Genomic DNA, 57,671 nt, shown 5'->3' with positions numbered 1-57,671 from the left:
AGGTCGGCGATAAGGATGTCGGCACTGAACCCGTCGAGGTTGTGACGAAGGACGAGGCGAAGAACGGCAAGTCGATCGATCTGGTGATCACGCCCGGGGTTGCGAGCGACAAGATCAAGACGGAAGTGCTGGCGGGCAACTATGCGGGCACGGTGCCGTTGATGTTTGAGACTGAAGTCGAGTAAGGAGTGGTCAGGTGAAGAAGCTGATTTTGGCAATTGCTGCGAGTGCATGTGCGATGTCGGCGTATGCGGCAAATCCGGAGCCGATCGATCTCAAGGTTCAACTCGCCGGTGAAGTTCCGACGCAGGATGTCTTTGAAGTAAAGCACAGGGGCAACTGGGATGGCGCCAACGTAAAGTGGACCGTGCCAGACGGCTGGGACTGGAGTGGCGGGAGTCTCCAGATGGTGGAAGTCCAATGGGATGTGAAAAGCACCTATGGACCCATCTATGTTGAACTTCGGTCTCCGCTGCAGGGCAAAGACGTGTCGGCAGAAAACCGTGGGGTGCTCGTGCACGAAAGTGGTGACGATTTTGTCGAGCTTGACGCCGATACAACTAAAGCGAATGGGGGGTGGATCGGTTGGGGGGCGATGAACGGCAAGCGAGTGCAGGCCGTGTGGGCCGGGTCGGCCGCCAAAGGCGACTGGGTTGGTGCCCGACTGCGCCTTCACACTCCGAACCGCGTCCCGCGTAGCGGTACCTACACTGGCACGATGACTGCGATCTTCGAGACCGGGGTCGAGTCTTAAGGTGGTGCTTTCGCGCGTGCGTGGTGGTTCTCCCCCGCCAGCGCACGACAACGGATTCGTCCCTATAAATAGCGATGAATCCGTCCTCCCGCGGGCGCCGGTTCAATGGCCATCGCGCGCCAGCATGGCGCAGGCCTGTCCAAACAAACCGGCGCCGCTTTTCATTATTTAATAATCTGCCGGTTTACCAAGCCGCTTCAGCCGTGTCTTGGCCTCCTAAATCAGAATTCTCTGATTCGTTTCGGCCATTCAATTTCTCATAATTTCATCAGTCGACACCGATCGTATCCCGTCGGCGTTGCGCTTCCCGGCCGTCCACACAGATAAATCACCACGTCCATCGGGCGGTAGTGCTCGCGTGGCTTGTGGCGCATTTCGCCAATGCGGCGTGTCCGGTTTCGATTGTTCCGCGCATCTGGCGGGTTAACCATTTAACGGAATTTGACGAATGTCGGAGCAGCTATGCCAAAAATGAGCAAGATCAGCGTTGCTATTTTTCTTGCCATTGGCGCGCTGTGCCAACAGGGCGCGTTCGCGCGTGCGGAGATTGCCGGCTCGGGAGCGGACCTGTTCGAGCAGGCGGAGCAGCTTCCGGCGGATTTTCTCGAGCAACTGTTCGATTCGCCGCTGGTTGTGCGAATCGATTTCGATGGCCATTCGGCAGGCGAGGGCACGATCACGTTGAGTCGCGATGGAAAGGTCCAGTTGGTCGCGCTCTCGGATGAGCGGCGCAACGACATCGAACAGGGCGATCGCGAGCTGATCGAAAAATTTCTCCGTGAGCCGCGTGCGCTCGGCGCCTGCGAGACCAACTGCGACGGTGTGCTCGCGCTTCACTACAACCTCCAGGACTCCGTTTTATCCATCGTGACGCACCGTGCGGAACAGGATGGTGAGCAGAAGAAATATCATCCGTTGCCGGCCAGTGGAAGCACCGGCCTGATTACGTACAACTACCTGAATCTCACGGGTGGCCAGGGCCGTGAAATCGGCGGACGGTATTCGTTTGACGCCATCGGTAGCGTGGGTAACTGGTCCATCACGACCGGATTGCAGGCGACGCAGAACCACGGCATGCGGCGAGCCAGCGAGATTGAATACTCGGTGCCCCGCCTGTACGCGCAGCGCGAGTTCGAGGGCAAATTCGCGCGCGCGGGCTTCTTTACGCCGGACCTGGCAACGGGTATCCGGCCTCCGCGCATGCCAGGCGGAGGCGCGGCGACGACGCTTGGGGTGATGTTCGGCACCTCCGAGGCGCGCGAGGTCGAAGGCGCGCGCCCGAGCCTCTATCCCGTCTATGTGACCGCCAATCGCCAGGGCATGGTGGAAATCTACCGAAATGGCGCGTTGATCCACAGCCAATCGGTGCAACCGGGGCTGCAGGTCGTCGATACGCGCCCGCTGCCCAGCGGCATCTATGAAGTGGAGGTCCGGCTCGTCGAGGATGGTCAGGTTGTGTCCACGCAGAACGAGCTCGTCTACAAGCCCGCGGCGTGGAGTGATCCCACACAACGGTGGAAGTACGCATTTTTTGCTGGACAGGAACGCAACCTGATCGGCGAGGATCGTTCGCACGCGTTCACCGCGGGTGGCGCGATCAACTACCTCGCCCATCCGCGGGTCGTGCTCGGTGCGTCGGCGCAGCATGTGGCCGACGCCAACGTGTTCGGCGCGTCGCTCGACTGGCAGTTTACGGACCGTGCGCGAACCTACTGGAATGTGTACCACTCCTCGAAGCACGGAGTCGGTGGCGATGTGCAGATCCTGATGCCATACCGGGACGGGAGCGTATCGCTGAGCCACAGCCAGCGCTGGCAACGCAGCGACCGGCGGCATCGGAATGCGCGCGCGAGCGTGCGCAGCGGCAAGGTGCATGACTCGGCGATTACGTGGAGCCATCGCTTCACGCCGCAAACGAGCATCATGTCGCGCGCTTCATACGCCAGCGGCGCGACGACCGGCCTCGGTGTCGACCTGTCAGTTTCGCATCGACATAGCTTGTTCGGCAATGATCTCACCTGGCGTGTGTCCGGCTTCGATCGCCCCACCGGGACGTTGGCGAGAACCCGTAACCGAGGCGTCGATGTTGGCTTGAGTATTGCGCTCGGCAAGGAAAAACGCAGTTACAACGTGAACCTCGGAACGCGAAGCGGCTCGGATGGCCGGCGAGATCATTATGCGTCGCTGGGCGTACGGCAGGAGCTCGACGGTGGCTTCTTCAAGTCGGTGGGGGCGAACGGAACCGTCGACCGGTATGGCTTGAGCGTGGGCGCCACCACGCAGTTCGAACATTCGGTGGCTCGCGGCGATGCGTTCCTCCAGCGCTCGTCCAAGGAAGGCGGCTTTGCCGGCGGGATGAACCTGTCCAGTACCGTTGGCACGAACGGCAAGTCCGCTGCCGTATCCGGCAAAGGCAACGCCTTCAACGGCGAGTCCGCGGTGATCGTGGACCTGGCATCCGATTTCGAGGACGTCAAGGTGCGTGCCCAGGACACCTCGGGGGGCAGCATTGAACTGCACCCGGGTCGCAATCTGGTGCCCGTGTCGGCTTATCGCGCGGGTCGACTCCAGTATTTCTTCGATCGATCGCAGGCGCCGGCCGCGACGCTGCAGCCGAGCACGACGCATTACCACCTGAACAAGGGCGGCGTCGGGTACGAGAAGGTACAGGTCATGAAGACGATGACGGTGATCGGTCGACTGGTCGACCATGCAGGCAATCCGGTGCGAGCAGCTCACCTGTCCAGCCCCGCGGGCCGGTCGGTCACCGAGGCCGACGGATTTTTCGCGCTCGAAGTGAGCCACGCCAATCCGATCGTAAAGGTCGAGAAAGGGGGCAAGCCGCTCCGCACGCTTCACCTGAAGCCGCAGGACCATCAAATGGAAGGTGACTCTCTGATCGTCGGGGAGTTGGAATGTGAACAGGAGCAGACCAATGCCGATTCAGGGGAAAGCCGTGATGAACAGGGCTAATCAGAAGGGTAGCGCCAATCGGGGTGCGCGCGCATCCACCGCCCGAGCGCTCATCGTGCTCATGCGATGGCTGGCCGGTTCGGTTCTGGTGCTAGCCGGCGTAACGGTCGCGCGTGCCGCCGATATGTCGATCGAGGCTGAATACCTGCCCGGTGCGCAGACCCAAGGCGAAAACGGCTTTCGCAACATCACGAGGCCAGCGAGCTTTTGTACGGCCGATCCTGGTGGCTGTGCAGGTGTGACGACTGTCGACCTGCCGGTGGGCGATGTGAGCTACGGTGCACTCGATAGCGGTGCGAATGGGCAGGATGGCGTATATCTTCGGGCGCCAGCTCATCCGATTCGCGTCGAACTCAGGGACGAACGCACGAACCGGGTCACTGCGGTCACCTTCCGGGTCGCGGGCATTGTCGGGCAATACACGCTCCGGCCGGATGTGTACCAACTGACCGGTACGCCGACAGGAAGCGCTGAAACGGCACATGCGGCCCTTTGGAATGGAGGCGGCTGGCTACAGCCGCCGGCAGGATGTACGGCGCTCTCCGTCCAGCCTATGGCCACGGCAAATGCCTATCGGTTCGGTTGGCGTTTGCCCCGCGACGGTGGGGGTTGTTTCAAAACCCCTCGACAGTCGCTTCCCGCCGGAGCAGTCGTCCTCGATGGAAGTTCACTTGCCGTGGCCTACGAGCTGGTCACGCCGGATCCCGTATCGCTGCCCAATGGCACTTACCAAGGGGTGCACACCTTCACGGTTGGGCCAGGAAAGGATTTCGACTTCGGCGCGCATGCTCAGGTGGCGCGCTCGAGCGTTGATGTCGCGTTCGTGCTGAAGGTGCGCCACAAATTCATGATCACGGACTCGGGCGCCGGTAACGATGTCAAGCTCGCTCCAGCTCAGGGCTGGTTGAACTGGATAGCCGAAGGCAAGCCCTCTACCAGGATCGAGCGTGATGTCATGTACGGACTGTCTACGGGCGAGCCGCTGCGGGTAAGCCTGCGGTGCGAGGACGGTGAAGACGCAGCAGGCCGCTGCGTAATGCGCAACGCCCATGGCTCGGTCGTGCCCGTCGATCTTTCGTTGACGGTGATCGGCGCGACTACTGACCGTAAAGCGCCATTTAGTCGGATTCCACTGACCACGCGGGCACCCGCCGCGCTCGATGTCGACCGGTATCTGGACAATGCCGTGGCAACGGCCCATGTCGCCATTGACGGCCCGGGGGTCTCAGAGATGGGCCAGCATCCGGGGACGACCTATACAGGAAGGGTCTCCGTTGTATTTGATGCGATTACCGACTGACGCGGCGAGCAGGGCTGCAGCCGCCGCTTTCAGATTATTCCGATATTCGCCGTAACCCGGCATGCGGAAAATGGGATCTCTGACATGCAGCAGGTCCACGCAATCGCTGCATATTTTTGAACTGGCACACACGCAATGAGCGAAAGATGGGCCCCGGAAGCATCGGGCGAGATCGCATTCAGTGCCGATAAAAGGAGTATCGAATGAAAGTCAATCTCGCGAAGTGTATGTTTGCTGGCCTACTGGCCATGTGCTCGCTTTCGGTCAGTGCGGGCACGCCGTCGATCAACATTGGCCCCATGTTCGAGTACATGGGCGGAAAGCAGTCATCGATCCTCAAGCGGATCCGGAATAAGGGGGATGCGACTGCCTTCGTACGGGTCGAGGTGAGCGAGGTGGTGTTCAACGATGACGGCAAGCAGGAAGAGGTGCCGCTCGACCCCGCGCTGTTGACCCAACGAGACGGCCAAGGGCTGATCGCGAGTCCCTCTCGCCTGATCGTGCCGGCCGAGGGTGCCCAATCGGTGCGTCTGCTCTATCGCGGCAAGCGCGACGCGGAGCGCTACTATCGCGTGCGCTTTGTACCTGTCGTGCCGAAGGCGAAAGACGACTTTGTGCTGAGCAACGATGAAATCGAGCAATACAAGGAATCGCTGTCCGCGGGCATCAACGTCCTGACCGGATACGGGGCCATGGTGATCGTGCGTCCGGGCGATGAGCGCTATCAAACGGAGTTCAAAGTGGAGGGTGGCAAGAGCATCGTCGAGAACAAGGGAAGTTCGATGGTGACGCTCGAGGCCTATCGCGTGTGCAAGGAGAAGAACGGTGCATGCGGTGAACCGACGGCGTACTACATCCGCCCGGGGAAAACGAAGGAGCTGCCGTGCGAAGCCGGCTCGCGTTGCGAGTTCGAACTGCGCGAAGGTGAAAAGCGAACGAGGATGCATGTCGAGGCCGGACAAGTCGCGTCAGGGGCGTGACGATGACCTTCTTCAGCTGAAGTATCCCACCGCAACGCAAGTGGCAAGGCAGCAGTGAGGCTGGCCCACCAACTTGCGAGCGGTGTACTCCGAGAGATAGGTCGGTTGGTCGACAACCGTCGCGCGCTCCACGAGGAGCGACCCCGATGACCTCTATGAGTGCTCCTTCTTGATCGGGAGTGCAAAAATAAGAGTTGTCTGATTGGGTCAAACTGGCTCGGCACCGAAAATGTGGTTGGCAGCGCCAGTCCGATGCGCTGCCCTATTAACCGCTCCTGGAACATGTATGCATCAATCTATCATCCGCGCGTGTCTGCTGGGTGCGATCGCAATCGCCGGTGCCGCGCACGCAGCGCCGCTGAAGCCGCAGGAATTGGAGATCAAGCTGAGCGCTGAGGTACCGGTGGCGAGCAGTATCGAGATCAAGGCGGTTGGTTGGGACCTTACCAAGCAGCAACCGATCAAGTGGGGCGACGACCGGAAAAAGTTCGAGTCGTTGAAGCTGAAGGTGACCGCGAAATGCGGGGTGGGCAAGGTGCGGGTCAAGTTTGCAGACGCCGCGGGGCCGCGCCTCGTCCACGAAGCCGACGCGCAAGCCTACTTCAAGGTGGGTGCCAAGGTCGGCGGCAAGGACGTCGGCACTGATCCTGTCGAGGTTGTGACGAAGGACGAGGCGAAGAGCGGCACGTCGATCGAGCTGGTGATCACGCCCGGGGAGGCGAGCGACAAAATCAAGGCCGCCCCGGTGGCGGGTAAGTATATGGGCACAGTGCCCCTCGTGTTTGAAACTGAAGTGGAGTAAGGAGTAATCAGATGAAAAACCTTGCTTTGGCAATCGCTGCGAGTGCATGTGCGATCTCGGCGTATGCGGGAAATCCGGAGCCGATCGATTTCGATGTTCAGATCTCCGGTGAAGTGCCCTCGCAGAAATACTTTGAGGTGAAACCAGACGTATCGCTGGATCAGGCACTTTCAATTCCGGTTCCGGACGACTGGGACGGGAGCGAGCAGCCAATAAATCACCTTGTTAGCTTTGGTGTCAAAAGCTCTTATGGTCCCGTTCGCGTGACTTATCGCCATAACCAAGAGCTGAGTGGAAATACCTATCAAGTGCATTTGGTTCACAAGGACGATCCAGGCAGCTATATCCGCATTCGACCGTACGCCAAAATTGGATCGAGGCCGAGTACCAATGACTACTTGCCGGGACAAAGCGCCACTTTCACGATCGCAAGCACGGATGCCGCCGTCGGTACAACGTTCAACTACGCAGCCAAACTTTTTAATGGTGGAAGCGGCAGTATGTTGGACGGTACACAAAAGCCAGGGGTGTACACGGGTGATTTCACTTTTGTTTTTGATGCGGCTTCGGAAACTTGAATAAGATAGGGTAAATGCTTCGTTGAAGTAGGTGGTGGAGGGTCGACCCGCACCCGATCGATCACTTCGCGGCCATACTTGGCCACGAAGTGGTGCAGCTCGAAGGCGATTTCCGCCTGCAACCACTGTTCCCGGATTTCGAGTTCATAGGCCGCGGCAATGTCGATCGCTGCCGCTTCGATACGCTTGGCTGCATCTTTGGGGCACTGATTGAATGGCCCGGCCATCTCACGCGAGCGAACCCAGGCCGATTCAAAGTATTTTCCGGCTGAGCGGATCGACCACCACCGTTGCACAGCGGTGACCTTTATGAAATCACGACATTCGAGAGTGCCGCGCTACCCGGTGTACGGGTTCATGGCCGCCTACGGCAACGCAGTGGTGTCGCGCACGTAGGAAAACGCGCAGAACTACCTGTGCTACGAGCTGCTGTACGGCAGACCATTTGTCGACCGATAACTCGCCGTTCCTCGGCAAGGCCGGGTATTTCTATCCGGACTTCGACGCCCGGCCGGGCGCGTGCTGCTACAGGCATTTACGGAGCACGACGCGAAAATCGCGGCGCGTGCCGCGAGCGCTCGAAGCACCTGCTCAATTCGGTCAGCATCCACAATCCTGGCAACGTCGCTGTGTATTCCTACGCGATCGCATCGCTCTGTCGCGATGCATGACACATCGTATATTCTTTGGAGGCTTTGGTGCCTGTGTCAGGGCTTGGGTCTCGACGAATTATCCACCGGATGCGATGATGTCAGCCTGATTAATTTGCGGACGATCTAGATTTAGAATGCAGTCAACGAGTGCTTCGTGGGGCTGAAATAGGAGAAAGGTGTCCTGGGCGGCATTCTGCGTAAGCTCTTGGATATTGTGCATTGCAAAATGCCATGCTCGAGGCGAGACGTCGAGAAAGGTGACCTGGCGAATGCCGTGACATCGCGGTGCGCCGCCGCTCCGCAAGCCACCATGGGTAACATGAATCCCCGCGCATGCAGACGCGACGTTCGAAGAGAAATCCCGGCTGGGTCGGTATCCGAATAGAAAGTTGATTAAGATTGACAGAGGGCCGAAAGGCGAGCCCCCGGATTGCAACTGGGCATCGGAAGGATAGACAGCTGTTTTTTGGGAAAATGTTGATGAATGCATCCACTGAAAGCGGCAACGCGCGTCGTCGCATCAATGTCGTCGTGGCCGATGACCATCCGGTAGTTTCTACCGGCGTCGCCGCGATCCTGTCGGCCGAGATGGATATCAATGTGGCCGGTGTTGCATCGACAATTTCGGAGCTGCTGCATTTGTTGCAACAGCAGCCTTGCGATGTCTTGATCTGCGACTATTCGTTCAGCGGCGATCAGCAGCCGGATGGAGTGGCACTGTTCAAGCGACTAAGGCGCAGCCATCCACATGTTGCGATCGTCGTGCTGACCGCACATCAAGATATCGCGCTGCTCGTCTCTCGCGTCATGAATACGGGCGTTGCAGGCTTCCTGAGAAAATCAAGCCAGGATTTCGCGCGCCTGGCTGCAATCGTGCGCCGTGTGCATGCCGGGCAAACGTTCGTTGATCCGGCCGTGGCTGTCGACCTGCTCGAGGCCGGACATGCAGCGCAGACTTCGATCGAATCGCTCAGCGAGCGCGAGCTCGAAATATTTCGAATGCTTGGGCGCGGGATGTCGGTGACGGAAATCGCGATGCATACGAATCGCAGCATCAAGACCATCAGCCACCAGAAGATGAGGGCCATGCACAAACTGGGGGCAAGATCCGAAGCGGACCTCTACCGCATCTACACGGAGCATTTCGGCTCATGAGCCAGTCTCGCGGCAACGCAGAGGAAGCTTCGGATGGGGCCGACGACGGAATCGTAACGGCAACCCCAGCTTACGTCCCGCTCAGGTTGACGTTCTCAAAGCGCCTGCTGATTGTTTCGACCATAACGCTGACGTGCCTGATCCTGGTATGCGCCGGGGGCGTGACCGAACTCCTGATATCACACCAGCACGAGGAATTTGCGCAGCAATTTTCCGCGCAGAGAGAGGCATTGAAGGAGGAGGTCGACAGGCGCGAGGCCCGCATTCGCCAGTTGGTCGTGACGTACCAGATTGCAAAGGAGTACCTGGAGTCAGGCGACTCGCGGGCACGGAAAGTTCTGTTGCCCAGAAAGAACCAGTTGGCTCAGACAGTGCCCGGATCTGCGGCGACCCGCGCATTCTCGGTCGTGTCGACACTCACTTCACCCGCGGACGCGGCTCGCCAGACAAATTTGATCGATCTGGCAAGATATGCGTCGACATTTTCGCTTTCCCCTCAGGACAACTCGCCAGCGCTATCGGAAGGGTTTATCTATACGCCCGATAAGCGATTTTTGGCCACGCTTCCGCCACTCGCACCGGACCAGATTGCCGAGCTGAACACTGACAAGGCCGCGGAAGACTTCATCGGGAAACGCATGGAGCCTGTCGAAGAGGAGATGCAGCGCGATGCCCGGAATGGAGTGCGGGGCAAGGTTGTGTGGGTGACCGGGTCCAAGGATCCGCTCAACGACATGACGACCACGTATTTTGCGACATCCGTCTACGAGGGTGAGCAACGCAAGGCAACGATCGCATTGTCGATTCCGTGTAATCGATTCAATCAGTATTTTCTGCACAACGAAGGCGATCCGCATTTTTTCGTGGTCTCGTGCGCGGTGCAGCGACTATTGGGTATCGACGAAACGAATCCGCAAGAGGCGCATTGGGCGGAAATCATATCGAGAAATCCGTGGGTATATCAGGCGGCGAACGGACGGCCCCAACGCATCTGGCGGGAGGGCAGCTTCTTCGTTATTCAACGTGTGCCGGGCCCGCAGTGGGTCGCGGTATATGCATATACCTGGAGCGACCTTCTGGGCGCAATCACCCAGCAACTGCTGCTTGTTGTACTCGCGACGCTGAGTGGGTGCGGTCTGGTCATCGGAGGCGCGTTCTGGATGAATCGCGAGGTGATTCGGCCGTCCAGCGAGCGGCTGCATAGCCTTTTAGAGGGCGAGGCGTTCAGTCGGTCCATCATCCAGGTCGCGCCGGTGAGCTTGACCGTCGTGGCCAGGAGGAGCGGAGCCATCCTGCTGCAGAACGCGGAAGCGCAGAGCCTCCAGATGGCCTTTGCCAGCCAAGGGGAAAAGGACGCCAGCCCCGACAACGTACTTGCACGTGCCGGCGCACTGGTCAGGTTTCATGCGGGAAGTGCCGAGCGCTCCGGCGTGGTAAGCCGGTTTGAGATGGAGCCTGATCTCGAGGTTGCCTATGCGCAGGCAAAGTATCGCGGAGACGATGTTTTCGTGATTGGGATGGTCGATTTGGCGAAGCGAAAGGAAATCGAACGGCGGCTGCGAGAGTCTCGAGCGCGTGCTCAGGCCGAAAGTCACGAGAAGGGAATGTTTTTGGCGACGATGAGCCATGAAATCAGGACACCGTTGCACGGGGCATTAGGGAATCTTGAATTGCTTTCGCGGATGGGATTGACCGAGGAGCAGCGCTCGCGCTTATTGATCGCGCAGGACTCGTTTGGCTCACTCCTTTCGCTGATCAACGGCGTGCTTGATCTGTCCAGAATCGAGGCAGGTGAGTTCCTGCTACAGGAACAGCCACAACACATTGATCAACTCGTCGAGCAGGCAAGCCGGACGTTTGCGGTGGACGCGCAGAAGAACGGCGTGCGGCTTCTCTGCCTGATCGATCCGGCGCTACGGGGTACGTGGATTTGCGACGGGTACCGGTTCACGCAAATAGTCACCAATCTCATTGGCAATGCAGTCAAGTTCACATCTCACGGGGCGATCACGGTTTCACTCGGCTCGACGGAGGACGGCCAGGTTCGGCTCCGCGTCGCTGACTCCGGCAGGGGTATTCCCGAAGACGAGATTGAAAAGATTTTTATGCCGTACGTCCAGGGCTCGGCCGGGCCGAAAAGTTCGCGAGCAGGTACCGGGCTCGGCTTGTCTCTTTGCCAGAAAATCGCCGAACGAATGGGTGGCAATATCACCGTCGAAAGCGAGGTTGGCGTCGGATCGATCTTCACCGTCGTGTTGCCGCTTCGTCACGATTCAGCGGCGCGAATCAACGGCAATGCCGGCCAAGGCATCGATTTCGTGGTGAATTGCGATATTCCCAGTTGGCGTGGGCAACTGGTGGCCCAGCTCAGCGCGTGGTATCCGGCGGCCCGCGTCACGAGTGGTCAGGATGACGGGCGGGAGGAAGCGCCTGCATCCACCGTTTTCATCGACGCGCGCGACTGGCTCGAACATGACGGTTCGCCCAAAACGAGTGGTGCCTACCGTCGCATAACGATCGGCCTGGATGGGCCGCTTGTCCCGATCTCCACAGGCCATGCCGTCACAATTAGCGCTTACAGCGGTCAGTTGCTTCTCGATGCGATCGAACTGGTCCTTTCCGGAGCGGATGATGATGGCCGTCAGAGCACTGACGGTTCCGGCGAGATCACGGGTGGTGCGTGGAGTGATGCCAGCGTCCTGGTGGTTGAGGACGACCGAGTCAGTGCGCAGTTGATGTACGATCAATTGCGGATGCTCGGGATCGGACATGTAGAAGTCGTCGGTAGCGCGGAGGATGGCATTCGACGTTGCCAGTCCCGGATCTACGATCTCGTCGTCACCGATTCCAATTTGCCCGGCAAGGGCGGAGCGGAGCTGTTGTCCGACTTGCGAGCAGCGGGGATATCGTGGCCGGTCGTTTCGTGTACTGCCGATGCGACACTCGCGGGAGTGGCAAACACCCCGTTCGACGCGCTCATCACAAAACCGTCGACTTTGAGCGACCTTTCTCTCGTGCTGCAAAACGTGCTCGGGCCTGGCGACGTTCAGCAATTGCCACGGGCTACACCTGGTGTCAGCCGACTTCTATCGTTGTTCATCGAATCGTGGATTTCCGACAGAGAAGCACTCCGATTGATGGTGCAGGCGGGTCACGTATCCGAGGTGCTGGAAAGATTGCACCGGATTCAGGGCGCCCTGATGATTCTTGATAGGGGCGAGCTGGTGAGTCACTTGGAAGGTTGGGCCGCGAAGATAGCGGAATCCAAATGTGTCGAGGAAGCAGATCGCAAGTCGTTTGTCGATGCGGTGGAGTCTTGGCTGGCGCTGCATGCTACAGCCCAAAAGTATTCCTGAAAGGTGACGCCAGCGGTCGAGATACACGCTCAACGGCCTTCAAGGGTCCCACGCCGGTGGAGCTGGCCCTGTAATACCGGACACGGCATCACACTAAGGTTGCCGAATCCATCGAACGCCGGGACTCGCTAGGCGAGCGGTATTTCAGCGCGCTATGGGGATGCTTCTCGTGGCAATGCTCGAACGCGATGGCCAAGTTGCGTGTAGCAGTCGCTGCGTCCGGCTTCGGCATGACGGCGACGTAGTTGCGTTTCGTCGTCTTCACGAAGCTCTCGGCCATCCCATTACTTGGTGGGCTGGACACCAGTGCGGTCAATGCCTTTAGGCCGATGGCCACTGCGAACCGGCGCGTGTCGTCGGCCATGTAGCTCGCCGTTGTCGCTCAGCCATTCGATTTCGGATGGCTTATGCAGTTCGTCGCCAATCCGATTTTCCACTGTAGCGAGCATCACGTCTCTCACGATGTCGCCGCTATGGCTTTCCGTCGTGCCTGCCCAACTCATCGCCTCACGATCACATCAATCCAGTGCGAATGATACGCACAGCGGCTCGCCGTTGTCGCCGTGGAATTCGAGGCCGTCCGAGCACCATAGGTGATTGCTGCGCGCGACGGCCACCTTGCCGTCTGAAAAATTAAATATGCCTGATCCACGATTTCAAAAGTGGATCTTGAAGGCGCGCGTTATTTTCACCTGCCGATAATCGTTTCCAATATAAATTCGATTTTGTAATTAAATCGATTCGTCTTTAGATGGTCCCCCAGTGCTCGAATAGGAAATGGCCTATGTTTTCGTCGAAAAATAGGACATCGGGCGACTTTTTTGCGTCGCTTCCTATATTTCATGGCACCGGGTGAAGCCGATAATTCGATGGACTTTGGAGTCGGATCGTCATTGCGTCCATGAGCGTAAAGCAATGGGTGCGCGCATGAAGCCCGGCGGGTCTCATGGCCATTACCCGAATCGATGTGGCGCGAGATTTCGGTCGGCTGTTCGTTCGATAGCAATGGTCCATCCACTGATGGATGGACGCTATTTTGTGTTGAGATAGAGAGTGTTATATGAATAAGTCGTACAAGGTGGTTTGGAATGCATCCAGCGGTACATGGACGGCCGCCTCTGAGGTAGCGAAATCGTATGCCGGTGGGGCATCGTCGAGGGCTATTTTACGCAAGACTCCTGTAATGTTCGCAGCCGCTGCTATGGGAGTTGTGATGGCCGGGGCCACGGGTCATGCTTACGCAGCCGCAAATGAGGGCGGTCCGTATTTTGGATGGGAAAGTGGCGATAACAAAAAGTGCGCCAATGGATCAGACGAGAAATTTCGAAATTGCGCAGCGTGGGATGCCGGGTTGACCAATGTCTCCGGAACCACTTTTTCCGTTATGACCAGTGAAAATGGTTTGAGCGGAGGAGGTGTGTGGGCTGGGAACAAGTCGGCAGGTTTATTTTTTGGAGGTGGGGCGGAGCAAGGGAAAAGCCGGTTTGTGCTTGATGCCGATGGAACGAGCATTTACGGCCAAAAAGTGACATTGTCATCGGCGAGTGACGTTAATGTTTCAAATTCGAAGATCACATCTCTCGCGGCCGGAGTTGCGGATGACGACGCAGTGACCGTGAAGCAGCTAAAAGATTCGATTGCTGGCATTCCGATTCGCTCAAATTCGATATATGAAGATCTCAATTTTCCTCCCGAGGCGATTAATCGTCAGGACGTCGCCGTAGGTTGGGCCTCGCATGCCGAAGGCGGGGGTATTACACGCAAAGAGGACGAGTGGCAGGTCGCCTCGGCAACGGCACTTGGAGCGCGTGCGCAAGCTAAGGGCGTAGGAGCGGTTGCGCTCGGGGCGAACTCGTGGGCGAAGGGTGATTCCACGTCGGCAATCGGATCGTACACCTATGCGGATGCCCATAACTCCGTTGCGTTGGGTACAGACTCCAAAGCACTTCGCGAGAACTCAGTGTCGATCGGCAGCAAAAATATTCAACGTCAAATTACAAACATGGCGGCTGGTACGGCCGACACCGACGCAACGAATGTGGCTCAGCTGAAAGGCATTGCCACGGCGCTGGGCGGCGGGGCGGGTATCGGGGCTGATGGCAGTGTGACGGCACCGGCATACACGCTGGACCGCGGCAAGACCATTGTTCAAAACGTTGGCGACGCACTGTCGAACCTCGACGGCCGCGTGACGACGAACGCGACGAACGTCGAGAAACTTCAAGGCAACTTTGCTGATACTGGCCTGCTGGACGCGAAAACTGGCAAAGTGACTGCGGCGGTGACGTCGGACCAGATGAATGCCGCGGTTGCGAAAGCTAGTAGTGACCGGCTCGATGCCGGTTGGGTCACGATGGGGAAGGATGCGTACGCAACCAGTAAAAATGTCGCGGTGGGCGTGGGTGCGAAGGCGGATACTGCGGGCGCGGGAACGGGCGTGATTGCTATTGGCGATAACGCAGCAGCCGGTCGGTCGGGGTATTCGGGTGCTATTGCGATTGGCCAGGATGCACGCGCGGTCGATGGCTCGCAAGGCGGCTATATGCGTGCAATAGCAATCGGAGCAGGCGCGCAGGCGCAAGGGGTTTCTGTTGCCATTGGACCCGATGCTCAGTCCAGCCCAGGTAATGGGGTCGCGTTAGGGCACCAAGCCAGTGTAGGTGCGAATGCTACGTGGGCGGTGGCGCTTGGCACCGGCTCGGCAGCCGATCGAGCCAATACGGTCTCGGTAGGGAACGCCAAATCCCAGCGTCAGATCGTGAACGTTGCAGCGGGTACGCAGGACACCGACGTCGTGAACGTGACGCAGTTGAAGGGCGTAGCGACGGCGCTGGGCGGTGGTGCAGGAATTGGCGCCGATGGCAGCGTGACGGCACCGAAATACCAGGTCGGCGACAAGACCTACGGTAACGTTGGCGACGCGATCACGGCTGCGGCGGAAACCGGCGGCGGTACGGATCCGAACGCGGTTGCATACGACGATGCGACGAAGAGCGCGATCACGCTGGCTGGCGAGAAAGGCACGACGCTGAAGAACGTTGCAGCGGGCGCCGTGAATGCTGCGAGCACGGAAGCGGTGAACGGCTCGCAGCTGTACGGCACGTCGCAGAGCGTGGCAAGCGCGCTGGGTGGCGGTTCGACAGTGGACGCAGCAGGCAAGCACACGGCACCGGCGTACACGTTGGACGGCGGCAAGACCACCGCACACAACGTTGGCGACGCGGTGTCGAATTTGGACGGTCGTGTGACGACGAACGCGACGAACGTCGAGAAACTGCAAGACAATCTTGCCGAATCCGGTCTGTGGGACAAGGACAAGAATCACGTAATCGCGGCGGTGACGTACGACCGCAAGGCAGACGGCACGGCAGATCGCGGCTCGGTGACGCTGGGCGGTGCGGGCGCAGCAGCGCCGGTGGCGTTGAAGAACGTTGCAGTCGGTACGGCTGACACTGACGCAGCGAACGTGAGCCAGTTGAAAGGCGTTACTACGGCGCTGGGTGGCGGTGCAGGCATCGACGCCAATGGCAGCGTGACGGCGCCGAAGTACCACGTCGGTGACAAGACCTACGGTAACGTGGGTGACGCGATCACGGCTGCGGCGGAAACCGGCGGCGGTAGCGGTACGGATCCGAACGCGGTCTCATATGACGACAAGACCAAAGGGGCTATCACGCTGGCTGGCGAGAAAGGCACGACGCTGAAGAACGTCGCGGCCGGCGCGGTGAACGCGACGAGCATGGAAGCGGTGAATGGTTCGCAGCTGTACGGCGCGTCGCAGAGCGTGGCAAGCGCGCTGGGCGGCGGTTCGACGGTCGACGCAGCAGGCAAGTTGACGGCACCGGCGTATACGCTGGACGGCGGCAAGACCACCGCGCACAACGTTGGCGACGCATTCTCGAACCTGGACGGCCGCGTGACGACGAACGCGACGAACGTCGAGAAACTGCAAGGCGATATTGCCGGTTCCGGTCTGGTGGACAAGGACACGGGCAAGGCAATTGCGGCGCTGACGTACGACCGCAAGGAAGACGGCACGGCGGATCGCGGCTCGGTGACGCTCGGCGGTGCGGGCGCGGCAGCGCCGGTGGCCTTGAAGAACGTTGCAGTCGGTACGACTGACACCGATGCAGTGAACGTGAATCAATTGAAAGGCATTACCACGGTACTGGGCGGTGGTGCGGGCATCGGCGCCGATGGCAACGTGACGGCACCGAAGTACCACGTCGGTGACAAGACCTACGGTAACGTCGGTGACGCGATTACGGCTGCGGCGGAAACCGGCGGCGGTGGCGGCGCGAATCCGAACGCGGTCTCATACGACGACAAGACCAAAGGCGCGATTACGCTGGCTGGCGAGAAAGGCACGACGTTGAAGAACGTTGCAGCGGGCGTTGACGATGCAGACGCAGTGAACGTCGGCCAATTGTCGGATGCAACGAAGTCGATTCGCGATTCGCTCTCGGACGGCAGCCTGTCGATGCGCTACATCAAGGTCAAGGCAACGGGGCAAGCCGCAAATGCCATGGGAACCAATACCGTCGCGATCGGCTCGGGAGCAAACGCGACCGGAAATGGCTCGCTGGCCTTGGGTACGGGTTCACGTGCGAATGGACTCAACTCGGTTGCGATCGGCTTCAATTCGGTTGCTACGGAGGCGAACCAGGTATCGGTTGGCGACGTCGGTCGCGAACGTCGCATTTCGAATGTGGCCGATGGTACGGAAGATACCGACGCAGTCAACGTGAATCAACTGACCGAAGCGGTCGAAAAGATGACCGACCGGACCGACAAGCTCTCGTCGGAACTCAGGTCGCGGCATGGCTCGCTGACGGCTAACGTCCTTGCAGCCAAGACAGACTTGGCATCGGTCGACCCATCGAAATTCCTGCAAGTTGCCGGTGCGGGAGCGGACGGTAGTCAGGAAAATACCGCGAACATCGTCGGCGGCGATCCGGCGAGCGACACTGCCGCCGCGATCGGTGTAGGTTCCATTGCCTCAGGCGCGAATGCGGTCGCCCTCGGCGTGCGTAGCTACGCGTACTCGGATGGCGCAGTGGCCATCGGTAACATGGCCCAAACGGGTGCCGGCCAAGCCAATTCGGTGGCCATCGGGTCGAATGTGACGACCAACGGGGAAAGCGCCCTTGCCGTGGGTTCGCAGGCGCGGGCAAACGGTGACAACGCGATCGCGCTCGGCAATAACGGCGTGGCGGCAATCGGCACGAATTCCATTGCGCTCGGTAACAAGGCCAGCTCCGCAGCAGGTGCGACCAATGGCATTGCGCTGGGCGCGTCCGCGAGTGTTGCACGCAACGTGGCCGACTCGATGGCGCTGGGCGCAAATGCCAGCGTCGAAAAAGGCGCGAATAGTGCGGTCGCACTGGGTACCGGTTCCAAGGCGACGCGCGCCAATACCGTTTCGGTGGGTAATGCCGGAAGCGAGCGCCAGATCGTGAACGTCGCGGCGGGTACGCAAGGCACCGACGCGGTGAACGTGACGCAGCTCAGTGGCGTAACGACGGTGCTGGGTGGCGGTGCCGGCATCGGCGCCGATGGCAGCGTGACGGCACCGAAGTATCACGTCGGCGACAAAACCTACGGTAACGTCGGTGACGCGATCACGGCTGCGGCGGAAAGCGGTGGCGGTGGCGGTACGAATCCGAATGCAGTTTCGTACGACGACAAGGCCAAAGGCGCGATCACGCTGGCTGGCGAGCAAGGCACGACGCTGAAGAACGTTGCAGCTGGCGCTGTGAATGCGGATAGCACGGACGCGGTGAACGGTTCGCAGCTGTATGGCGCCGCGCAAAGCGTGGCGAGTGTGCTGGGCGGCGGTTCGACGGTGGATGCAGCAGGCAAGCTGACGGCGCCGACGTACACGCTGAACGGCGGCAAGACCACCGCACACAACGTTGGCGACGCGATGTCGAATTTGGACGGCCGCGTGACGACGAACGCGACGAACGTTGAGAAACTGCAAGGCGATATTGCCGAGTCCGGTTTGATCGACAAGGACACGGGCAAGGCGATCGCGGCGCTGACGTACGACCGCAAGGCAGACGGCACGACGGATCGCGGTTCGTTGACGCTTGGCGGTGCCGGCGCAGTAGCGCCGGTGGCGTTGAAGAACGTTGCAGGCGGGATTTCGGATACCGACGCAGTGAACGTAGGCCAGATGAAGGGCATCACCACGGCATTGGGTGGTGATGCGGGTATCGGCGCCGACGGCAGCGTGAAGGCACCGACGTATCACATCGGTGACAAGACCTACGCTAATGTGGGTGACGCGCTTGCAGCCGCGGCAGCAAGCGGTGGCGGTGGTACGGATTCGAATGCGGTTGTGTACGACGATGCAGCCAAGAGCGCAGTCACGCTGTCTGGCGAGAAAGGCACGACGCTGAAGAAAGTTGCAGCGGGCGCGGTGAATGCGGATAGCACGGAAGCGGTGAACGGTTCGCAGCTGTATGGCGCCGCGCAAAGTGTGGCGAGCGCGCTGGGTGGTGAGTCGAAGGTAGACGAAACCGGTAAGGTGACGGCGCCGACGTATAAGCTGGACGGCGACAAGACCAGTGCGAAAAACGTTGGCGAAGCCGTGTCGAATCTCGACGGCCGTGTGACGACGAACACGACAAACGTAGAGAAACTGCAAGGCGATTTTGCTGATTCGGGTCTGGTGGACAAGAACACGGGCAAGGTGCTTGCGGCGGTGACGTACGACCGTAACGACGGCACGGCGCATGGCAACTCGGTGACGCTGGGCGGCGCGGACGTGGCAGCGCCGGTTGCGTTGAAGAACGTTGCAGATGGCGCGGTGGCCAAGACGAGCACGGATGCGGTGAACGGCTCGCAGCTGTACGGCGCGTCGCAGAGTGTGGCGAGTGCGCTGGGCGGTGATTCGACTGTGGACGCGGGCGGTACGGTGACGGCGCCGACGTACACGCTGGACGGCGGCAAGACCAAGGCGAAAAACGTTGGCGACGCGGTGTCGAACCTGGACGTCCGTGTGACGACGAACGCGACGAACCTCGAGAAATTGCAAGGCGATATTGCCGAATCCGGTCTGGTGGACAAGGACACGGGCAAGGCGATTGCGGCGCTGACTTACGACCGCAAGACAGACGGCACGGCGGATCGCGGTTCGGTGACCCTTGGCGGCGCGGACGCAAAGGCCCCGGTGGCGTTGAAGAACGTTGCGATGGGCATCGGCGACACCGATGCGGCGAACGTGGGCCAGGTGAAAGGCGTTACCACGGCGCTGGGCGGTGGTGCGGGCATCGGCGCGGATGGCAGCGTGACGGCACCGAAGTATCGCATCGGCGAAAAGACCTACGGTAACGTCGGTGACGCGCTCGCAGCCGCGGCAGCGAGCGGGGGCGGCGGTACGGATTCAAATGCGGTCTTGTACGACGATGCAGCCAAGACCGCGGTCACGCTGTCCGGCGAGAAAGGCGCGACGTTGAAGAACGTTGCAGCCGGTGCGGTGAATGCGACGAGCATGGAAGCGATGAACGGTTCGCAGCTGTACGGTACGTCGCAGAGTGTGGCGAGCGCGCTGGGCGGTGGTTCGACGGTGGACGCGGCCGGCAAGGTGACGGCGCCGACGATCCGCGTCGGCAGCAAGACCTACGGTAACGTCAGTGACGCGATTGCGGCCGCGGCAGCCAGCGGCGGCGGTGGTGGTAAAGGCTCGAGCTTCGTCACGATCGATGGTATGGGTTCGGACGGTAGTCGGTTCAACACCGCGAGCATCGCGACGGGCGATCCGGAAAGCACGACAGCCGCCGCGATCGGTGTAGACGCGCATGCGGCCGGGGCGAACGCGATTGCGCTCGGCCTGAACACCGGGGCGCTGTCGAACGAATCGGTTGCGATCGGCAATATGGCGCAAACAGGCTCGGATCAATCGTACTCGGTGGCCATCGGTTCATGGGTGACGACCAATGGCGCGGGAGCGCTGGCGATCGGCTCGAACGCGAAGGCAAACGGCGAGAACGCGGTCGCGGTCGGCAATAACGGCATCAAGGCGATCGGTGAAAGCTCGATCGCGATCGGCAATGCAGCAGAAGCCGCAGTAGGGGCGACCAATGGCATTGCGCTGGGTACGGGTGCGAGCGTTGCGCCGAACGTGACCAATGCGATGGCGCTGGGTGCCAATACGAGCGTGGACGACAAGGCGAATGGTGCCGTGGCGCTGGGCGCAGGCGCGAAGGCGACGCGAGCCAATACCATTTCGGTGGGTAACACGGGAAGCGAGCGCCAGATCGTGAACGTTGCGGCGGGTACGCAAGGCACCGACGCGGTGAACGTGGCGCAACTGAGCGGCGTAACGACCGCACTCGGCGGTGGCGCGGGCATCGGTGCCGATGGCAGCGTGACTGCGCCGAAGTACCACGTCGGCGACAAGACCTACGGTAACGTGGGTGATGCGATTACGGCCGCGGTTGAGATTGGTAGCAGCAAGGATCCGAACGCGGTTGCATATGACGATGCGGCGAAGAGCACGGTCACGCTGGCTGGCGAGCAAGGCACGACGCTGAAGAACGTTGCGGCCGGCGCGGTGAATGCGACGAGCATGGAAGCGGTGAACGGCTCGCAGCTGTACGGCACGTCGCAGAGCGTGGCAAGCGCACTGGGGGGCGGTTCGACGGTGGACGCGGCAGGCAAGTTGACGGCACCGGCGTATACGCTGGACGGCGGCAAGACGACCGCGCACAACGTTGGCGACGCGGTGTCGAACCTGGACGACCGTGTGACGACGAACGCGACGAACGTCGAGAAGCTGCAAGACGATATTGCCGAATCCGGTCTGATCGACAAGGACACGGGCAAGGTGATCGCAGCGGTGACGTACGACCGTAAGGAGGACGGCACGGCAGATCGTGGCTCGGTGACGCTGGGCGGTGCGGGTGCAAAAGATCCGGTGGCGTTGAAGAACGTCGCGGCCGGTGCGGTAAACGCCACGAGCATGGAAGCGGTGAACGGTTCGCAGTTGTACGGCACGTCGCAGAGCGTGGCAAGCGCGCTGGGTGGCGGTTCGACGGTAGACGCGGCGGGCAAGGTGACGGCACCCAACTACCACGTCGGCGATAAGACCTACGGTAACGTGGGTGATGCGATCGTTGCCGCAGCCGAAATGGGTAGCAGTACGGACCCGAACGCGGTTGCATATGACGATGCGGCGAAGAGCACGGTCACGCTGGCTGGCGAGCAAGGCACGGCGCTGAAGAACGTTGCAGCGGGCGCCGTGAATGCAACGAGCATGGAAGCGGTGAACGGCTCGCAGCTGTACGGCACGTCGCAGAGCGTGGCGAGCGCGCTGGGCGGCGGTTCGACGGTGGACGCCGCAGGCAAGCTGACGGCCCCGGCGTACACGCTGGACGGCGGCAAGACGACCGCGCATAACGTTGGCGACGCGGTGTCGAACCTTGACGGCCGTGTGACGACGAACGCGACGAACGTCGAGAAGCTGCAAGACGATATTGCCGAATCCGGTCTGGTGGACAAGGACACGGGCAAGGTGATCGCGGCGGTGACGTATGACCGTAAGGAGGACGGCACGGCAGATCGTGGCTCGGTGACGCTTGGCGGTGCGGGTGCAAAAGATCCGGTGGCGTTGAAGAACGTCGCAGCAGGCGTGGATGATACTGACGCGGTGAACCTGGGTCAGCTGAACACCGGGTTGTCCGATGTGAAGCGCGAGCTGGCTGAAGGCAACATCGATCTGAAGTACATCAAGGTCCGGGCCAGCGGCGCACCGGCGACCGCCACCGGCGCTCAGTCTGTTGCGATCGGTTCAAAGGCCCTGGCAGGCGGTTCGAATACATTGGCGCTGGGTACCGGTGCGCGTGCGCTGGCGAGCGGATCGGTTGCGCTGGGTGCCAATTCCGTCGCGAACGAAGCGATGACGGTGTCCGTTGGTGATGACGGGACCGAACGCAAGATCGTCCACGTGAAAGCGGGGGACGTCACCGCCAGGAGTACGGATGCGATCAATGGATCGCAGTTGTTCGAGGCGCTGGGCAAACTGAAATCCCGTGTCGCAGCTGAGCAGTCGCACCTGTTGTCTCGGGTCAACGCGCTTGCGGATTCGGACGAGCCGAATTCCCTGGTCGTGGTCGACGGTATGGGGGGGACGAACTCGGCGAGTATCAGCGGGGGCGATCCGGATACCACGACGGCCGCCGCGATCGGCGTGGAGGCTCATGCGGCAGGGGCGAACGCGATCGCGCTCGGCCTGAATACCGGGGCGCTGTCGGACGAATCGGTTGCGATCGGCAATATGGCGCAAACGGGCGCGGACCAGGCGTACTCGGTGGCCATCGGTTCGAAGGTGACGACCAATGGCGCGGGAGCGCTGGCGATCGGCTCGAACGCGAAGGCAAACGGCGAGAACGCGGTCGCGGTCGGCAATAACGGCATCAAGGCGATCGGTGAAAGCTCGATCGCGATCGGCAATGCAGCGGAAGCCGCAGTAGGCGCGATCAACGGCATTGCGCTGGGTACGGGTGCGAGCGTTGCACCGAACGTGACCAATGCGATGGCGCTGGGTGCCAATACGAGCGTGGAAGGCGCGGCGAACGGTGCCGTGGCGCTGGGCGCAGGCGCCAAGGCGACGCGAGCCAATACCGTTTCGGTGGGTAGCGCTGGAAGCGAGCGCCAGATCGTGAATGTTGCGGCGGGTACGCAAGGCACCGACGCGGTGAACGTCGCGCAGCTGAGCGGCGTAACGACCGCGCTGGGCGGCGGTGCCGGCATCGGCGCCGATGGCAGCGTGACGGCGCCGAAGTATCACGTCGGCGACAAGACCTACGGTAACGTCGGCGACGCGATCGCGGCAGCAGCGGCAAGCGGCGGCGGTAGCGGTACGGATCCGAACGCGGTGGCGTACGACGATGCGGCGAAGAGCACGGTCACGCTGGCTGGCGAGAAAGGCTCGACGCTGAAGAACGTTGCTGCCGGCGCCGTGAATGCGACGAGCATGGAAGCGGTGAACGGCTCGCAACTGTATGGTGCGTCGCAGAGCATGGCCACTGCGCTCGGCGGCGGCTCGCAGGCAGGCGCCGACGGCACGATCTCCGCGCCGAGCTACTCGCTCGCGGGCGGCACGACGACGGTGAACAGTGTCGGTGCGGCGATCGACAACCTCGACGGGCGGGTGACGGCCAACACGGGCGACATCTCGACCCTGAAGGATACGATCGAGAACAGCGGTCTGATCGATCCGGAAACCGGGCACGCGATCGCATCGGTGCGCTACGATCGCAATGAAGACGGCTCGGCGAATCATGCGTCGGTCACGCTCGGGGATGCCGGTGCACCTGTTGGCCTGCACAATGTGGCAACCGGCGCGGTAAGCGCGACGAGCACCGATGCGGTGAACGGCTCGCAACTGCACGGCACAGCCACAAGCGTCGCGAATGCGATCGGAGGCGACACGACCGTCGATGAAAACGGGCAGGTTGCCGTCACTTCGATCGAAGTGGGCGGTCACAAGTATGCGACCGTCTCGCAGGCGGTGCAGGCAGCTGCGGCGTATGGCGCCACCGATTCGCTGGCGGTGCGCTACGACGTCGACTCGCACGGCAACCCGAACTACGGTTCGGTGACGCTGGGCGGCCCTGCGGCGGCGCCGGTGATGCTGACCAACGTTGCAGACGGCAAGAGCCAGTACGACGCAGTGAACTACGGCCAGTTGTCGTCGCTGAAAGACGACTTCGAAAACCGCTTGGGCACGATGGACGATCGCGTCAGCAAGATTGAAACCACCGGCGGTTCGGGCGGTGACTCGCGCCGTACGGTCGGCAACGACCTGATCAGCGGTTCGGGCGAAGCAGGCCAGGCGGTGACGGCGGCCCAATCCGGCAACGGCAGCGACAACGTCGCGATGGGGTCGGGCTCGACGATCAACGACGACGCTGGCAACGCCACGGCAGTCGGCGCGAACGCGACGGTGCGCGCCGCGGGCGGCACGGCGATTGGCGCAGGTGCTGATGCGCACGCGGCCAATAGCACCGTGATCGGCCAGGACGCGTCGGCTCGCGGCGAGAACAGCACGGCGATCGGTCAGGGTGCGAAGGCCCGCGGCGACAACAGCGTTGCGATTGGTGCAGGCTCCGTCGCGAACGAGGACAACACGGTCTCGTTCGGTGACGGCTCCGACCAGGGCAAGCGCCGGATCGTCAATATCGCGGATGGCGTGAATGCGTCGGATGCGGCGACCAAGGGGCAGCTCGACCGGGCGGTTGGCGGGCTGCAAGGTCAGATCAACGGCGTATCGCGCAATGCCTATTCGGGTATCGCGGCGGCAACGGCGTTGACGATGATCCCGGGTGTCGACCCTGGCAAGACGCTGTCGTTCGGTATCGGCAGTGCGAGCTACAAGGGCTATCAGGCGGTCGCGTTCGGCGGGGAGGCCCGCATCAACAAGAACCTGAAGATGAAGGCCGGTGTGGGCTTGTCGAGCGGTGGTAACACTGTCGGCCTGGGGGCATCGTATCAGTGGTAACTGCCTGACTGGCGGAGCGGGGCAACCCGCTCCCGTATTTCCGGACCCGCCTCGCGCGGGTCTTTTTTTATATACGCTCAGCTGCCGCGCTTCGGGGCCGTCATCCCGGTGAACCGCGTCCGCATGAACGGAAAGGTGGTCATCGATTTTGCAACTGGAATAATCTAATTAAGATGATTGGGTGGCGAGGTGTTGCGGATTGTCACGGGAGACTTGATCGATTTTCGAGCGTTAAAGAAAATTCATGTTTCCAAATATAATTAAAACCATGATGGTTCTGTTGCTGGTTTTTCTTGCGATTGTCGGTACGGCTTTTGTCGCTCTTGGCGTGAACGGGGTAAGGCGTTCGCGAAAATATAGGCGGCAATCGGAAAGTGGTTCGGGGGTCGAGCGTCAAAGTCTTGCGAAGGGAGTTGAGCCGCTCGCGCCGGGGCGTGCGCAGTTCGGGGGCGAGTTGCTTGTGGAGCGTGGACGAGCGGCCGGAACGGCAGTGCCTGACGTCGGAAGTCATCCTGACTGCACGGATAAGCTCACCGCGAGGCGCGGTCCAATGATAAAAAGCGAGCCGAAACCTTTGCTCGCGGGGGCAGCTCCTCATGGACATCGGACACTTACCGCTGCGCAGGAGTCAGAGTTTTATGATCGATTGTGCACTGCATTGCCGGAGGCGGACATTTTCAAGCAAGTTGCTTTGAAAGAGCTCGTTGATGTTGAGCATAATGATAAATCGGATATCAAATCATATAATAAAAAGGTTTTCGATTTCGCGGTTCGTGGGAGCAATGGAGGTTTGTTGTATGCTATTGAGTTGGATGATAGGTCGAATGCGTGGCAATATACTCGACGAGATGATTTGTTGGAGGATGATGTTGCGCGGGCCATCGGATTGCGCGTGATGCGGTATTGGAGCGTCAAGACTGATTTGACCGTGCTGAGGCGAGATTTTGAGTCGTGCGCGGCTCGCTCATTTGGACGGCGGAATTAACCGGTTATTTCATGGCAACTTGGGGCGTGGTTGATCCCTACAGGCGCGATCGACATCGACTGCTGACAGATATGCCGAGACACGTCATTCAATGATGCAATTCAATGTGGCAGAAGGGGTGCTGGCTTCCAGCCTGCAGGTGCTTCCGACATTCGACCTAATCGGGATCGTTGTTGCGCTTGTACTGGGCGGAATGGCCAAGGGCATTACCGGCATCGGCGTGCCGCTGATCGCGATGCCGATCGTCAGCCAGTTCATGCCGATTCGGGATGCAGTATTGCTGCTGTCCATGCCGATCATTCTCGGCAACATTCCGCAGGCGCTCGAAGGTGGCCAGGTGCTTGCGACGGCGCGGAAGATCGCCGCGCCGATCGCGGGGACGGTGTTAGGTAATATCGTCGGCGTGGCGATCCTGCTTTCGCTGAACTCGGGTCACGCACAGGCAGCCTCTGGCGCAGTACTGATTGTGGTCGCGACACTGATGCTCGCGGCACCGAAGTTCAATTTGGCACCCGCGTGGCGCAAACCTGTTGGTTTCGCGCTCGGCTTCGGTGCGGCAGTGACGGAGAGCATTGCATCGGTTCCCGGCCCGTTGCTGGCCACTTACCTGATTTCGTCCGGCGCGAGCGGCCGGGCGTTTACGAAGCAGATCGCGATCATCCTCGTGGTTTCGGTCGTCACGCTGCTCACTACGTTCAGTGGCGCGGCGCAGGCGAGCGGTGCGGATCTCGCGATCTCGGCGGCCGCCACGCTGCCAGCGATTGCCGGCATGTGGCTGGTTCGTCCGCTGCGGGACAAGATGTCCCCTGAAATTTTCAGGAAGGTCGTCCTGCTGTTCGTGTTCGTCGCAGCGGCGCAAATGATCTGGAAATCCGGCGTGTTTCGACATGGCGGATCACTCGCCACGGGTGCGTGCCTTGTTAAGCCGTGTGATGAGTTGTTCGACTTTGGTGCAAAAGACCGCCAGTGCCGCCTCGTGACCCGAGAGGTCACCCAGCCGAAGTTGGCCGGCCAGTTTTTCCCCGTAATCCCCCAAAGCACCTGAGCCGAACAATTTGCTTGCGCCAGCTATCCGATGGATGCGGTCGGCGGCGGCTACCGCGTTTTTGTCGGCTACTGCTGCCTGAAGGAAAGCAATATCCTTCAAGGTCTCTGTCACGAACCCTTGAATCAATATCGGCGGGTATGCGCCTTCTTCGGGCGAGAAATTCCGGGCCAGACTGCTCGTCGAGTCTGTTCGGGTCGAGCAAGGCGAAATTCCAATCCAATGCGCGAGTTTGTCACGCAGCACGGCCAAGGTTGTCGGTTTGACGAGCAGGCCGTCCATGCCGGCTTCCGCGCATCGGATTGCTTCATCGGGCAACGCGCTTGCAGTCAAGGCAACAATGGGGGTATCCCGTGATCGATGTTCCCGGGAGCGGATGCGTTTCGTCAACTCATAGCCGTCCATCTCCGGCATCGCGCAATCGGTGAGTATCAATGCGAAGTCGGAATCGTCCAGTACTCGGAGTGCGTCCATGCCGTTGGATACCGCAACAGCGGTATAACCGAGTCGTTCAAGTTGCGCCTTGATGACCAGGCGATTGACCGGATGGTCGTCGACGACAAGAACTTGAATTCCCGACGTTTGATATTCGACCTGCAGATGCCGGATATCGGTCGCGGCGGATCGAGTTGCACCGACGACATGTAGACAAAGTGCTTCGACCGCGGAGTACATCAACGGATTGTGGCTGAGCCGACACGTGCCGTCAGCCGCGATCTCGTAGCCCGTTGGAATCGGGTCGGCCGTTAGTCCGATAGCTGGCTTGTCGTTATCGATTGCCTCGAGTCGACTTTCGTCGACAAAGTGTATGTCGGCCTGTGAGGCGGCTCCCGCAGGGATGATACCTAGCGGTGTCAAGAGTTCGCGTAACGATGCGGCTAGCGCCGGGTCGGACGACGCGATATGTGCATGTTTTCCCGCTAGCGGCGTGGAACGGATCTGCAGCTGTACGTCCAGGTCCAGTTCAACCGTGACTCGAGTGCCGAAACCCGGCGTGCTCTCAATGTGAATGGATCCATGCATCAGCTCGACCAAGCGTTTGCAAATGGCCAAACCCAATCCAGTGCCGCCGAAGCGGCGTACGATCGAAGTGTCGGCCTGCGTGAAAGGCGCAAACAGGCATTGCAGTTGCGCGGGCGCGATGCCGATGCCCGTATCATGTACCGTGAACTGCACACGTTGGCATGCCTGCCGTTGGTCGAAGACCGAGATGCTGATGCCGACCTCGCCGTTTTCCGTGAACTTGATCGCGTTGCTTATCAGATTGATGAGAATCTGGCGAAGCCGCAGGCCGTCGACTTTCAATTCGGCGGCAAGTTGGTTACTGACGGAATTACGAACGATAAGACCCTTATCGTGGGCCAACGTAGAGGCTATGGCGCTGACGCCGTCCACGAGCGCCCGTAGATCAGTCGGCTCCGTCACGATCTCCAAGTGTCCGGCATCTATCTTTGAGAAATCGAGAACGTCGTCGAGAATCTGCATCAACGTCATCGCAGATTCCCCGATCATGTGAAGCATCCGTTGCTGCTTTGTGTTCAACGATTCGTGGTGCAACAGTTCCAACATCCCTATGATCCCGTTCATCGGCGTGCGGATCTCGTGGCTCATGGTGGCGAGAAAACGCGACTTTGACGCTGCCGCTATTTCAGCCGCTTCTTTCGCGCGGGCGAGCTCTTCCCCCTGCGCCTTCGCGTGAGTGACGTCCGACCAGACTCCGCTCCAGAACATCATGCCGTCTGGCTCCGTTTGCGGCGTCGCTTCGGTGTGGATCCATCGCTCGCGGCCATGTGACACACATCGAAAATCGATGGAGATCGGCGTCATGGTAAGCGCCGAGTACTCGACGGCGGTTTTAATGAGAGACCTGTCGTCGGGGTGAACCCGCGAGAGCGCCGCAAGCGCATCGGCTTCCATCGTCGGCGCATCCAGATCCCACATGGCACGCGTATTACCACCTACATAAGGAAACCTTAGCGCACCATCCGGTGTACGACGAAGTTCGAAGACGACCACCGGAAGATGAGAAGTCACGCGTCTTAAACGTTGATCCAGAGCACGCGCACGTTGTTCTGCGTCGCGAATGGTCGTCACATCGACCAACGTCACGAGAAGGCCGCCTGGTTTTCCGCTTGGTAATTGAAACGGATGCATCCAGTACAACCAGGATCGCAGCTTATGGTCGCCGTCCATCAGGTTGACCTCGGCATGATGGGCTCGATTTTGATCCTGGACTTGCTCGCTCATCGTGTGGATTTGCATACTCCATGCGGGCTCCACCGGTAAAGCTTCCAGCGTTGTTCGACCAATCAAGTCCTCGCGCTTCACCGAGAATGCGGTTTCATAGGCATGGTTGAGCGCGATATATCGGTTCGCACTATCTTTGGCGGCCAGCGGATACGGTAGTGACTCCATTAGCGCTTCACGAAAGCTAAGCTGGTCTGCCAGCTCATGCTCGACCGCCAGCCGCTGACGGACTTCGTGACGAAGCCGGATGTACGCGATGATAATGATCTCCAATATGATCGCAGCGCCTAGTAACGTAAGCTCGAAGGTCCTCCATGGCAGTCCGACTGAATAGCGAGGCCAAAGCCAACGGCTTCGAATCCGTTGCTGCTCCATTTTTGGCATCGCGGCGATCGCATGATTAATTATAGGTACCAGTCTCTCATAGCGGCGGTTTATTGAAATGGTCAACCGACTCTCGATATTGGCAGGTGATGCAATCTTGAGAGCACCCGGAAAATAGCTCCTGATGTTGAAATCGACGATCGCTGCGTTTCCGAGATACGCGTCGGCGCGCCCCTCCGCTACCTCTTGCATCGCGTGATAGGCGTTCGCGGCCACGGCAATATCGGCGTCTGGCAGTTGGCGCAATACCTGAGCGGGAAGCTCGCTTGGATCCGAAATAACGATTCGACGGCCAGCGAGATCGACGATGCCTTGCGGCAGCGCGTGGGGACGGGTAACGATGACGTCGGGAAGGGTAATAAACGGGGTGCTGTAGAGCAAGTCGTCGCCGTGCCCCGTCGGTGCATTGACAGGCGCGGCGGCATCCACTTCACCTGATCGCGCCAGGGACAAGGTCTCTGCCCACGACTTCGTTTTCACCAGTGCGAAGCGGATGCCAAGGGATTTCGAGATATACGCCAGATAGTCGGCGACGATGCCACTCGGGCGACCATTGGCATCAATGTAGGCGATCGGTGCCCAGTCAGGGTCAATGCCAAGTTTGATCGGAGGCAGCGAAGCCAGCCAGCGTCGCTCATCTGCCGTGAGCGCCAAACCGTGGGCCTCGTCAGGAATCTGCGGCGGCGACACCGGGTTTGTCGGCGAAGGTAGCGTCAACCGAAGCGCTGATGCTTCGATATTTTCAACCGTTGCCGAATCGATCAGACTCATAGTCAGGACGACTATGGCAATGAGACTGCTCGACCGGGCACTTATCCAAAAGGTATTCTTCAAAATAACGGATTATGTGGAGTACGTTGCAACGCGCGCCGTATACGGCGTTTCAACGCGCCGTGTACCTCATCGCTTTGGGGCATGGATCCTGAGCCGGGAGAACCGTGACGTCCAATGGCGCTCGCAGCGAGGAGGGTAGTGTCAACCGTTGAGCCCGAGATTGGCGACGTACTCGTAGAGTTCCGCATCGCTTTTGAGGCCAAGCTTGCGCTTTGCCGATATCTTGGCCCAGCTGACCGTTTTGATTGTCCGATGGAGAACCTGGCTGACTTCAGCCGGTGATTTACCGCTGCCGAGAAGGCGTAACACTTCGAGCTCTCGAGGAGTCAAATTAGCAGCACGCCGGCTTTCCGCTTCGGTCAGCCCAAGCTTCGATAGTTCGAGCTGCAGCTTGGCACTGATGTAGACTGCCCCTCTCAGGGCGGCGCGGACGGCGGCGAACAGTTCGGCCCTTTCCGCTCCTTTCTCGACGATACCCAGCACACCTTCGTTCAACATCGCGCGTAACAGCCCGGCATTTGCCATGTTTGTGAGCACGATGACCGGTAAGGCTGCGTGTTCTCGTCGAATGATCGAGAGCATAGGCAATCCGTCGACACGTCCGGCGTTAGGCATCGAGAAATCGGTAATCACGACATCGCACGCGACGCGTGCCAAGATCGACATCAACTCCCTGGAGTCGCGAGCCTCCCCCACGACCTCGAGGCCGTTCTGCTCGATCAGAACGCGGCAGCCGAGCAGCATGATCGGATGGTCGTCTGCGAGTACAACACGGCATACCATTCCAGACTCCCCACTAATTAGTATCGGCCGAGTTTGCCAAATGATATGGGGCCGATGTGCGCCAACCAAAAAGCCAGATTACGCCTGTGCGCTTCTCATAAATATCAGAATTGTCTGATTTCGAAAGTGCGCGCATCACTTTATATTGTTTTTTGATCGCGCCATGCCACGCCGGCACTCCTCTGAAAGGTCTTTATTCCGGACGTACCCGCCTCGTGATGTGGGCGCCCCAAAGCCGTGATGGCAATTCCTATGGGAGAAAAGCAATGCCAGTTGTCACCTTGAAGCTGCTGAAAGGCGCGTTTTCGCAAGAGAAGACGCAGCAGATGATGGATGGTGTTACCGACGCGATTGCGGCAATAGCGGGAGAGTATATTCGTCCGCATACGGTCGTCATTGTGGAGGAAGTGTCGGACGGGCTCTACTCATCGGGAGGCCACAAGGTGACGTTGAAGACGATCGACATGCTACGCATGAGAGGCGCCAAATCCTCTAACTAAGGACCTATCCGTGATTTCGTGGGCGGGCATGTCATGAGGTGTAAAAATCATGGATATGCCGCCAATGAAGAAGAAGCAGACGGTGGCGTCCAAGGCAGCGGCCCGGGGGCCGCTGCCTGAATTGGCCAAGCCACTGCTGAACCAGTTGGTCAAGGGGCCGATGACGCCTGCCGAGGTGCCGGACCTGATGCTGGCGTTCAACAAGACAGTCATCGAGCGCGCGATGGGCGCCGAGATGAACCTGCATCTGGCTACCTGCAGGGCCAGTCCAAGCCGCCTGGTTAGGCCAACGAGCGCAACGGCGCCAGCGGCGAAACGGTCATCACCGATCGCGGCCCGGTCCGGGGCGACGTCCCCCGCGATCGCGACAGCAGCTTCGAGCCGATCCTGATTCCCAAGCATAAGCGCCGCTTCACCGGCCTAGACGAACGCATCATCGCGTTTAACAGGGGCGCGTTCTGCACAAGCATTCCAGATCAATCGCGACCCCATTGGACAAGCATAGCGACTGGCGTGCTTGCGGCGGAGCCGACATCGATGGTGATTCTCCAGGCACCGGCCACGACTCCGTAGATGCTGCTGCCGGGAGCGTCCTGCTCGCGATGGCTGCCACCATCGTGCTTGCGCCTGAGTACGCTGCTGCGGATGCAAGTCGGGGGCGGATGGGAATCGGCCGACGCCGGATTGCGCTGATTCGTCCTTGGCTGATTTACGGCGGTCGGAACCCACAGCGATACTCGGCACTTCATTCAAATTGACGGAGGGGCGACGCGTCACGTGTCGGCAGAATCGTCGCTCACATACGGATATGCAGGACATTACCGGTCGTTTCGCGCTCCCGCTTACGCCCCCTTTTTCGGATGTGCCACCGCCGTACGGTCGGTGCCGTAGCATGTGTGAGAAAAGGGGCGGCCCCGGGCCACGCGTGTTCGACTTGTGCTCCCGCGGAATCTCGCGTGAGCAAGCAAAAGCATCCGCGGCGGATTTCGGATCCGGCAACGCTGCATGGCTGCGTCAGCGTCCTGCGTCCCGTTCGTTGCGGCGGACGCTTGCCGCTGGCCTTGCGTTCGCGGCGTCGTGCTGCCTTGCGACACATGTGCTCGAAAACGGGCCAGCACATCCATCTCCAGGCACCGTTTACCGGGGCTCCATCTCGGGTGTGTCGACGCGGCAATCGGTACCAGCGCGCGTATCGGCCGCTGATGACGTAGAGGTGGAGGTGGCGCTGGGGCCGTATTCGCATGCCATGTCACGGCATGAGGTATCGCATCGTGACCCGGTGCGCAACGCTGCCGCCCCGACGGCAGTGACGAAGTCTCACAACCGTGGCGGGCACACCTCGGTGCGAACGATGCGCACGAACGTGCAAGCCAAGGCCGAGCATGGAGTGCCGGTAGAGCGCTTGGCCGAAGGACTTGACATGACCGACGCTGAATTCGCGCACTGGCGGGAAGCGACACGGGATCATTCCCGCCGTCGAGAGCCCCTCTCCGAACTGGGCGAGTGGTACTTCGACTCCATCAACCACCCGCGCCTGATCCCGTATTGACAGTGGGCGACGCGTTCACGACCCAGCCGAAATCCTCGCGATCCGGAAGCCGTTCCGCCAGTGGGCACCCCATGACGCGTGATCGAACAATGCCATTCGATCGGGCGCGACATGCCATCTGCGCTGAGAACGGCAGGCATGAGCCACGTGCACATACCGGACGGGCTGCGCATGTAGGTTACCAACGCATCTAAGCGCCTTTCGCGCGCCATGGTCTTCGCAATGATGCACGACGAATATGCTTTTTTCGCGCCGACGATGAGAATTTTCTAGTCCCTTGCGGCGATGTCGAGCGCTATTGTTCAGGCATTGGATTTCGCGCGACCGTCGGTGTCACGATCTCCAGCTTGGGATAGCGTACTGTCGCAGTGACTTGATACCTTCTGTCGTGTCGGAGGTGTCGCCACGACAGTTTTTTGATAGTCATGTTTGGAATTTCCATCGATGAGTTTTATTGATCGAGAGAGCTATTCGAGTTCGTTTTCGTCCGGCATGAATGCAGATGATTTTATTTCGACACGGAAGATAAATATTGTCGTCGCAGACTCCTATCCGATGATAGTGCAGGGCCTGCGTCACATTTTCTCGAGTGTGGAAAGTATGCAAATCGTCGCCGAGGCGCATACGTTGTCCGGCATGGCCTCGATGTTGAGCACTTGCGAATGTGATGTGTTGATTTGCGATTATGCATTTGGCGACGATCCGGAGCCGGACGGGATGCGAATGCTTGAAACCATCCGCAGAAACCATCCGAACGTGAAGATTATCCTGTTGGCCGAGTTGAGGGATGGACTGTCCGTCCAGCGCGTGATGAAAAAGGGCGTATCGGCATTCGTTGTGAAATCGAGTGACGATTCACTTTCCTTGCCGAAAATCGTCGATAAAGTCATGCGCGGGAAAAGGTATGTGGATCCGGACATTGCGGGAGATATGCTGTGCGATTCGGGTCGAGGTGGTGACAGGCAGGCGCGAACCAATTTATTGTCACCGCGCGAGCTTGATGTGGTACGGCTTCTGTCGCGCGGAATGGCAGTCGGGGAAATCGCGGAAAAGCTCAGTCGAAGTCGGAAAACGATCAGTACGCAAAAAGCAAACGCAATGAAGAAGTTCGGCGTGAAGACCAATGTCGATCTGGTAGACGCCGTGCGGGATATGCTTTGGCGAGGCTAGCTGATTTTTTGATGCGGTTTGGTCATTTTATGAAGATAATTCTTTTCAATGAAAGGGCCGCCCGCGCCACCGTTAAATTACGTTTTCGAGCTCGACGTGATTGAAGATCGTAGGAAATTCCCGCTCTTATGCCCCGCTTTTGTAATGATAGCCGTATTACTTTCCTCGTCAGGCGGGACGCAACGCTACGGCACCGTGATGGCACGGGGCATGTACAACGATGTAGTTGACGGAACGCGATGGGCGGCGGTGCCGGTTACTCGCGCGCTGGAAAATCGACGTCCTGAAAAGGCAGTCAACCTGAGCGTCGCATCGGTCGACGCCTGCAGTTGGACATTTCAGGACGCTATCGACGATCTCATGGGGCAAGGCGTGACGGTTGTCGCTGCCGCCAGCAATGATGTCGTTAGCGAGATCGATGCATCGCCGGGTTGTCGGGATATGATTTCAGTGACGAAAAGCAACCAGGCCGGTCGTCGCGTGCTCGGCGGCAATACGCATTCACGTGTGACGCTGAGCTCACCGGGGACGAACATCGGGGCTCTCTCCCATACCGGTACGCGAGCACCGGCCGATGCGTCCCACGGCGATATGCATGGCACTAGTCTCGCGGCACCCCAGGTGTCGGGCGTGGTATCGCTGATGTTGACGACCAACCCTTGGTTGGCCCCCGCTGAGGTCGCGAGCATTTTGAAGCGCACGGCACGTTTTGCGTCAATTGCGCCGGAGACACGATCGCGCAGGGTGATTTCGCCGAGAGGTGGCATACACGATGCAGCAGGCTGCTGTATCGACTGCTGCCGCCGAGCGGAATAGCCCGACCCGCTAATGAAAGGGCTGACTTTCATTTTAGAGGTGGCGCTCGCCACAATCCGATTTTTCGCGCCGGGTGGCCACACTATTCACGCTGTGCGGCCATCAACGTGCTGAGTCTGGTGGTCAACTGCTCGACTTGTGCGAAAAACGCCGCCAGTGCTGCCTCCTGGCCCGTCACGCCATCCTCTCGAAGTCGCTCGGATAATCGCTCGCCGGCATCAGCCAGGACGTCCGAGCCGAACAATTTGCTGGCGCCGGCGATGCGGTGGATATGCTCGGCCGCCGCCACTGCGTTGCCGCTTTGTATTGCGGCCTGAAGGAAGGCCATATCCTTCGCGGTCTCGACCAGAAATCCCCGGATCAGCTTGGGCAAGTGCGTGCGTTCTTCAGGCGAGACGGGCGGGGAAAGCCAGCGCATGGCGTCTGTCTGTATCTGGCAAGGCGACGCCGGCACCCAACGCGCGAGCTGCTCGCGCAGTGCCGCCAGCGTGGTGGGTTTGACGAGCAGGCCGTCCATGCCGGCTTCGGCGCACCGAATCGCTTCGTCGGGCAATGCATTGGCCGTCAACGCAAGAATGGGGATGCGCCGCGATCGGGGCTCGCGGGAGCGGATGCGTCTCGCCAGGTCGTAACCATCCATGTCCGGCATCGCGCAATCGCTGAGCACCAGCGCGATACCGGAATCGTCCAGCGCGTGCAGTGCGTCCGTGCCGTTGGAGACCGCAATGGCGGTATAGCCGAGTCGGGCGAGTTGCGCCTCGATGACGAGCCGATTGATCGGATGGTCGTCCACGACGAGGATTCGAATACCCGACGACGGATATTCAACGGATGGAGGACGGGTATCGGTCCCTGCGAAGCGAGGTGCGGCAGTGGCATGAAGGCACAATGCCTCGACCGCGGCGCATGTCAACGGATTGTGGCTGAGCCGACACGTGCCGTCGGGCGAGATCTCGTAGCCCGTCGGGATGGGTTCGTCGGTCAGGCCGATAACGAGCCCGTCGTCGCGGATTTCGAAGAGCCGGCATTCGTCCACAAAGCGTATGTCTGCCCGCGACGTATCGCCGGTCACGACGACGCCGAGCGGCATCAGAACTTCGCGCAGCGCGGCCGCGAGCGCTATGTCGGATAAGTCGATACTGGCCTGCTTGCCTGCGACCGGCGTAGACCGAGCCACAAGATGGACGTTCAGGTCGAATTCGACGATCACGTGCGTACCGACACGCGGCGTGCTTTCGATGCGAATGGAGCCCTGCATCAGTTCGACCAGTCGCTTGCAGATGGCCAGCCCCAGACCGGTGCCGCCGAAGCGGCGCGAGATCGACGTGTCGGCCTGGGTGAAAGGCGCGAACAGACATTGCAGTTGCGCCGGGGTGATGCCGATGCCCGTGTCGTGTACCGTGAAGCGAACGCGCTGGCACGCATTGCGGTAGTCGATAATCTCGACGCGTACGCCGACCTCGCCGCTTTCCGTGAACTTGATTGCGTTGCTCATCAGGTTGAATAGAATCTGGCGAAGACGCAGGCCGTCTATCTCGAGTTCGGCGGCGAGTCGGTGGCTGACGAAATTGCGCACGACGAGGCCCTTGTCGTGGGCGAGTGTGGCGGCTACCCCACTGACGCCGTCCAGGAGCGCGCGCAGGTCGGTCGGTTCGGTCACGATTTCCAACTGTCCTGCATCGATCTTCGAGAAGTCCAAGACGTCGTCGAGAATCTGCATCAACGTCATCGCGGATTCCCCGATCATGTGAAGCATGCGCTGCTGCCTGATGCTCAACGACTCGTGTCGCAACAGCTCGAGCATCCCTATGATCCCGTTCATCGGTGTGCGTATCTCGTGGCTCATGGTGGCGAGAAATCTCGCTTTCGATGCCGCGGCCAATTCGGCCGCTTCTTTCGCACGGGCCAGTTCCCTGGCTTGCGCCTTGATGTGAGTGACATCCGACCAGACGCCACTCCAGAATATCGTCCCGTCATGCTCGGTTTGGGGCGTCGCTTCCGTGTGAATCCAGCGCTCGCATCCCTGGGAACGGCAGCGAAAATCGATGGAAACCCGCTGCATGGTCCGTGCGGAATGCCTGACAGCCGATTTGATGAGAGGTCGGTCATCGGGATGCACCCGTGAAAGCGCCGCCAGCGCATCGTCTTCCATCGTTTGCGCATCCAGATCCCACATGGCGCGGGTATTGCCTCCGACATAAGGAAAACGGAGCACGCCATCCGGAGTGCGACGCAATTCGAAGACGACCGCCGGAAGATGGGCGGTCACGCGCCTCAATCGTTGATCCAGCGCGCGTGCACGCTGTTCTGCATCACGAATCGTGGTGACATCCACCAACGTGACGAGCAGCCCGCCCGGCTTTCCGCTCGGCAATTGAAAGGGATGCATCCAGTACAGCCAGGACCGCTGCTTCTGGTCGCGATCCATCAGGTTGACCTCGGCGTGATGAGGTTGTTGCTGATCCTGAACTCGCTCGCTCATCGCGTGGATGCTCCGATTCCATTGGGGATCCAGCGGCGACGCGTCGAGCATCGTTTTACCGATCAGCTCGTCGCGCTTCACCGAGAATGCAGTTTCATAAGCGTGATTGAGTGCGATATATCGGTTCGCGCTATCTTTCGCGACCAATGGGTATGGAAGGGATTCCATCAGCGCTTCGCGGAAGCTGAGCTGATCGGCCAGTTCGCGCTCAACTGCCAATCGCCGGCGAACCTCGCGGCGCAGCCGGACGTATGCAGTGGTAATGGTTGCCAATACGATCGCGGTGCCGAGCAACACAAGCTCGAACGTTTTCCATGGCAGGCCCGCCGAATATCGAGGCCACAGCCATCGGCTTCGAATGCGTTGTTGTTCCCTCTTGGGGATAGCTGCAATCGCGCGGTTGATCAGGGGAATCAGTCGTTCGTAGCGGCGGTTGACTGCAATACTCAGCCGGCTGTCGAGATCGGCCGGCGACGCGATCTTGAGAATGCCGGGGAAATAGTTCCGGATGTTGAAATCGACGATCGCCGCGTTTCCGACATAGGCATCGGCACGTCCTTCTGCCACCGCGCTCATCGCTTGATGAGCGCTCGCGGCCATGACGATTTCCGCGTCGCGCATCTGTTGCCGTACCGTGGCGGGAAGCTCGCTGGGATCCGAGACCGCTATCCGGCGGCCGGCTAGATCGACGATGCCTTGCGGCGACACGTGAGGTCGAGTCACGACCACGTCCGGGAGCGTGATGAACGGGACGCTATAGAGCAAGACCCCGTCACGGGCGACCGGCGTATTGACCGGTACGGCAGCATCCAGTTCACCCGACTGCGCGCGAGACAAGGTTTCCGCCCACGAATTCGTTTTCACGACAGCAAAGCGAATGCCGAGCGATGCCGAGATATGTTCCAGATAGTCCGCAGCAATGCCGCTCGGGCGATCGTTCGCGTCAAGGTAGGCAATGGGCGCCCATTCCGGGTCCACGCCCAGTTTGATCGGGGGAAGCGAGGCCAGCCAGCTACGGTCTTCCGGCGTAAGCGTCAAGTGCTCGACCCTGCGATGGGTTTGTATCGGCACCGTCGGTTCCTTCGGCCAGGGCACCGCCGACCGAAGCGTCGATTCTCCGACATTTGCAACCGTTACGGACTCGATCGGGCACGTGCTCAGGACCGCGACGACGACGGCCACGCTCAACCGCGAGCTGACCCACAAGCTGTTCTTCAAAATTGACTTACCGTGCGATGGGATGGCGATGCTGCCGCCGATGCGGCGCGCACATTTCAGTTGATGGGGGCGTGAACCGAATCGTTCCGGCGGGCATGACGCTTGAACCGGGGCCGTCTGCCACGTCCAACCGCCATCGCGGCCGGGCAAGCGGCATCAGCCAATGAGTCCGAGATTGACGACATACTCGTACAGTTCGGCATCGCTTTTGAGGCCGAGCTTGCGCTTTGCCGATGTCTTCGCCCAGCTGACGGTCTTGATGGTCCGATGCAGTATCTGGCCGACTTCCGTCGGCGATTTGCCGCTGGCAAGAAGGCGCAGCACCTCCAACTCGCGGGGCGTCAAATTCGCGGCCCGCTGGCTTTCCATCTCGGTCAGTCCGAGTTTCGTCAATTCGCGCTGCAGTCTGGCACTGATGTAGATCGCACCTCGCAGCGCAGTGCGAACGGCAGCGAACAGTTCGCTTTTTTCCGCGCCCTTTTCCACGATGCCCAGTACGCCTTCGTTCAACATTGCACGCAACAAACCGGCATTCGCCATATTCGTGAGCACGATGACGGGTAAGGCGCCGTGATCCCGTCGAAGGGTCGACAGCATTGCAAGTCCATCGGCGCGTCCGGTGTTGGGCATCGAGAAATCCGTGATGACGATATCGCAGGCGACGTGAGCCAGGATGGACATCAACTCGCTCGAGTCGCGCGCCTCCCCCACGACCTCCATGCCATTCTGCTCAATCAGAAGACGGCAACCGAGCAACATGATGGGATGGTCGTCTGCGAGCACAACGCGCCAAGCCATTTCAGAATCCCCAAAATTAATTTCGGCAAAGTTTAGCAAGTGATAGACCGCTTATGCTCATCAAAGAATAAAACCAGAATGCGCCTACGTGCCTGGATTGAAAATAAGCATTGGCTGATGTGTAAAATGGACGCTTTGCCTTATAGTCTTATCTGGATTTCTCAGGTTTGTATTTGTCTTTGTCTTCTACTAGTAAATTTTTTGGGCGGTTTTTTGGTGAGTATAGTGGTAATTAGAATGCTGATCGTCACGGCTCTTTTTTGGGGTGTTTCGGTACCGGGCAACGTTGTAAATGGCATCGAGGATGAAGCCGAGTAGATACGAGAAGTCGGATGCAAGGAGGAGGAATGAGAAGCGCTTGGGTGGACGGTAAGGCAGTGATCGTGGAGGTGGATTCCAGTGATTACCGACATATCGAGTCGGCGGCGCGGAAGCTCGGGTATACAGTGCAGGAATTTCTGCTGCTGAGTGCGTCTCTGATTGCTGCCGTCGTGCATGGAGAGGGCGCCGCTCAGGATTGAAGCGGTCCGGCATAATCGGCGGGTCCGGTATCGTGCGGACCACACTGGAGTGACGTCGGAGCATGGATTCCGCATCGGATGACATGGCACGTCTTCACGTTACGGACGGTATCGACCAGGGCGAACATCATGCCGAGCTTGGGGGTCAAAGCCCCCAATTCAGTTACAAAACTTCCGGAGATTGATCGCTGCGTTGATAGGAAAAAGAAGCTTCCTTGCCTTGCGATGTTGGAAGAGTTATCGCAATCACCGGAACTACAATTCCATATTCCTGATAGAAGGTTTTTTGATCGATTTTTGCATTGGTTAGGGCCTGGTTGTCGCCGGCTATGTAGAAAAACGAATGAATCGGAAGTTTTTTACCATTGTTTTGCTTCCATGTAGCCACGCGCAACTCGTTTTGGATGTCCCACCATGGCGAAAGCATCTTTTGCCTCGCCAGAATGCTTTGATAAAAATGATCTGCGGTGCCAGAGTGTCCTTTGGTGACATCCCAGCCGCATTGATCGATGTATTTTATCTTTAGCGAATCAAAATGTTCTATCCACTTTTGAGCATCTGTGATTCCCTGCTCGATGCAGGGGCGGCTCTCGGCAGGGTAATTGGCGGACGCGCCGCAACCATTCCCAGGGCGCTGGTCGGTGCCGCCATCCATTGAATAAGCACAGAGAACCATGATGCTGTCTTTGCCTTGAAGCGCGCTATATCCGGGGTATAGTATGAATCCATTTTTATAACCGAAAACAAGCTTTGAAAAATTACTGTCGGCTCTGATCCAGGAGAAAGAGACGCCGCCACTCGCTTCGGAGGCCGGGCTTGGGTTCCACGGCCGGAAAGCGGGACTTTCCACGGTGGCGCGCAACATCACTCCGCTACACAGGAAAGCTGGCCGAGACTGACCGCCGCAGCTTTTGGGAGTTTTGTAATACCAATCGTATAGCTGGCTGATCGCAATAGGTCCGACGTAGTCGATAACTTTTGCTTCCGCCTGAGCGGCGATGTTTTGTGCAGCCACGGTTTGGTTGAGAAAAATGATTGCTATTGAAGATAAGAAAAGTTTGAATAAATGATTCATGGTGATGCTGTTGGTGGAAATTGGCTGGCGGCACCCTTGTTGCGATTTTCATCGCCATTTTTCTGTTCGATAAAATCCTCCGTATCGTTCGGGTGTTTCAGGAGTTGTCGTGTCGACTCTCGCCCTGCGGCGCTGACGGCAAACCACGGGGCGCGCGTTGCACAACGCTTGGAAAGAGAGATCGGCGTGCATGCCCGTGAGCATCGATCTTCCACGATGCCTCGGTTACCAACCGCCGAAACACCGACATTCGGTGCTCCAAGGATGCTATGCATCGAATCCGTCGTTACGCGGCGCGGAGGGGCAACGCCAACTGGATATATGCAACCGCACGACCGGGACGATAAGCGTGTTCGTTTCGAAACGCTGCTAGATAATTCTGGAACTGGAGAAATTTCCGAAATTACAACAGCGCGCCGACTATGTATTGAGGCTGCTCTCCAGATGCCGGTATTCTGCTGCCAACGCAACCGATTTTAAAATTCTGGCGAATTGTTTTGATGGTTGTCGGTTTGTGTTGTAACTATTGGAATTGATTAGTATGCGACGTAAATTTGTTTCAGGCACGGTGTTGCATGTGGGGGCGCGCGAGCTGTATAAGGTTTCCGTCGTTCTCGCGACGGTCGCTGGCGGCGGGTGTGGCGTCCTGTTTTCTTCTGCTGCGTATGCGCATAATCCATACATTGGATATGAAACCCCGGTGGCCAGCAACTGCATCAATAGCGGTGTGCTATTTGAAAATTGCGCTAGATGGGATAATTCAAATTATAGGGGTGTGCGCGGGGCTCATTTTTCCCAGATGGCGGGCCGGTATTTTTCTTATCTTACCTCCGGAAATGGGGCCGACACATATTTGTGGTCGGGAGTATGGGCGGGAAGTAGATCGGCCGGGCTGTTTTATGGTGACGATCCGTTCAAGTCGAATCGGATAATCGTCGATGCCGAAGGCGCGACCATTGTCGGCAACCGGCTTGTGTTGTCGTCCAGGGCGGGAATCAGCGTTTCGGGTTCTAGAATCTCCAACGTCAAGAACGGCGCGCACGCCGGTGATGCAGTCAACGTCAACCAGCTTTCGAGGGTGGCGAACGTGCTTGGCGTGAACATCGACACCAACGGCCACGTAACGACGCCGACATATCGAGTGGGCAGCAAATCTTTCGACAACGTCGCGGATGCGATTGCGGCAGCCGCCGATAGCGGTACGGATCCGAATGCGGTCGTTTATGACGATTCCGCAAAGCGTTCGGTCACGCTTGGCGCGAAGGGCACGACACTGAAGAGCGTGGCGGCCGGCACGGTCAGCGCGACGAGTATGGAAGCGATAAACGGTTCGCAATTGCACCGTGCGTCACAGAGCGTCGCGACGGCACTTGGGGGCGGTTCGACGGTGGACGCGGGAGGTAACGTGACGGCGCCGAAGTATCGCGTCGGTGACAAAACCTACGGTAACGTCGGCGACGCGATCGCGGCAGCCGCGGACAGTGGCGGCGGTATCGGTCGGAACGCGGTGGCGTACGACGATGCCGCCGGCAGCACGATAACGCTGCGTGGCGAGCATGGCACGACATTGAAGAACGTCGCGGCAGGCAGTGCGGATACCGATGCGGTCAATGTGGGGCAATTGACCGCTGCGACGCAGCCGATACGGGATGAGCTGGCTGACGTCAGCCTTGCGATGAAGGCCATCCAGATCAAGCCTCAAGGTGTAGACGCGATTGCGACGGGAACGAATGCCGTTGCGGTTGGCGCCGGTGCAAATGCGATAGCGAATGGCTCGATCGCTTTGGGTGCGGGTTCGCGCGTGACCGGAGTCAATTCGGTTGCGATCGGTATCAACTCCGTCGCACTGGAAGCAAACCAAGTGTCGGTGGGCGACGTGGGGCGCGAGCGCCGCATTTCGAACCTCGCAGCGGGTACGAGAGGTACCGACGCGGTCAACTTGAATCAGCTGACTGATGCGATCGGAAAGGTGTCGAGCCGTACCGACAAGCTCTCGTCCGATCTGGCATCGCGGCGCAACTTGCTGGTTGCCGATCCCTCTGCCATCGACGAGCAACGTTTGTCGAATTTCGTGCTGATCGACGGCCAGGGTGCTGACGGTAGCCTGCCGAACGCGGCGAGTATTGCCGATGGCGATCCGGCGAGTATGACCTCGGCTGCAATCGGTGTCGGGTCGGTTGCGTCGGGCGCAGACACGATTGCCATTGGCATGCGTACCATCGCGAACTCGGACAACTCCGTGGCGATCGGCAATATGGCGCAAACCGGTGCCGAGCAGCCGTACTCGGTGGCGATCGGCTCGCATGTGACGACGAATGGTGCCAGCGCCCTTGCAATCGGTTCCCAGGCGCGGGCGAACGGCGAGAGCGCGATCGCTGTCGGCAATAACAATGTGCAGGCGATCGGTGAGAGCTCGATTGCGATCGGCAGTGGCGCCGAGGCCGTGGTGGGCGCGACGAATGGCATTGCGCTGGGCACGGGGGCGAGCGTTGCCCGAAACGTGACCGATGCGATGGCGCTCGGCGCGAAAGCCTTCGTGGAAAAAGGGGCGAACGGCGCCGTGGCACTGGGGGCGGGTTCCCAGGCGAGTCGAGCCAATACCGTTTCAGTGGGCAATGCCGGAAGCGAGCGCCAGATCGTGAACGTTGCGGCGGGTACGCAGGGTACCGACGCGGTGAACGTGGCGCAGTTGCACGGCGCGGCGGCGAGTCTTGCGAACGCGATCGGCGGCGACACGACGGTCGATGGAAGCGGCCACGTGGCCATTCATTCGATTGAAGTGCACGGTCACCAGTACGGGACGGTATCGGAGGCGGTGCAGGCGGCTGCGGCGTATGGCGCCACGGATTCGCTGGCGCTGCGCTACGATCTCGACTCGCACGGCAATCCGAACTATGGCTCGGTGACGCTGGGCGGCCCGTCGGCAGCGCCGGTGATGCTGACCAACGTTGCCGATGGCAAGCGCCGATACGACGCGGTGAACTATGGCCAGTTGTCGTCGCTGCAAAGCGACTTCGAAAACCGAATGGGCGCGATGGACGATCGCGTCAGCAAGATCGAAACCGATGCCGGCAATCCGCGCGGTGATGGTCGGGTCATGACGATGGCCAATCTGCGCCGGGACGTTAACGACGTCGGGGCCGGCTCAGGCTCCGTTATCGACAGCGATGCCGGCGACACCACGGCAATCGGCGCGAATTCGGCGCAGCAAGCGTCGGGCGCGACAGCGATCGGCGCCGGGGCGGATGCACGTGCAATCAATAGCACGGCGATCGGGCAAGCTGCATCCGCTCACGGCGAGAACAGCACCGTGGTCGGCCAGGGCGCGACGGCTTGGGGCAATAACAGCGTTGCAATTGGTGCAGGTTCCGTGGCTGACGCGGACAACGCCGTCTCGTTCGGCAACAGCGCCACGGGCATGACGCGCACGCTGACCAACGTGTCGGCCGGCGTCGCACCGACGGATGCCGTCAACGTCCAGCAGCTCAACGAATCGGTGGGCGGCTTGCGATCGCAGATCGAACACGATCGTGCGGATGCAAATGGAGGCACCGCGTCAGCCGTGGCCATTGCGTCGCTGCCGCAAGCGCCGGCGCCCGGAAAGAGCGTCGTCGCAGTGGGCGGCGGCACGTACGCCGGCCAGTCTGCTCTTGCGGTGGGTCTGTCCACTTACGCTGGGCGGTGGATCATCAAGGCTTCCGGTTCGACGAACACACGAGGAACCGTGGCGGGCGGCGTCGGCGCCGGTTTCGTGTGGTAAGCAACCGGAGTCACGCGTTGCGTTGCTGGTCGTGATTAGCACACCTCATCGCTGAGGCTGGTCCTGTTGGCAATATGCGGCAGGACCAGCAGCCATGGAGCGACGAGATAGTGGCCGCGGGCGGTTACCGCGCGCCGAAGCCGTCGCAAGCGAGAATCGCGGAAACGCATCATTCACTCCCGTAAGCAATGACGCTATCGGGCTGCCCATTTCGTCGGGAAAGTTGACGGCGCCATGGCGCCTGTTCGACACCATTTCCGATTATTTGTCATTTCGACATATCCATGTCGCGGAGCGTTCATTCCATTGGCGCCCGGGCGAGATGATGGAGCTCGTCTGCTCAATCATATTAAAAGCAAGAGTGCCGAAGATGAAAATTCGGCATGTATCATGGATTATATCAATTTTAAGAAAAGTGGAAAATGAAATACAAATGGCTTTTTATCTTGATGACAATGGTGTCTTCGCTCGCTGGAATATCACTCGCCCATGCATACTCGGGCGAAGATGGCTCGGTCGCGCTTGTCGGAGTCGCCGGCAACAAGGTCGCGCAACAGCTCACGGACAATTACAATAATCTGGCTCCAGATTGCGGTAGAGCGACGAACCCGGCGTTTCGCTGTTCCGGGGTAATGCTTCGCGGGACCGTGCATTCGTCTCAGTACCACTCATGGAACCCGAGTCCTGCTTCCGTTTCGAGCGGAGGCGTCTCATTCTCCTATCTGCGAAAAGATTCGAAGTTCAGCAAACTGGCTTATGGGTACAGTAATGGGTTAATTTTCGTTCCTTATAGGTATAATATAAAGCCGAATGTCGTCGAGCCGGAAGTTCTATGCTCATTCCCAATCGACGCCAACACTGAAAATCGAGTGGGCAACGGATGCGGTGCGGATAACTCATTTCCGAGTGACAGCGGTCCATGTCAGGCGCGAGGCATTTCAACTGCTTCGGAATGGCTGTCACACTACAACAACACAAATGGTAATAAGCACGCACACCAATGCGGCTTCGACGTACATCACGGTGCCCCAGCGAGCGCCGCGATTTTCAAAGCCAGCATTGATGCAATGGCGTTGATTGCCGAAGAATCCATGCACGAGCAAAATGAGTTGCGTTTAGCTACATGGGAGCAAGATATCCCTGAGAAGCTGCCGATCATGGCATTTTTCTATCTTGCAGGTCGCGCCAATGGACTCAAAGGCGCTCAAGGTGACCAGGTGGATTACCAGCAAGCCTCGAAGCGCATCGTACCCGTCATCCGGATAACGCTTCCGTCATCGCGGTCAGACGAGGCGACGTTCGTCTATGACGAAAATGATCAGATGGTCGTGCCTCCGCAAATTGCGCATCCGTCGGTTGATCCGATTTCGCTGGTTCCACCGATCCCTCCCGCGGGATATTGAACTGCTCAGGGTGTGTGAGAGGCGGCGCCTGCTCAATACCCCGACGCGCTCGCTCCCTGATCGGTCACGATCGCCACCCCCGAACTCGTCCCGAGCCGCGTCGCGCCGGCTTCGAGCATCGCGAGCGCGGCCGCGCGGTCGCGCACGCCACCCGACGCCTTCACGCCGAGCGCTGGCCCGACCGTGCGGCGCATCAGCGCGACGTCGGCGAGCGTCGCGCCGCCGTGGCCGAACCCGGTCGACGTCTTCACGAACGCGACGCCGAGATCGCGGCACATCTCGCACACGCGCACTTTTTCATCGTCGGTCAGCAGCCCCGTTTCAAGGATCACCTTGAGCGGCACCGGGCCGCAAGCGCGATGTACGGCGTCGATGTCGGCCTTCACGTCGTCGGTGCGGCCGCTTTTCAGCGCGCCGATGTTGATCACCATGTCGATCTCGCCGGCGCCCGCCGCGATCGCGGCGGTGGCTTCGAACGCCTTCGCGGCGGACAGCCCCGCGCCGAGCGGGAAGCCGACCACGGCGCAGACGAGCACGCCGGTATCGACCAGCTCGCGCGCGGCGAGCGGCACGTTCGCCGAATTCACGCAGACCGAGTAAAAGCGATGCTCGGCCGCCTGGCGGCAGAGTTCGCGGATCTGCGCGTCGCTCGCGTCGGGCGCGAGCAGCGTGTGATCGATGGTTTGGGCGAGTTGGGCGTTGGAAAGCGGCATGTGTCAGGACTCCACGGATCGTGTGCGGAAAGGGCACACGGAAAGTTGATGTTTTCACATCGGTTTGTTACAAATACGACATTCCGGCCGGGCCCGCGGGCCCGGCACGACGAGCGACTCACGCGGCGGTCACGCAGGATACAGGCATGGAAACAAAGAAGGGCGAACGGATCAAGACATTGATGAACGTGCTGCAAGGGCAGAACGCGATTCATCTGAGGGAAGTCGCCGAGCTGTTCGGCGTGTCCGAAATGACGATCCGCCGCGATCTCGCGGACAACCCGCACGGCCTCAGCCTGATCGGCGGCTACGTGACGCGCCATTTCGCCGCGCAGCGCAGCGACATCGGCGAATATCTGATCAGTGCCGAGAACAACCGGCAGACCGAGGAAAAGCGCCGCATCGGCAAGCTGGCCGCGCAGTTCGTGACGACCGGCGACACGATCTTCGTCGACTGCGGGTCGACCACGCCGTTCATCGTCGACTTCATTGCCGACGACCTCGAATTCACCGCGGTCTGCAATTCGCTGAACGTGTTCGCGAAGTTGCAGCAGAAGCCGCATTGCAACGTGATCCTGTGCGGCGGCGCGTATCACCGGCAGAACATGGTGTTCGAATCGGTCGCCGAAACGGGCATTCTCGATTCGGTACGCGTGTCGAAGGCGTTCATCTCGGCGGCCGGCGTGAGCGAGCGCTGCGGCGTCACGTGCTTCAACTTCCACGAAGTCGATGCGAAGAAGAAGGTGATGGCGCGCGCGCAGAACCGCTTCCTGCTGGTCGACCACACGAAGTTCGACGAAGTGCGCGCAGCCTATTTCGCCGAATTGACCGATTTCAACTACGTGATCTCCGACGGGCAACTGAGCCGCCGCTACGAAACGGCGATCCGCGAGCACGGGATTGCGCTCGTGACCTGATGCGGCGCCGTGCATCGCGCTTTTCAGCACGTCACGCATCGCGCGCTTCCGCCGCGCTGAGGTAGCCGGTAAGCACCTCGAAGCGGCGCGATGCGCCGGGCGCCAGCGCCGCGACGTGGCCCTTGCGGCGTTCCGCTTCGTAACCCTCCGGCTCGCAGGTCGACGGCAACGCGAACGCGGCCACCTGCTGATCCGCGTTGTGCAGGATCCAGCGCGTCGCATGCGGGAATTGCGCGGGGCGATACGCGGTGTGGAACGCGCCGCCGTCCGGATGCGCGAGCCGGAAATGCGCGACGCCGTCGGCGTCCGTTGCCACGTCGTTCATGAAGAACACGATCTCGGGGTCGTACAGCGCGGGCGCATCGAGCGTCGCGAGCCGGGCCGGTTCGTGCGCGAGCATGGCCGTGTAGTCGCGCCATGCGGCGGTGGGCTTCACGTGCGCGGGCACGCTGTCGCGCAGCCGCATGCCGCCGCGCGGCAGCGACTGCACGAAGCGGCCGCCCGGCACGTATGCGTAGTTCAGGTGGGCCATGTACATCAGGTCCATCGGCGCGCCGCCGAGGTTCGTCACGTCCATCGCGATCGTCATCCGCGCCTCGTGCTCGGCCAGCCGCACCGACGGCCGCGCGACGTAGTGGCTGCCGAAGCCTTGCACGTATTCGTATTCGCCGGTCACTTCGACCGTCGCGCCGCGCGCCTCCATGCCGACGACGAGGCTCGCGCGGTCCATCGGCGCGCAGGGCATCTCGCCGTGCAGCGCGTGCGTGTCGTCCGGCCCCGGGCAGCCGTTGCGCAGCAACCCGCTATGGAACATGAAGCAGCCGTAGGTATCGATGATCGACGCCGCGCGCTTCGGCTGCCGGAACATGTGCTTCATCGTCAGGTCGCGGCCGTCGAATTCGGCGGCCCAGATCATCTGACCGAGATACGGCAGCACGACCAGATGACCGCGGCGGTTCTCGAGCTTCAGCGCCTCGACGCCGGACGGATACGCGAACGCGGTGACGGTGAGGCTGTCCGTGCGGTACAGCGTGCGCGGCGCTTCGCGGAAGTCGTCGCGCCGCAGTTCGATCTCGCCGCGCATGGTCAGGCTCCCGACGTGTTGCGCGTCGCGGCGTAGCGCGCGGACGCATGACCGTCGGTCGCAGCGTCGGGCGTCGCTGCCGGCAGGTGACGCAGGCAGTAGAAGCCGTAGTACACGATCACGACGAAGCACAGCAGCGGCACGACGAACGCGAGCTGCATGTTGCCGCCGGTGTGATCGGAGATCAGCCCCTGGATCAGCGGCACGACCGCGCCGCCGACGATGCTCATCACGAGGATCGAGCCGCCGTATTCGGTGTCCTTGCCGAGGCCGTCGATCGTCAGCCCGTAGATCGTCGGCCAGCACGGGCCGAGGAAGATGCTCACGCACACGGCCGCATACACGGCGGTGATGTTGTGTACGCTGATCGTGTACGCGAGCAGCGCGATGCACAGGATGCCGTACACGATCAGCACCTTGGCCGGGCCGACGCGTTTCATCACGAGCGTCGCGACCAGCTTGCCGACGAAGAACGTGAAGAACGTCGCGAGCAGGTAGCGCGATGCGCCGCGCTCGGTGAGGCCGCCGATCTGCATCGCGAGCCGGATCGTGAAGCTCCACACGCCGACCTGCGCGCCCACATACAGAAATTGCGCGACGACGCCCGCGACGAAGCGCCGGTTGCCGAACAGCCGCGCGAGCGTGCCGCGCGCGTCGATCCGGTGCGTGACCGTACTCGCGCCGTTGCCCTTGCAGGCCGGATACGGCGTGAGCGCGAACACGATGAACACGGCGACGAGCACGACGATCAGCCATTTGTACGGCTCGAGCGTGGCCTGGATCATCGCGAGCTGGTGCGTGTGCGCGTCGGCGGCGGACATCGCCGCGAGCTGCGCATGCGACGCGTCGCCTTCCTTGAAGATCAGGAAGCTGCCCATGTAGACGCCGGCCATCGCGCCGAACGGATAGAACGTCTGCGAGATGTTCAGCCGCCGCGTGCTGGTGTCGCGCGGGCCCATCAGCGTCGAATACGAGTTGCACGCCGTTTCGAGAAACGACAGGCCGGCGGCGATCACGAACAGCGCGACGAGGAACATCCCGTACTTCGCCATCGACGCGGCCGGGAAGAACAGCAGGCAGCCGGTCGTGTAGAGCAGCAGGCCGACCAGGATCGTCGTCTTGTAGCTGAACTTCTTCACGACGGTCGCGGCCGGAATCGCGAGGAAGAAGTAGCCGAGATAGAACGCGGACTGCACGAACGCCGATTCGAAATCGGACAGGAAGAACGATTTCTTGAACTGCGCGATCAGCACGTCGTTCAGGTTCGCGGCGGTGCCCCACAGCGCGAACAGGCAGCACAGCAGCGTGAACGCGAAGAGCGGCGTGCGATTCAGGTAATAGCCGTCAGGCGTGTGTTCGATCGGGGTCCGGCTCATGGGTGTCTCCTTCCCAATGTCTCGTCGATGAAGGCGCCGGTCAGAAGCCGGCGTCGCGGAGGAAGCGCTCGAACGTCGCGGCGTCGGCGTACGACTTCTGCGTGCCGAAGCCCGTGACCGAATGCGCGGCGTACGCGGACGCGTAACGCATCGCGTCGACCGTGTCGCGCGACGCCGCGTAGCAGCGTGCGAAGCAGCCGATATAGGCGTCGCCGGCGCCCGTCGTGTCGCGTGGGTCGACGGGGACGCCCGGCACGTGGTGCACGCCGTCGCGCGACACCAGCAGCGAACCGTTGCTGCCGAGCGTGACGAGCACGTGCTGGAGCCCGCGTGCGACCAGCGCTTGGGCGGCGCGCGTAGCGCTCTCGCGCGAATCGACCGGCATGCCCGACACGATCGCGAGCTCGGTTTCGTTCGGCACGAAGAATTCGACGGAACGGATGCGTTCGAAATCGAGATCGGCGACGGCAGGCGCGGGGTTCAGCAACACGGGAATGCCGTGCCGCGCGCCGAATTCGATCGCGTGATAGACGGTGTCGAGTTCGATCTCGAGCTGCAGCACGATCAGCGCGCATTCGGCGAGCATCGGCGCGGCCGCGTCGACGTCGGCCGGCCGCAGGTGGCGGTTCGCGCCCTTGACGATCAGGATGCTGTTGCTCGAATCGGGCTCGACGAAGATCGGCGCGACGCCGCTCGGCACGCCGGCGACCTTGCGCACGTGCGTGGTGTCGATCCCTTCGCGCTCGAAGTTGCGAATCGTGTTGTCGGCGAACACGTCGTCGCCGACCTTGGTGACCATCACGACGCGCGCGCCGAGGCGTGCGGCCGCGACGGCCTGGTTCGCGCCCTTGCCGCCGCAGCCGAGCTCGAAGTTCGGCGCCTCGAGCGTTTCGCCCCGGGCGGGCATGCGCGCGACGTAGGTCACGAGGTCGACCATGTTGCTGCCGATGACGGCGATTGTCTCCATCTGGGTCTCTTCCTTGGTATGGGGTGCGACCGCGCGCGTGGGCGGCGGCGGGTCATGGCAAGTGATAATAAAATCACATGAAGTGTGAAAATGCAATCCTATGATGTTAGGAGGGTCACTTTGGGGGCGGCGGAGCGCGCCCGAGACGGGCCCACGCCGCTGTCGGCATACAAAAAATTTGCAATCGGGAGAGCGGAGCGACGATGTGCAAAAAAGGCCGTACTTCGCATTTCGCTGCGCAGCGGTACGATGTAATGCATGATTTTTTGGGAATTTCTCATGCCGCATGCGCGCAGCCCAGCAGGGGCGGCGTCGGACTGGAAGTCGAGAAGGGGTTGCGGCCGACACCGGCAGATCCGGTATTCCAATGGCCTTCGATACGCGGGCGCGGCGACGGAGATTGCAAAGTGAAACGCCCGATGACCGTTGTCCGGCAGACGTTCATTGAATGGTGCATCGGCTACATGAAATTCCAACTCGGCGACGCGATGTCAGTCGGACTGATGTCCCTCGACGACGCTCTGTGGAGCGCGCTGGAAAGAGGGCGGTACGGCTTCCTCTCGGGCGACATGATCGAGATCGGCCGGCGCGTGTTTCCGGATGCGCCGAATGCCTTTCTCATTGTGAAGAATGTCATCGATCGCCGTACAGATGGGCGCCCCAAAGCGGCAGAACCGCTGGAGGTATTCGCAATGGAGCTTGGAATGCTGGGCTATGCGGCATTCCGTCTGTGGTGGACTCAAATGGTTGCTGAGTTCCGGCAAGCTAGCACGCAAAATTCGTCCCTCGCAGCAACGGTTTTGTCGGCCGCACTCGTTGAAGGCGCGCTGACGTTTGTAGTGAAGCATGCACGTTCGCTCAATTTGGGAACGATGGGTTCGAAGAGTTTCGACGGTCCGACGACAAGCTGACGCATCGACGACCTCGTATCCAGCGCTGCGGCAGGCGGGAAGACTGCAATTCTCCATCCGACAACCAAGCTTCGCGCGGACACATTAATTCGAGCAAGGCAACGGATACATGCTGGTCGAATGCTCTCCGAGTTTCCTGGCGGACCGCCAGATCTACGACCGGAAGACGCTCGCGACGCAAAGATGACTGCGGAGCAGGTCGTTCGTCGCGTTGTAGATCGGCTGCATTTGCATCCACCTCAGAAAGTAAACTAGAGGCGTCGGGGCGCGGTAGGCATATCGCGATGCAGGCAGACGGCACAGGATCAGTGCAATTCATAGGGGCTGGCTCGTCGTGCTGCGCTGTGAATCACGGTGCGTGTGGTCGTGACCGTTCTTGCTGGCCGCCATCACGTCCTGCCGCATGGTGGGCGGTCCCGCCATGCTGGCCGCGTCACCATTCGGCTCTTCGCCTTGCATTACGTCCCGGTCGAGGGCAATCGCCCGCGCCGAGTTCGTCAGTGCGCCGCCCGCCGTTATGCTGATGTCGTTCGACGCCTGAATGGCGATTGACGGCGCCGAGAGCTGGGTGCGCGCCGGTGACACGTTGTCGATGCCGTCGGCGAGCAGGGCGACATACTGCTGCGACACGCCCGACAAGACCGTCGTTACATAGACCGAATCCGTGGGAACTCCTTGATCCACGCGACGAACGGGGACCTGCATGCCGTCGGCCTCGGTCGCGCCGTCCATGAAGCCGACTTCGAGCATGTCGGACGTATCGCGTTTCGTAGCGAACTCGCGCAACGCGGCAGCGACCCGATTGCCACCCGACACCACGCTCGCCATAACGTCACCACGGCGAATACGGATCCATGTTGCGCGATGGCGGCACTGTTACGTAGCGCATCATGCGATACGCGGTGGTCGCCGCCCGGAACGCCGCGCCGCATGGTGTCTGGTTGAACCATTGCGCGCTGCCGGCTGGCACGTTCATTTCGGTCGAGACCGAGACGCTGCCTTCGGTGGCGCTGAGGATACGTCCGACCAACGGCCGCGGTCAGCTGAACTGGCGGCGCTCATTGTCGCGCCACCTGCGGGCTGGTTCAACTGCGCAATGTGAGCGACCAGCATGTTGCGTAGTAGCGCGCGAATCCTGAGGTCATGGACAGGACTACACGGGCCGTTGTCGCAGTACAACTGCACCTCGTCCAAATAGAGTTGGTCGAGCTTTGGATAGCGCGTCGCCCCCGCGCCGTGGTCGAATGTGACGATGCGAGTTGACATGGTAAATTTCATGTCCCGAGCGCTTGATCACTTTTACGAGCTACGGGAGTCTACCTTTGCGCCGATAGACACGAAATCCGCGCATGGACGTTCGCTAGATTTTCAGCGACCTTATCCAGAGACTTCAATTTTTCGTTCTGCGTTGGAGGCGAATGTTGGAATCGAACATCGGTAGCTTCGCACAGATGCTACGGCAACATGGGTTACAGAAAACAATCAGTGCCATTGTGCCGGTTGCATCAGCGTTTGGAATCATCTGCTTAACCGTATATTTTGGAACGCTCGAGTTCACGCCGGATATTTCTTTCGCTCAGGGAGCCCTTGTAGCCGTACAAGCGGGCTTGACCGGTGGACTTCTTCTGGCGGTGCTCATAATTTCGCTGTCTGTACCGGCGTGGGTCTATTACATGCTTGGGATTAGGCCGGCAGAACTCGTGTCCCTAAGACGTCGACGCGAGGCGATTAACCACCTCGTCACCAGATTTTTCTGCACACAAGCGTTGACGATCTCCGGGGTGGCTGCGCTCGCCTACTTTCCTCAGCGTGCTGAGCCTCACGCAGCTATTTGCGTAGGTGTTGCTGTAATCGGGTTCATATGGTCCGTTATTTTCCTTGTGTCATGTCCGCGCGTGTGGGGTGTGGAGGCATTGGAGAGTCGATGGACATTTTTCGTGTCGGTTGTTTTAGGCATATTCACGACGGTATCCTCGCTGGTAACCTTGAACTTGCTCTGGGCGAGTTCGCCTGGCCATCATAGCAATTTTTGGTTTCTGATCACCGTCTTCGTCGTTGTCATGTTGGGAGGGGCACAGGTGGCTATTGGGCTCCGGGATGTGGGCGCACAGTTAAGTATCGGCGTCATGCTGGTACTCGAGATAAGTCTATTGCTTGGGCCGCCGGTGCCTCGATTTATCGCAAACGCGGTTGGTATTGCTGAGAAGACACCGGTAGACCTATTGGTTGGCAATGATCTGTGCAATACCATTCGTATATCTGCTGCCACACCCAAGCTTCGATGTGAGGAGAAAGGTCCCTCCCTCGTAAAAAGCGTCGAAGTCCCTAACTCGTTGGGGAATCGATGGGTGATTCGTATTCCTGCGTCAGGAAAGATATTGATTATTCCCGGCAAGGACTTGACCTTTGTGCGTGAGAATTAGCTGACACATGGTCCACTTCCACGTGTTTTCAATCCTTGGCGAGCGACGTAAGGGCCGTCCCGGGCTTCTTCGGGTAAAGCTGTTTCAGCCGCTCTTGATGTCTGAACGCTCGGTCGCTATCGCGTCGACATCGGCACGACGCGGAGGCTCAAAGATCAGCTCTGTGCGAATCGCGGGCAGTTCCTGATGTTCGGCCAGCCACAAATTGCCTTGAGCTTCGCGTGCAGGTCGAGCACCCGCCGGTGACGAAATCAGGTCGGTCGGTAGCGGCGTCGCATAGTCCTTCCAGTCCGGATTGCGCGCGACGAGCATGCGCAGTGTCGGGGCGACATGCACGGAGGCCACGCAGTTGTGGGAGCCTGTATTTTCGGGATGTGGAACGCATCCAAGAACCAAGAAATTCTCATACCGTTATCTGGTCCGCAGATTTACGCAGAGGGACACGACGCTCGTGCGGCAGGGATGGCGATGTGGCCGAGGCGTCCGCGGGCGTTCGCGGGAACGCCCGCGCCAGTCAGCGGTTCACGACCGAGTACACGAGCGTGCCGGAGAACATCAACAGCACGAGCGACGCGCCGCGCAGCAGCGTCGACGTACGGGCGGCCCACGCGCGTTGCGAAGTGAGGAGCCCGCCGAGGGACGACCAGCCCACCCCGATCGGCGCGAGCACGACCAGAAATACGACGAGCGCCCACGCGAAATAGTGTGCGGACCTGAACGCCTCCAGCGGAAACAGCGTGCTCGAGAACAGCAGCGCCTTCGGGTTCATCATCGTCGCGACGAACACGTCGCGAAAGCGCACCGGCGCGACCGATACGTCCTGCAGCACGCGGCTATGCGTCCACATCCTGAGCGCGAGGAAAAAGATGTAGACGGAACTCGCGAGCTTGACCACGTCATACAGCCAGGGCCGGCCGGCAGCGAACGTGGACAGAAAGAATCCCCATACGGCAATCGCGATCGCATAGCCGAGCGCCTCCGCGACGACCAGCGGCCACGTGCCGCGCAGGCCGACCTTCAACCCGGACGACAGCAGCAGCGTATTGGTCGGCCCCGGCACGATCAGCACCAGCGAGACGTACATCGACATTTTCAGCAACGCTTCCTGGATGGGCACGCGGCCTCCTCGATTCGTCAGTGTCGCGGTTCGCGTCCGGCCGAAGCGGCGCGCCGCTGAAATGGCGGTTGACCTTCATGCACAGACCGTTCGATCTGCGCTTCCGTGAGCTTGCCCGTTTTCATCGCATGGCCTTCGTGTCCGCCCGGGCACATGATGACGAATTTCTCTGCCGGCGAGTCGGATTATTTTTGGGTCGAGATCACGATCGTCGAAATGCGAAAAGGTCGGAAGCTTTATATTTGAAGTGGTGAATTATTTGTTTCTTTCATGTGAATTGCGTCTGTCATTTCGCATATTTTTTGAAGAAATGATTCTTGAGTCATGCGCGCAAAATGAAAAAATTAATTTTGTTGTTTCGAAAAAATTGAATCGGTCGTTGTGAGGTATTTGGTCGATATTTTCAGGTATTTAGAATTTCTCTGGACAGCCGGGGATTGATATGAAATTTTTCGAGATGTGCCATCATGAACGCTGCTATTGTGTGTCGGACAGTCAAGCACAAGGTACGACGATCCCGGAAACAATTAGGTTGACTGAATTTGTAAATGCACTAATGGCAATCACCGTATCGTAAATTCAATTTGTCGAAGCAGAATCCATTCCGTGGTGTGCCTCCGCGTGCGATGGAGGCTTCGCGTTGTCGCCTGACTTCGCTGCGATTCACTATGCCTTTTCGGTGTCATTTGTCGTGATGGACCGGGCGCGTCATTACGCGTTACCGGACGAGTGGCTGGTTCAATTCGACAAGGCGACACTATCCATTCAGGTTTCAAATCCCATGGGAAGCGTTCATGAGTAATCCGATCAAGAATATCGTCATCGTGGGCGGCGGCACGGCGGGCTGGATGTCCGCGTCGTACCTCGTCCGGGCGCTCCAGCACCACGCGAACATCACGCTCGTCGAATCCGCGGCGATCCCCCGGATCGGCGTGGGCGAGGCGACCATCCCGAGTTTGCAGAAGGTGTTCTTCGACTTCCTCGGGATACCGGAGCGGGAGTGGATGCCCCAGGTGAACGGCGCGTTCAAATCCGCGATCAGGTTCGTGAACTGGCGGAAGTCGCCCGATGGTTCGCGCGGCGATCACTTCTACCATTTGTTCGGCAACGTGCCGAACTGCGACGGCGTGCCGCTGACCCACTACTGGCTGCGCAAGCGCGAACACGGCTTCCAGCAGCCGATGGAATACGCGTGCTATCCGCAGACCGACGCGCTCGACGCGAAGCTGGCGCCGTGCCTGGCCGACGGCACCCGCCAGATGTCCCACGCGTGGCACTTCGATGCGCACCTGGTGGCCGACTTCCTGAAGCGCTGGGCCACCGAACGCGGGGTGAAGCGCGTGGTCGACGAGGTCGAGCAGGTTCACCTGAACGATCGCGGCTACATCGCCAGCCTGTCCACCAAGGAAGGGCGCACGCTGGAAGCGGACCTGTTCATCGACTGCTCCGGCATGCGCGGGCTCCTGATCAACCAGGCGCTGAAGGAGCCCTTCATCGACATGTCAGACCACCTGCTGTGCGACAGCGCGGTCGC

34 protein-coding genes and 5 pseudogenes (2 of these 39 running past the window's edge) are annotated in these 57,671 nt (G+C 60.0%); 24 read left to right on the top strand and 15 right to left on the bottom strand.

What is annotated here, in order from left to right; genetic code table 11:
- From KR541_RS34900 to KR541_RS34870, 7 genes are all read left to right on the top strand, one after another.
- Window positions 1-185 carry the 3' portion of a CS1 type fimbrial major subunit gene (locus tag KR541_RS34900; RefSeq protein WP_050014179.1) on the top strand. 328 nt of this gene lie to the left of the window's left edge, so only the last 185 of its 513 coding nucleotides appear in the window; the start codon falls outside the window, past its left edge; its stop codon occupies window positions 183-185.
- Window positions 186-196: 11 nt separating this feature from the next.
- Entirely contained in the window at window positions 197-754 is a 558-nt protein-coding gene (locus KR541_RS34895) for a hypothetical protein (protein WP_050014180.1), read from the top strand.
- Window positions 755-1,225: 471 nt separating this feature from the next.
- On the top strand, window positions 1,226-3,727 hold the full coding sequence (locus KR541_RS34890; protein WP_216090183.1) for a TcfC E-set like domain-containing protein: 2,502 nt from the start codon (window positions 1,226-1,228) through the stop codon (window positions 3,725-3,727).
- Window positions 3,690-5,027 carry a hypothetical protein gene (locus KR541_RS34885; protein ID WP_216090182.1) on the top strand — a complete coding sequence of 446 codons (1,338 nt, stop codon included), beginning with the start codon at window positions 3,690-3,692 and terminating at the stop codon, window positions 5,025-5,027. The genes KR541_RS34890 and KR541_RS34885 overlap by 38 nt, the downstream gene beginning before the upstream one ends.
- A gap of 203 nt (window positions 5,028-5,230) precedes the next feature.
- A complete protein-coding gene (locus tag KR541_RS34880) occupies window positions 5,231-6,007 on the top strand; it encodes a fimbrial biogenesis chaperone (protein ID WP_216090181.1) in 777 nt (258 codons plus the stop codon).
- A 286-nt stretch (window positions 6,008-6,293) separates the two neighbouring features.
- Window positions 6,294-6,809, top strand: a complete 516-nt coding sequence (locus KR541_RS34875; protein ID WP_204384639.1) for a CS1 type fimbrial major subunit — start codon at window positions 6,294-6,296, stop codon at window positions 6,807-6,809.
- A gap of 11 nt (window positions 6,810-6,820) precedes the next feature.
- Window positions 6,821-7,387: a hypothetical protein gene (locus KR541_RS34870; RefSeq protein ID WP_143328937.1), complete on the top strand. Its 567-nt coding sequence runs from the start codon at window positions 6,821-6,823 to the stop codon at window positions 7,385-7,387.
- Window positions 7,388-7,428: 41 nt separating this feature from the next.
- On the opposite strand, the pseudogene KR541_RS34865 reads toward KR541_RS34870, so the two are convergent.
- A pseudogene (locus tag KR541_RS34865) lies at window positions 7,429-7,699 on the bottom strand (transposase); the annotation flags it as partial.
- 24 nt (window positions 7,700-7,723) lie between these two features.
- On the opposite strand from KR541_RS34865, the pseudogene KR541_RS36875 reads away from it, so the two are divergent.
- The 3 genes and pseudogenes from KR541_RS36875 to KR541_RS34855 all read left to right on the top strand — a co-directional run.
- A pseudogene (locus KR541_RS36875) lies at window positions 7,724-8,058 on the top strand (DUF2827 family protein); the annotation flags it as partial.
- Between the two features lie 462 nt (window positions 8,059-8,520).
- Window positions 8,521-9,195 (top strand): response regulator, encoded by a 675-nt coding sequence (locus tag KR541_RS34860; RefSeq protein ID WP_063772897.1) that lies wholly within the window; start codon window positions 8,521-8,523, stop codon window positions 9,193-9,195.
- Complete coding sequence (locus KR541_RS34855) at window positions 9,192-12,551, top strand: ATP-binding protein (protein WP_050014186.1); 3,360 nt, start codon at window positions 9,192-9,194, stop codon at window positions 12,549-12,551. The genes KR541_RS34860 and KR541_RS34855 overlap by 4 nt, the downstream gene beginning before the upstream one ends.
- An 88-nt stretch (window positions 12,552-12,639) precedes the next feature.
- Here KR541_RS34855 and KR541_RS34850 read toward each other — a convergent pair.
- Window positions 12,640-13,177: pseudogene (locus KR541_RS34850) on the bottom strand (DDE-type integrase/transposase/recombinase); the annotation flags it as partial.
- 434 nt (window positions 13,178-13,611) lie between these two features.
- Between KR541_RS34850 and KR541_RS34845 the strand changes: the two are divergent.
- The 3 genes from KR541_RS34845 (at window position 13,612) to KR541_RS34835 (ending at window position 27,089) form a co-directional block, all read left to right on the top strand.
- Window positions 13,612-25,059 carry a YadA-like family protein gene (locus KR541_RS34845; protein ID WP_216090180.1) on the top strand — a complete coding sequence of 3,816 codons (11,448 nt, stop codon included), beginning with the start codon at window positions 13,612-13,614 and terminating at the stop codon, window positions 25,057-25,059.
- A 244-nt stretch (window positions 25,060-25,303) separates the two neighbouring features.
- Window positions 25,304-26,044 carry a DUF2726 domain-containing protein gene (locus tag KR541_RS34840; protein WP_080334272.1) on the top strand — a complete coding sequence of 247 codons (741 nt, stop codon included), beginning with the start codon at window positions 25,304-25,306 and terminating at the stop codon, window positions 26,042-26,044.
- 91 nt (window positions 26,045-26,135) lie between these two features.
- Window positions 26,136-27,089, top strand: coding sequence for a sulfite exporter TauE/SafE family protein (locus KR541_RS34835; RefSeq protein ID WP_252996718.1), 954 nt, complete (start codon window positions 26,136-26,138; stop codon window positions 27,087-27,089).
- Window positions 27,090-27,329: 240 nt separating this feature from the next.
- Here the strand turns inward: KR541_RS34835 and KR541_RS34830 are convergent.
- Window positions 27,330-30,491, bottom strand: a pseudogene (locus tag KR541_RS34830) (ATP-binding protein); the annotation flags it as partial.
- 204 nt (window positions 30,492-30,695) lie between these two features.
- Window positions 30,696-31,337, bottom strand: coding sequence for a response regulator (locus KR541_RS34825; RefSeq protein WP_060733600.1), 642 nt, complete (start codon window positions 31,335-31,337; stop codon window positions 30,696-30,698).
- 266 nt (window positions 31,338-31,603) lie between these two features.
- On the opposite strand from KR541_RS34825, the gene KR541_RS34820 reads away from it, so the two are divergent.
- From KR541_RS34820 to KR541_RS34800, 5 genes and pseudogenes are all read left to right on the top strand, one after another.
- Window positions 31,604-31,837: a tautomerase family protein gene (locus KR541_RS34820; RefSeq protein ID WP_050014192.1), complete on the top strand. Its 234-nt coding sequence runs from the start codon at window positions 31,604-31,606 to the stop codon at window positions 31,835-31,837.
- A 64-nt stretch (window positions 31,838-31,901) separates the two neighbouring features.
- Window positions 31,902-32,278, top strand: a pseudogene (locus KR541_RS34815) (transposase); the annotation flags it as partial.
- Between the two features lie 910 nt (window positions 32,279-33,188).
- Window positions 33,189-33,386, top strand: a complete 198-nt coding sequence (locus tag KR541_RS34810) for a hypothetical protein (protein WP_143328938.1) — start codon at window positions 33,189-33,191, stop codon at window positions 33,384-33,386.
- A 444-nt stretch (window positions 33,387-33,830) separates the two neighbouring features.
- A complete protein-coding gene (locus KR541_RS34805; protein WP_060314375.1) occupies window positions 33,831-34,556 on the top strand; it encodes a LuxR C-terminal-related transcriptional regulator in 726 nt (241 codons plus the stop codon).
- A 96-nt stretch (window positions 34,557-34,652) separates the two neighbouring features.
- Window positions 34,653-35,372 carry a S8 family serine peptidase gene (locus KR541_RS34800; protein WP_216090252.1) on the top strand — a complete coding sequence of 240 codons (720 nt, stop codon included), beginning with the start codon at window positions 34,653-34,655 and terminating at the stop codon, window positions 35,370-35,372.
- A gap of 82 nt (window positions 35,373-35,454) precedes the next feature.
- Here the strand turns inward: KR541_RS34800 and KR541_RS34795 are convergent, their stop codons facing one another.
- The 4 genes from KR541_RS34795 to KR541_RS34780 all read right to left on the bottom strand — a co-directional run bounded on the left by KR541_RS34795 (window position 35,455) and on the right by KR541_RS34780 (window position 41,741).
- The gene (locus KR541_RS34795) at window positions 35,455-39,072 is read right to left on the bottom strand and encodes an ATP-binding protein (RefSeq protein ID WP_252996717.1); all 3,618 of its coding nucleotides are present in this window, start codon (window positions 39,070-39,072) and stop codon (window positions 35,455-35,457) included.
- Between the two features lie 156 nt (window positions 39,073-39,228).
- Complete coding sequence (locus KR541_RS34790; RefSeq protein WP_050014196.1) at window positions 39,229-39,870, bottom strand: response regulator; 642 nt, start codon at window positions 39,868-39,870, stop codon at window positions 39,229-39,231.
- A gap of 684 nt (window positions 39,871-40,554) precedes the next feature.
- Window positions 40,555-41,466, bottom strand: a complete 912-nt coding sequence (locus KR541_RS34785) for an N-acyl homoserine lactonase (RefSeq protein WP_143328939.1) — start codon at window positions 41,464-41,466, stop codon at window positions 40,555-40,557.
- Window positions 41,463-41,741 (bottom strand): hypothetical protein, encoded by a 279-nt coding sequence (locus KR541_RS34780; RefSeq protein WP_143328940.1) that lies wholly within the window; start codon window positions 41,739-41,741, stop codon window positions 41,463-41,465. Before KR541_RS34780 ends, KR541_RS34785 begins: the two co-directional genes overlap by 4 nt.
- A gap of 266 nt (window positions 41,742-42,007) precedes the next feature.
- Here KR541_RS34780 and KR541_RS34775 point away from each other — a divergent pair, with 266 nt between their 5' ends.
- Together KR541_RS34775 and KR541_RS34770 are read left to right on the top strand one after the other, a co-directional pair.
- On the top strand, window positions 42,008-45,226 hold the full coding sequence (locus KR541_RS34775) for a YadA family autotransporter adhesin (RefSeq protein WP_080334277.1): 3,219 nt from the start codon (window positions 42,008-42,010) through the stop codon (window positions 45,224-45,226).
- Between the two features lie 422 nt (window positions 45,227-45,648).
- Window positions 45,649-46,629 carry a hypothetical protein gene (locus KR541_RS34770; protein WP_060733603.1) on the top strand — a complete coding sequence of 327 codons (981 nt, stop codon included), beginning with the start codon at window positions 45,649-45,651 and terminating at the stop codon, window positions 46,627-46,629.
- A 32-nt stretch (window positions 46,630-46,661) separates the two neighbouring features.
- Here the strand turns inward: KR541_RS34770 and deoC are convergent, their stop codons facing one another.
- Window positions 46,662-47,342 carry a deoxyribose-phosphate aldolase gene (gene deoC / locus KR541_RS34765; RefSeq protein WP_216090177.1) on the bottom strand — a complete coding sequence of 227 codons (681 nt, stop codon included), beginning with the start codon at window positions 47,340-47,342 and terminating at the stop codon, window positions 46,662-46,664.
- A 146-nt stretch (window positions 47,343-47,488) separates the two neighbouring features.
- Between deoC and deoR the strand changes: the two genes are divergently transcribed.
- Entirely contained in the window at window positions 47,489-48,259 is a 771-nt protein-coding gene (gene deoR / locus KR541_RS34760) for a DNA-binding transcriptional repressor DeoR (protein ID WP_124557405.1), read from the top strand.
- A 31-nt stretch (window positions 48,260-48,290) separates the two neighbouring features.
- Here deoR and KR541_RS34755 read toward each other — a convergent pair whose 3' ends face one another.
- The 3 genes from KR541_RS34755 to rbsK are packed head-to-tail and all read right to left on the bottom strand — an operon-like array spanning window position 48,291 to window position 51,686.
- Window positions 48,291-49,343, bottom strand: a complete 1,053-nt coding sequence (locus KR541_RS34755; RefSeq protein ID WP_050014200.1) for an aldose 1-epimerase family protein — start codon at window positions 49,341-49,343, stop codon at window positions 48,291-48,293.
- Between the two features lie 2 nt (window positions 49,344-49,345).
- Window positions 49,346-50,719: an L-fucose:H+ symporter permease gene (gene fucP, locus KR541_RS34750; RefSeq protein WP_216090176.1), complete on the bottom strand. Its 1,374-nt coding sequence runs from the start codon at window positions 50,717-50,719 to the stop codon at window positions 49,346-49,348.
- A gap of 40 nt (window positions 50,720-50,759) precedes the next feature.
- Complete coding sequence (gene rbsK / locus KR541_RS34745) at window positions 50,760-51,686, bottom strand: ribokinase (protein WP_050014202.1); 927 nt, start codon at window positions 51,684-51,686, stop codon at window positions 50,760-50,762.
- A 203-nt stretch (window positions 51,687-51,889) separates the two neighbouring features.
- Between rbsK and KR541_RS36870 the strand changes: the two genes are divergently transcribed.
- Window positions 51,890-52,597: a hypothetical protein gene (locus KR541_RS36870; protein ID WP_252996716.1), complete on the top strand. Its 708-nt coding sequence runs from the start codon at window positions 51,890-51,892 to the stop codon at window positions 52,595-52,597.
- Between the two features lie 315 nt (window positions 52,598-52,912).
- Here the strand turns inward: KR541_RS36870 and KR541_RS34735 are convergent, their stop codons facing one another.
- A complete protein-coding gene (locus tag KR541_RS34735; protein WP_050014203.1) occupies window positions 52,913-53,425 on the bottom strand; it encodes a hypothetical protein in 513 nt (170 codons plus the stop codon).
- Window positions 53,426-54,015: 590 nt separating this feature from the next.
- Here KR541_RS34735 and KR541_RS34725 point away from each other — a divergent pair.
- Window positions 54,016-55,020 carry a hypothetical protein gene (locus KR541_RS34725; RefSeq protein WP_216090175.1) on the top strand — a complete coding sequence of 335 codons (1,005 nt, stop codon included), beginning with the start codon at window positions 54,016-54,018 and terminating at the stop codon, window positions 55,018-55,020.
- An 84-nt stretch (window positions 55,021-55,104) separates the two neighbouring features.
- Here the strand turns inward: KR541_RS34725 and KR541_RS36865 are convergent, their stop codons facing one another.
- The gene (locus KR541_RS36865) at window positions 55,105-55,332 is read right to left on the bottom strand and encodes a hypothetical protein (RefSeq protein ID WP_050014205.1); all 228 of its coding nucleotides are present in this window, start codon (window positions 55,330-55,332) and stop codon (window positions 55,105-55,107) included.
- Between the two features lie 202 nt (window positions 55,333-55,534).
- The gene (locus tag KR541_RS34715) at window positions 55,535-56,137 is read right to left on the bottom strand and encodes a LysE family translocator (protein WP_050014206.1); all 603 of its coding nucleotides are present in this window, start codon (window positions 56,135-56,137) and stop codon (window positions 55,535-55,537) included.
- A 794-nt stretch (window positions 56,138-56,931) separates the two neighbouring features.
- Between KR541_RS34715 and KR541_RS34710 the strand changes: the two genes are divergently transcribed.
- Window positions 56,932-57,671, top strand: partial view of a tryptophan halogenase family protein gene (locus tag KR541_RS34710; protein ID WP_050014207.1) — the 5' end (the start) only. Its footprint extends 877 nt past the window's final position; 740 of the gene's 1,617 nt are visible here — the first part of the coding sequence; it begins with the start codon at window positions 56,932-56,934; its stop codon lies off the right edge, out of view.

The sequence above is a fragment of the Burkholderia sola genome (genome assembly GCF_905400185.1).
Classification (GTDB): Bacteria; Pseudomonadota; Gammaproteobacteria; order Burkholderiales; family Burkholderiaceae; genus Burkholderia; species Burkholderia sola.
The sequence above is the reverse complement of the archived record's forward strand: the minus strand, read 5'-3'. Positions and strand labels throughout refer to the sequence as shown.

Bases quoted from the DNA above. Each gene is read 5' to 3' on its own strand.
- KR541_RS34890 (WP_216090183.1), top strand. From the start codon at position 1,226: ATGAGCAAGATCAGCGTTGCTATTTTTCTTGCCATTGGCGCGCTGTGC.
- KR541_RS34885 (WP_216090182.1), top strand. From the start codon at position 3,690: ATGCCGATTCAGGGGAAAGCCGTGATGAACAGGGCTAATCAGAAGGGT.
- KR541_RS34880 (WP_216090181.1), top strand. From the start codon at position 5,231: ATGAAAGTCAATCTCGCGAAGTGTATGTTTGCTGGCCTACTGGCCATG.
- KR541_RS34875 (WP_204384639.1), top strand. From the start codon at position 6,294: ATGCATCAATCTATCATCCGCGCGTGTCTGCTGGGTGCGATCGCAATC.
- KR541_RS34870 (WP_143328937.1), top strand. From the start codon at position 6,821: ATGAAAAACCTTGCTTTGGCAATCGCTGCGAGTGCATGTGCGATCTCG.
- KR541_RS34860 (WP_063772897.1), top strand. From the start codon at position 8,521: ATGAATGCATCCACTGAAAGCGGCAACGCGCGTCGTCGCATCAATGTC.
- KR541_RS34855 (WP_050014186.1), top strand. From the start codon at position 9,192: ATGAGCCAGTCTCGCGGCAACGCAGAGGAAGCTTCGGATGGGGCCGAC.
- KR541_RS34845 (WP_216090180.1), top strand. From the start codon at position 13,612: ATGAATAAGTCGTACAAGGTGGTTTGGAATGCATCCAGCGGTACATGG.
- KR541_RS34840 (WP_080334272.1), top strand. From the start codon at position 25,304: ATGTTTCCAAATATAATTAAAACCATGATGGTTCTGTTGCTGGTTTTT.
- KR541_RS34835 (WP_252996718.1), top strand. From the start codon at position 26,136: ATGATGCAATTCAATGTGGCAGAAGGGGTGCTGGCTTCCAGCCTGCAG.
- KR541_RS34825 (WP_060733600.1), bottom strand. From the start codon at position 31,337: ATGGTATGCCGTGTTGTACTCGCAGACGACCATCCGATCATGCTGCTC.
- KR541_RS34820 (WP_050014192.1), top strand. From the start codon at position 31,604: ATGCCAGTTGTCACCTTGAAGCTGCTGAAAGGCGCGTTTTCGCAAGAG.
- KR541_RS34810 (WP_143328938.1), top strand. From the start codon at position 33,189: ATGCGCACGAACGTGCAAGCCAAGGCCGAGCATGGAGTGCCGGTAGAG.
- KR541_RS34805 (WP_060314375.1), top strand. From the start codon at position 33,831: ATGAGTTTTATTGATCGAGAGAGCTATTCGAGTTCGTTTTCGTCCGGC.
- KR541_RS34790 (WP_050014196.1), bottom strand. From the start codon at position 39,870: ATGGCTTGGCGCGTTGTGCTCGCAGACGACCATCCCATCATGTTGCTC.
- KR541_RS34785 (WP_143328939.1), bottom strand. From the start codon at position 41,466: ATGAATCATTTATTCAAACTTTTCTTATCTTCAATAGCAATCATTTTT.
- KR541_RS34780 (WP_143328940.1), bottom strand. From the start codon at position 41,741: ATGCATAGCATCCTTGGAGCACCGAATGTCGGTGTTTCGGCGGTTGGT.
- KR541_RS34775 (WP_080334277.1), top strand. From the start codon at position 42,008: ATGCGACGTAAATTTGTTTCAGGCACGGTGTTGCATGTGGGGGCGCGC.
- KR541_RS34770 (WP_060733603.1), top strand. From the start codon at position 45,649: ATGAAATACAAATGGCTTTTTATCTTGATGACAATGGTGTCTTCGCTC.
- deoC (WP_216090177.1), bottom strand. From the start codon at position 47,342: ATGCCGCTTTCCAACGCCCAACTCGCCCAAACCATCGATCACACGCTG.
- deoR (WP_124557405.1), top strand. From the start codon at position 47,489: ATGGAAACAAAGAAGGGCGAACGGATCAAGACATTGATGAACGTGCTG.
- KR541_RS34755 (WP_050014200.1), bottom strand. From the start codon at position 49,343: ATGCGCGGCGAGATCGAACTGCGGCGCGACGACTTCCGCGAAGCGCCG.
- fucP (WP_216090176.1), bottom strand. From the start codon at position 50,719: ATGAGCCGGACCCCGATCGAACACACGCCTGACGGCTATTACCTGAAT.
- rbsK (WP_050014202.1), bottom strand. From the start codon at position 51,686: ATGGAGACAATCGCCGTCATCGGCAGCAACATGGTCGACCTCGTGACC.
- KR541_RS36870 (WP_252996716.1), top strand. From the start codon at position 51,890: ATGTGCAAAAAAGGCCGTACTTCGCATTTCGCTGCGCAGCGGTACGAT.
- KR541_RS34735 (WP_050014203.1), bottom strand. From the start codon at position 53,425: ATGGCGAGCGTGGTGTCGGGTGGCAATCGGGTCGCTGCCGCGTTGCGC.
- KR541_RS34725 (WP_216090175.1), top strand. From the start codon at position 54,016: ATGTTGGAATCGAACATCGGTAGCTTCGCACAGATGCTACGGCAACAT.
- KR541_RS36865 (WP_050014205.1), bottom strand. From the start codon at position 55,332: ATGCTCGTCGCGCGCAATCCGGACTGGAAGGACTATGCGACGCCGCTA.